This is a genomic window from Cryobacterium sp. Sr8, assembly GCF_004403225.1.
In the GTDB taxonomy this organism is placed as follows: domain Bacteria; phylum Actinomycetota; class Actinomycetes; order Actinomycetales; family Microbacteriaceae; genus Cryobacterium; species Cryobacterium psychrotolerans.
This window is the reverse complement of the sequence record NZ_SOHO01000006.1, coordinates 1-56814: the sequence shown is the minus strand read 5'-3', so window position 1 is coordinate 56814 and position 56814 is coordinate 1. Positions and strand designations below refer to the sequence as shown.

Here is a 56814-nt window from a genome sequence, read left to right as displayed (position 1 = left end):
GCCAGAAAGGGCAGGGCCAGCGAAGTGAACTGCACCCCCAGCACGCTGATGCCCTCGGCACCCCAGAGCCAGAGGAACCTGCGGTCGCGGTGCACATTGGGCGGGGTCATCCGGCCATACTCGCACCCCGTGCCCCTCGCCCGTGGGAACCTGGCGGGTACGTTGGAGGCATGCCAGAGCCCACAGCCGTCACGGCCCCGATCCGCACCGGAATCATCGGCTTCGGAACCTCGGGGCGGATCTTCCACGCCCCGTTCGTCTCCGCCAACCCCGAGTACTCGCTCGACCAGATCGTGACCGCGAACCCGGAGCGGCGGATGGAGGCGATCCACCTCTACCCGGATGCCGAGGTCCTGGCCACCGCCGACGACCTGCTCAACCGGGTCGACGACCTCGACCTCGTCGTGATCGGTTCGCCCTCGGGGACCCACGTCGACCTGGCCCACGCGGCCCTCGATGCCGGCGTGGCCGTGGTCGTGGACAAGCCCTTCTCAGTGACCCCTGAGCAGGGACGCGGCGTGATCGAGAAGGCCGAACGGCTGGGGCTGCTGCTGACCGTCTTCCAGAACCGGCGCTGGGACGGCGACTTCCTCACCCTGCGTTCGCTCCTTGCCGACGGGGCCCTGGGCACGGTTCGACGGTTCGAGTCACGGTTCGAATGGTGGAAGCCCGAACAGGCCAAATCGTGGAAGGCCACGGCAACGGCGGCCGAGGGTGGCGGCGTGCTCTACGACCTGGGCGCGCACCTCATCGACCAGGCCATGCTGCTGTTCGGCCCCGTCGACGATGTCTATGCCGAAGTTCTCACCCGGCGCACGGGAGGCGCCGCCGACGACGACACGTTCGTCGCCCTGCACCACGGCTCCGGCGTGCACTCACACCTGTGGATGAACGGCATGGCCGCGCAGGTCGGGCCGCGGTTCCACGTGCTCGGCTCCACGGCCGGCTATACCAAGTGGGGTCTGGACGGGCAGGAGGCCGCGCTGAAGGCGGGGGCACTGCCCACCGACGACGGCTTCGGCCTCGACGCCGAAGCGACCTGGGGCGTGCTCGGGCGCGACGGCGACCTGGCCCGGGTTCCGACCGAGCGCGGCAGCTACGCGTCGTTCTACGCGGGGCTGGCCGACGCGATGCTCCGGGGAGCGCCGGTGCCGGTCAAGCCCCGCGACGCCCTGCACGTCATCGATGTGATCGAACGGGTTCACCGCCTGGCCGGCTGATCAGGCCAGGGGTGTCGGCCGTTCCAGCCGGACAGGCGGTCGGCGTCAGCTGCCGGATTCGGTGTCGGCCGTGTCGTCCACGTCGTCGGTGTCGTCGTCGTGCCCGGGACCGTGCCCGGGACCGTGCCCGGTTTCGGTGCTCGTGATGGTGAACGACTTGTCCAGCTTCAGGGTCGCCCGGGTCCCGTCGGACTGGATGATGTGGGCCTCGTAGGCGGCGCCCTCGGCGTCGTTCTCCACCCGCTGGATCTCGGCATCCGGGTATTTCGCGGTGACTGCGGCGGTCACCCTGGCGGCCGTGTCGCCGGTGAGCAGAGCCTCGGCCGTGCCGTCCCGGCCGAGGTGGTCGCCGGCGCTTTCGTCGCGCTCGGGCCCGGTGCCGTCATGGTGGCCGGGGCCGTGGTCGGAGCGGTCGTCCGGCGCAGCCGTCGACGTGTCGTTCGGGGTGTCCGTGGCCGCGGACGCCGACGAGAGGGCTGTCGCGCCGATCGCACCGCCCAGCAGCATGGCGCCCGCGATCGAGGCGCCGATTGCGGTCTTCTGTCTCTTATTCATGTGGTGTCTCCTCCGTCAGCGGCCTCGAGGATTCGGGGCGCGCACTCTGTCGTGACTCCACCGTGCAGGGACCGGCTATCGACGACGTATGACGAGCCTGAAAGACAGCTGGGTATCGGTGAGTGAGCCCGGAAACCGCCGGCCGGGCATCCGCAACCGTCAGGCCACCGTCACGGCCAGGGGCGCATTCTCGTCTGCGGTCCATTCGTTGAGGGAGCCGTCGAAGATGGCGACGTCGCCGTGCCCGGCCAGGGTCAGCGCGAGGGCGCTCGCCGCGGCGGCGATCCCCGCGCCGCAGTAGGTGACGACCCGGCCGCCGGACGCGGCAGCGGGGGCGACGCGAGCCGTCAGCTCGTCGCCGCGGAGGAACGCGTTCGTGGCCCGGTCGACGAGGCGGCCGGCGGGGAGGCTCACGCTGCCCGGGATGTGGCCCCGGCGCGGGCGCGCGCCGGCCTCGCCCGAGAACTCGGCGGCCGGGAGCGAGCAGACGAGGGACGCATCCGTGACGCCGGCCAGGACCGACTCGACGAACGCCTTATCGACCCACAGCTCGGGGCGCACAACGGCCTCGAAGCGGCGCCCGGCCCGTGCGGCCACGTGGCCGGTTCGGGTGGGGCGCAGCTCCGCCTTCCACTTGGTGAGGCCGCCGTCGAGCACCGAGACGTTGTCGTAGCCGAAGGAGCGGAACAGCCACCAGATCCGCGACGCCCACTGGCCGACCGAGCCGTCGTAGACGATGACCCTCGTGTGGTTGTCGATGCCGACGGATGCCGCGGCACGCTCGAACTGCTCGGCGCTCGGGCGGGCGAAGTCGAAGCCGCCGTCGGGGTCGGAGAAGACGTCGAGCAGGTTCGCGAAGATCGCGCCGGGCAGGTGGCCGACGACGAGGTACTGGTCGTAGCCGCTCAGCCAGCGCTGCCCGCCGCCGGGCGCGGAGACCTGCAGGACCGTCGCGTCGAGCACCACGAGGTCTTCGGCCCCCTGGTGGTCGGTGAGCCACTGGGTGGAGACGAGGAGCGAGGACGTAGCGGGGGAGGGGAAGGCTGGGGAAGACATGCGGCAACGCTAGCCGGGCGGCCCGGCCGCCGCCCGGTCTGCCGCAACAGGAGGTAACGCGTGGCGCGTCCCGCCGTGGGTCGCGCTACCGCTGGGCCTTCCAGTCGAGATTGATGATCTGCTTGATGTAGATGCTCTCGCCCAGCCCCGGCACGGACGGGTTCATCTTCAGCATCATCTGCACCGGCACGTTGAACCGCTGCGCGATGTCGAAGAACGAATCGCCCTCGACGACCGTGTAGGTGAGGAGGGCCCCGCCCCCGGATGCCGTCGTCGTCCCGCGGGCTCCCGGCGTGGAGCCGAGGTCCTGGGCGGGGCCCTGGGGCAGGGGCTTCGGCTCGGCGTTGGGCGTCAGCGTGGGCACCTGCGGATTCGGCACGAGCGGGGCCTCGGCGACGGGCGTCGGCGTCGGGGTCGCGGTCGGAGTCGGTGTGGGCGTGGAAGCGGGGGTCGGGGTGACCGTCGCCGTGACCGTCACGACCGGCGCCGGTGCGGCGGCGCATCCGGCCAGGGCGAGCAGCAGGACCGCGGCGGCCGCCGCGATGGTCGCCCCGGTCGTGGCGCGGCGCAGGAATGTCTGGCTGGTGATTGTGGCCCCCCCGGGATACCTCTCGACTGAGAGCGCCCGCGCGCTTTGGCGCGCCGACGTCCCGCCAGTCTAGGCCGCGCCGTCCCGCCCGCGTCCGCCCCAGTCCGCCCCAGTTGGGGCGCCGGCACGGCGCGCGTCACGTTCGCGCCCGTTGTGTGCGCCGAGTTTCACAGTTCCGGTCGAGTTCACCTGGTGCGCGGGGCAAACTCGACCGCAAGCGCCAATCTCGGCGCGGAGGGGCGGTCAGCACTCGATGACGTTGACCGCGAGTCCGCCTTCGCTGGTCTCCTTGTACTTGGTCATCATGTCGAGTCCGGTCTGGCGCATGGTTTCGATCACCGTGTCGAGCGAGACGAGGTGCGTGCCGTCGCCGTGCAGCGCGAGGCGTGCGGCCGACACCGCCGTCGACGACGCGATCGCGTTGCGTTCGATGCAGGGAACCTGCACGAGGCCGCCGACCGGGTCGCAGGTGAGCCCCAGGTGGTGCTCCATGGCGATCTCTGCCGCGTTCTCGACCTGGCGGGTGGTGCCGCCGAGCACGGCGCACAGGGCGCCGGCGGCCATGGCGCAGGCGGAGCCGACCTCGGCCTGGCATCCGCCCTCCGCGCCGGAGATCGAGGCGTTGGCCTTGACCAGCGAACCGATGGCGACGGCCGTGAGCAGGTAGCGACGGATGCCCTCGGCGTCGGCCCCCGGAACGAACTTCAGGTAGTAGTGGCCGACGGCGGGGATGATGCCGGCCGCGCCGTTGGTGGGGGCCGTGACGACGCGGCCGCCGGCGGCGTTCTCCTCGTTGACGGCGAGCGCGAAGGCGTGCAGCCACTCGGTCGAGGTGTCGCGATCGCGCAGGGGGAGGCTGTCATATTCCTCCAGGCGCATACGAACCTTGGCGGCCCGCCGTTTCACGCCGAGACCGCCGGGGAGCGTGCCGTCGCCCGCCAGTCCGGCCTCCACGCAGGTGTGCATGGCGTCCCAGATCGCGTCGAGTCCGGCGTCGAGCCCCTCGGCGCCGTGGATGGCTTCCTCGTTGGCGCGGGCCACGTCGCAGATGCCGATGTCGTGCGTGTCGCAGAGGGTGAGCAGTTCGTTGCTCGACGCGTAGGGGAGCGGCTGGGCCACGGTCGCCGGGGGGCGGATGGGGTCGCCGTCGCGGCGGATGAAGCCGCCGCCGATCGAGTAGTACGTCTCCTCGAACAGGGGCTGGGCATCCGATTCGCCCCACGCCCGGATGGTCAGGGCATTGGGGTGGCCGGGCAGCCGGGTGCGCGGCTCGAAGGTCACGTCGCTCTTGCTGATCGGGATCTCTCGGGTGCCGCGCAGGCGCAGGGTGGCGCCGTCCTGCAGTTTCGACCAGGCGAATCGCACGTCGTCGGGATCGCAGCTTTCGGGCCGGAAGCCGGCGAGCCCGGCCAGGACGGCGTCGGGCGTGCCGTGGCCGAGACCGGTGGCGCCGAGCGAGCCGTAGAGCGAGCAGGTGATCCGTCGCACCTCCGGCAGGTGCCCGCTCGCGGCGAGGTTGTCGGCAAACGTGAGGGCGGCCCTCATCGGGCCAACCGTGTGGGAACTGGATGGACCGATGCCGATGGAGAAAAGGTCGAGAGCCGAGACGTACGCTGTCACGCCCCCCATGTTACGGGGACTGTCGTGCATAAAGCGTGCGCGGATCGCGTGTTCTCGCCCCGTTCCTCCCCGCGAAACCGCAGTTGTGCGCGTTATTCCGCCGATATAACGCGCGCAACTGCGGTTTCGCGGGGGGTGGGGACGGGCTAGCGGATGGTCTTGCGGGCGGTGATCTGGCCGGTGTCGAAGCCGAGCAGGTGCAGCCCTCCGTTGAAGCGGGCGTGCTCGATCTTGATGCACCGGTCCATCACGACCGTGAGCCCCTTCGATTCGCCGTACTCCGCGGCATCCTGGTTCCAGATGCCCAGCTGCACCCAGACCGTCGGCGCGCCGATGGCGAGCACGTCGTCGATGACCGACGGGATGTCGCTGCCGCGCCGGAAGACCACGACGATGTCGGGCACCTCGGGCAGGGAGGCGAGGTCGGGATAGGCCTTCTGGCCGAGGATCGTGTCGGCGTTGGGGTTCACGAAGTAGACACGGTAGTCGCTCGACTGTTGCAGGTAGGTGCCGACGAAGTAGCTGGAGCGGGCCGGGTTCGGCGACGCCCCGACGATGGCGACGGATTTCGCCGCGCGCAGGATCTTCAGCCGCGCCTTCGCGTCGGGTCCGATCCAGGTGCGCTGCGAGTGCAGCAGCTTCGCCAGCGGCGAGCCGGCCGGCACGTCACAGCTCAGGCCGTTGGCCAACTGCACGGTCTCGGTGACGGCGGGCGCGGCATCCGTCGCCGGGGCGGCTGCCGCCGTGTCCGTGTCGGTGACGGTGCCGGTGACGGTCGTGTCGGTGCTCATTTGCTTCCTCCCACGGCCTGCGCGAGGGCCTGGTCCAGATCGTAGATGATGTCGTCGACGTCTTCGATGCCCACGCTGATCCGCACCCCGCCGGGCTGCACGCCCGCGTCGGCGAGCTGCTGCTCGCTCAGCTGCGCGTGCGTGGTGGAGGCCGGATGAATCACGAGCGTTTTCGCGTCGCCGATGTTGGCGAGGTGGCTGGCCAGGTTCACCGAGTCGATGAACGTGCGGCCGGCGTCCCGGCCGCCCTTCACGCCAAAGCTGAACACGGAGCCGGGACCCTTGGGCAGGTACTTGAGTCCGCGCTCGTAGTGCGGGTGGCTCGGCAGGCCGGCCCAGTTGACGTGGTCGACCCGCGGGTCGGCATCCAGCCATTCGGCGACCGTGCGGGCGTTGTCGACGTGCGCCTGCATGCGGAACGGCAGCGTCTCGACGCCCTGGGCGAGCAGGAACGCGGAGTGCGGGGCGAGGGTCGGCCCGATGTCGCGCAGCTGCTCGGCGCGGAGGCGGGTGAGGAACGCGTATTCGCCGAAGTTGCCCGACCACTGCAGGCCGCCGTAGCTGGGCACCGGGTCGCCGAACAGGGGGAATTTATCGCTGTGCCAGTGGAACCGGCCGCTCTCGACGACGACGCCGCCGAGGGTGGTGCCGTGCCCGCCGAGGAACTTGGTCGCCGAGTGGATGACGATGTCGGCTCCCCACTCGAACGGTCGGGTCAGGTAGGGCGTCGCGATCGTCGAGTCGATGATCAGCGGGATGCCTGCGGCATGGGCTACCTCGGCGAGCCCCTCGATGTCGGCGACCTCGCCGGACGGGTTCGCGACGGTCTCGGCGAAGATCAGCTTCGTCTTGTCGGTGATCGCGGCCGCGTAGTCGGCCGGGTCAGCGCCCTGCACGAACGTCGTGTCGATGCCGAAGCGGCGCAGCGTCACGTCGAGCTGGGTGATCGAGCCGCCGTACAGGTTCGCGCTCGAGACGATGTGGTCGCCGGAGCCGGCGAGGCTGGCGAAGGTGATGTACTGCGCGGACAGGCCGCTCGCGGTGGCGACGGCGCCGAGGCCGCCCTCCAGGCTCGCGATGCGTTCCTCGAACGCGGCGACGGTGGGGTTGGCCAGGCGCGAGTAGATGTTGCCGTACTTCTGCAGGGCGAAGCGGGCCGCGGCATCCGCGGTGTCGTCGAACACGAACGCGCTCGTCTGGTAGATCGGCAGCGCGCGGGCGCCGGTCACCGCATCGGGGATGTTCCCGGCGTGGATTGCCCTGGTCTTGAAGCCGTACTCGCGATCTGTCATGGCCTCACGGTACCGAAAGGGGCTGGGACCGGCATGGTGGCGTGTAACAGGGCGCAACGGATGCCGCAGTCGCGCGGGCGGCGCGGGACGTGCGCCGCTGCGCGGGAGTTCGGCCACGCGCGAAGCGGCGCAGCTCCCGCGCGAAGCGGCGCGCGGCTCCGGGCAGGGTGCGCGCAGTGCCCCGCGGCCCGTCATGCGGCAGGATGTTCCCATGGCGCACGAAGTGGAAACGGTCGTGATCGGCGGCGGGGCGATGGGCTCGGCGACCGCCTGGCAGCTCGGCCGGCGGGGACGCTCGGTGTTGCTGCTGGAGCGCTTCGAGCCGGGGCACGCCAACGGGGCCTCGCACGGCGCGTCCCGCAATTTCAACACGGCCTACGCCGAACCGACCTATGTCGCGATGCTCGCCGAGGCCCTGCCGCTCTGGCGCGGCCTCGAGTCCGAGACCGGGTCCCGGCTGCTCGAGCAGGTCGGCATCGTGAACCACGGCCCCAACCCGAGCTTCGATGCCGTCGCCGACGCGCTGCACGCGGTCGGGCTCGGGGCCGAGTTCCTGGCGCCGGAGACCGCGGGGGAACGCTGGCCGGGCATCCGTTTCGACGGGCGGGTGCTGCACACCCCCGATGCCGGCCGGTTGAACGCGGATGCCGCAGTGGCCGCCCTGCAGGCCGCCGCCGTCGCCGCGGGCGCCGAGATCCGTCACGGCACCCGCGCCCTGCGCCTCGAGGTGCTCGGCGACGACCATGTGCGCGTCACCACCGAGACCGGCGTCGTCGATGCCCGCCGGGCCGTCGTCACGGTCGGCGCCTGGACCACCGGACTACTCGCCGGCGTGCTGCCCGTGCCGCGCCTCGTCGTCACGCAGGAGCAGCCCGCGCATTTCGCGCTGCGCGACACCGCGCCGGATGCCGCAGAGCGGGCAGCCGTGAACTGGCCGGGCTTCAACCACGCGTTCGACCCCGCCGACCCGCGCTACGACCACTGGTATTCGCCGGTCTACGGCATGTACACGCCGGGCCAGGGAGTCAAGGCCGGCTGGCACGGCGTCGGCCCGGTCACCGATCCGGATGCCCGCAGCTTCACCCCCGAACCGGTGCAGCTGGCCGCGCTGCAGCGGTATGTGCGCGACTGGCTGCCCGGCGCCGACCCCGACGCGCTCGAGCCGGTCAGCTGCACGTACACGACCACCGCCGACGAGCACTTCGTGCTCGACCGGGTCGGGCCGGTCGTCGTCGGCGCCGGCTTCAGCGGGCACGGCTTCAAGTTCACCCCGTCGGTCGGGCGGATCCTCGCCGACATCGCCACGGGCGCAGGCCCCCCCCGGCCCGATTCGCGCTGTCCCGGCTGCCGAACCCCGGCCTCGGTGGCTGGCTCGCCCACCGCTGACCCGGCCCGCCCACGCGCGGGATGACAACGGCTTCCACGTTGAGTTGCGGACAAAGTACCTTCAATTCGCGAATAAAGGTACTTTCTCCGCATCTCAGCCACACTGCTCGATGGATGAGGGCGTGGGCGTGGGCGTGCCAACGAGAAAGGCCGCCTCCCCGGAGGGAAACGGCCTGACTCGCTCGGACACCGAGTACGGCGCCGGATGCCGTTCTAGCGGTGGTGGAACCGGGCGACCATCGGGCAGTCGAACGGGTCGCGTGCCGCCAGGCCGACCTTGTTGAGGTAGCGAATGACGATGCCGTAGGACTCGAGGATCGACGTCTCCGTGTAGAGGATGTTGTGCGATTCGCAGTATTCCTTGGTGATTTCCTGCGCCTTGCGGAGGTGCGGCCTGGCCATGTTCGGGAACAGGTGGTGCTCGACCTGGTAGTTGAGCCCGCCCATGAACGTGTCCATGACGGTGCCGCCGCGGATGTTGCGCGAGGTGAGCACCTGGCGACGCAGGAAGTCGACCTTGCTGTCGTGCGGCAGCATCGGCATGCCCTTGTGGTTGGGCGCGAACGAGGCGCCCATGTACACGCCGAACACGGCCAGCTGCACGCCGATGAAGGCGAACGCCATGCCGAGCGGCAGGAAGTAGAAGATCACGGCGACGTAGGCCACGATGCGGGTGGTGAGCATCGAGATCTCGAGCCAGCGCTTGTCGACCTTCTTGCGGCCGAAGACCGTCTTGAAGCCGTGGATGTGCAGGTTGATGCCCTCGAGCATGAGCAGCGGGAAGAACGCGTAGCCCTGCTTGCGAGTGAGGAACGAGGTGATCCAGTTGACCTTCGCTGCATCTTCCTCACGGAAGACGATCACGTCCGGATCGATGTCCGGGTCCTTGCCGATCACGTTGGGCTGCGCGTGATGGCGGCTGTGCTTGTTCATCCACCAGGCGTAGCTGATGCCGACGAAGAGGTTCGCGAGGATGCGGCCGGCGCGGTCATTCGCGGGGCCGGATTCGAACACCTGGCGGTGCGAGGCCTCATGGGCCAGGAACGCGAACTGGGTGAGGATGATGCCGAGCACGCCGGCGATGATCAGCTGGAACCAGCTGTCGCCGAGCAGGACGAAACCGGTGATGGCTCCGCCGAGCGCGACCATGAGGATCGAGAAGACCAGCCAGTAGAAACCGGTGGCCCGCTTCAGCAGCCCGAGGTTGCGCACGGTGTGCAGCAGCGACGAATACTCGGTGGTGGGGTTCTTCGAATCGCCACCCCGGCGGGTCTTGAGGATGCGCACCGTAGGTGCGGCAATTGCTTCCGACATAGGGCCTTTGTTTGTTTCTTGACTTCCCAGCCGCGGATTGAGCAATTACTCGCAGAACAGATACCGATCACTCTACGCGAGCCACCCCCCGAAACCGGGGGAACTCACACTGGATTCCCAGTCGCTATATGCCCAAGACGGCATATATCCCCGTGGAACAGGGGCAGGATCAGCGCCAGCTCGGGAGCCAGATATGCAGCTGCCAGAACAGGAACGGGGTCTGCATTCCGGTCCAGAGCGGGTAGAAAAAGGCGCTCACCAGCGCCGCCATGGCGAGGAAGATCACCACGACCCGGATGCCCGCCAACCGTCGCCGGGCGGCCCGCTCCTCGTCCGCCACCGGCGCCCCGTCCGAACCGCGCGTCTCGCCCAGGAGCAGCCCGATCACAAAGGTCAGCCCGAGGATCAGGTACGGCTCGAACGCGATCGTGTAGAACTGGAAAACCGTGCGGTTCAGGTACATCAGCCAGGGCAGGTACCCGGCGGCCAGGCCGGTCAGGATGAGGCCGACCCGCCACTGTCGGTACCGGGCCAGCCGGTAGACCAGGTAGAAGGCGGCAATGGTCGCCGCCCACCAGATGATCGGATTGCCGATTCCCGTGATCGCCTCGGCGCAGCTGGTGAACCCGCAGCCGTTCTCGCCGGCGGACGACGAACGGAAGTACATGCTCGTCGGCCGGATCATGAACAGCCAGGTGAGCGGATTCGCCTGGTAGGGATGGGGCGTTTCGACATTCACGTGGTAGCCGTACGCGGCCACCTGGTAATGCCAGAAGCTCTGCAGGGGGAGCGGCACCCACGAGAACGCGCCCGTCCACGCCGCCCCCGCGGTTTCCGCCCAGTCCCGGTAGTAGCCGCCCCGGGTGACGAACCAGCCGGTCCAGGATGCGAGGAACGTGGCGGCCGCGACCGGGACCATCAGCAGGAAATTTGCCGGGGCCTGCTTGAGCAGGGCCGCGCTCAGCCAGAACGGCACCCCGGCCCTGCGGCGGGCGAGGGCGTCGACGACCACGACGTAGACGCCGAATGCGGCGAGGAAGTAGAAGCCTGACCACTTGACCGAGCTGGTCAGGCCGAACGCGAGGCCGGCGGCGAGCAGCCACGGCCGCCACCACAGCGTCGGTCCCCACGCCAGTTCGACGCCGCCGTCCCGGCGCCGGGCCAGCGAGGCTGCCAGCCGGGCCGCGTGCCAGTCCCGGTCGAGCAACACCGCGCCGAAGCCGAGCAGCGCGAAGAACATCACCGAGTTGTCCAGCAGTGCGACCCGCGACATCACGATCGCGTGCCCGTCGATGGCGAGGAGGAACCCGGCGATCACCGCCAGCACGGTGGAGCCAAAGAGCCGGCGGGCGATGAGCATCAGCACGGCGACCGCGAGCACGCCGATCAGGGCGGTCACGATGCGCCAGCCCCAGCTGCTGTCGGCGCCCCAGAAGGCCATGCCGAGGGCGATCAGCCATTTGCCCAGCGGCGGATGCACGACGAAGGACGGATCCGAGAGGAAGATGTTCGCCTGCCCGGCGGCGAAGAGGGCGTCGGCCTTGTCCGGCCAGGTCGACTCGTAGCCGTTGTTGAACAGCGTCCAGGCATCCTTCACGTAGAAGGTCTCGTCGAAGACGAGCTCGCGAGGGCGTCCCAGGTTCCAGAGTCGCAGGATAGCAGCCAGAACGAGGACGGCGAGGGGCCCGGCCCAGCGGAACCAGCGGCTAGTAGCGAGCACCTGACCATCGTAGTGATCGGCCGCACGGGTGACCGGAGGCTGAGAGAATGGGAGCATGATCATCCTCGCCGCCACGCCCATCGGAAACCTCGGGGACGTGACCACGCGCCTGGTCGAGGCCCTCAGTACCACGACGGTCATCGCGTCGGAGGACACCCGGGTCACCGTGCACCTGCTCAAGGCGCTCGGCATCGAGAACCGGCCGAAGCTGATCAGCCTGCACGACCACAACGAGCGCGGCAAGGCGGCCGAACTCGTCGAGCTCGCCCGGGACACCGACATCCTCGTGCTCAGCGACGCGGGGATGCCCACCGTGTCCGATCCCGGCTTCCACCTGGTGGATGCCGCGGTCCAGGCCGGCGTCACCGTCACGGCCCTGCCCGGTCCCTCCGCCGTGCTCACCGCCCTGGCCGTCTCCGGCCTGCCCACCGACCGGTTCACCTTCGAGGGGTTCCTGCCGCGCAAACACGGCGAACGCGTCGGAGCCCTGCGCGAACTCGCCGCCGAGCGGCGCACCATGGTGTTCTTCGAATCGGCGAAGCGGCTGGCCGCGTCGCTGACCGACCTCCAGGCCACGCTTGGCGCCGATCGCCGCGTCGTCGTCTGCCGCGAGCTCACCAAGTTCTTCGAAGAGGTCAAGCGGGGCACCGCCGCCGAGCTCGTCGAGTGGGCGGCGGCGGGCGTCAAGGGCGAAATCTGCATCGTCGTTGCCGGCGCCCCTGCTCGAGTCCTCGACCTCGAGACCGGCGTGGCCGAGGTCCACGCCCTGGTCGCGGCCGGCGCCCGGCTCAAGGATGCCGCCGCCGACGTGTCCGCGGCATCCGGCCTGGGCAAGCGCGACCTGTACGAGGCGGCGCTCACCCGGAAGGCCCCCGCGCCCTCCCGCAACGCGGAATACCCGACCCTCCCCAACCGTTAACACTAACAAACAGCTAATGGGGTGAGGGTCAGTGGCGCACGAACACGGTGATAGTGATGCCGGGGAAGGCGTTGCCGAGGCCCGATCCGTGAGATTTTCCCGCTACGGCGGACCGGAGGTATTGGACGTTGTCCGGACCGACGTCCCCGTGCCGGGTGCCGGCGAAGTGGTGGTCGGGGTTGTAGCAGCGGGGCTCAATCCCGTGGAGACCAGCATTCGGGAAGGCCGCTTGCAGTCGAAGTGGCCCGCTAGCTTTCCTGCGGGGCAGGGAAGCGACTTCGCCGGCCTGATCGCCGGCGTCGGCCCTCACCCCGAAGTCGCACAGGACCGGGCCGGAGCAGGCCCGCGCTGGCGGGTCGGCGATGCCGTGCTCGGGCACACCGTCCGCGGGGCACAGGCCAGTTTTGTCCGGGTGCCCGTGGCCGCCATCATCCCCAAGCCCGAACGGCTCTCCTGGGAGGTGGCCGGCAGCCTGTACACGGCGGCGGTCACCGCCTGGCACGCCGTGCAGGCGGCGAACCCGCAGCCGGGCTCCACCGTGCTCGTGCACGCCGCTGCCGGGGGCGTGGGCGGGATCGCCGCCCAACTCGCGAAGCTCCGCGGCGCGACCGTGATCGGCACGGCCAGCCCGGAAAGCTTCGACCATCTCCGGCAGCTGGGCGTCATCCCGGTGCAGTACGGCCCGGGCCTCGAGGAGCGACTGGCCCGGATCGCGCCGGACGGTGTCGACGCCGAGCTCGACCACCGCGGCGACGACGCGATCGCTACCGTCGACTCGGCCAACGAGGACGACATGGCCGTGCTGGCGAAAGTCGCCGACCTGGTCGCGGACCGGCAGGTCGTCGTCCCGGTGGCCGCGATCTACCCCTTCGACGAGGTGCAGGATGCCTACCGCGAACTGGAGGTCGGCCATGCCCACGGCAAGATCGTGCTCAGCCTGCACCCGGTGGGCTACCCGCACCAGAAGGTTCACGGCATCGATGTGAGGGAGAGCGAGGCGACCAGGGACCGCCCCGACCGGGAGCCGGCGCCGCCGGCCCACGAGGTGCTGCCGCCGGTCTTCGGGCACCCGCATCACCAGGGCCATCCCCCGGATCGCTCCGTCCCGACGGACCCCGATCGGGATCTCGCGGAGTAACACGCCCGGCGGCATCCGCTGCTCCCCGTAGAATGTCAGCATGTCCGACGGCTCTTCCTTTTACATCACCACGCCCATTTTCTACGTGAATGATGTCCCACACATCGGACACGCGTACACGGAAGTGGCCGCCGATGTGCTCGCGCGCTGGCACCGCCAGTCCGGTGACGACACCTGGCTGCTCACCGGCACCGACGAGCACGGGCAGAAAATCCTGCGCACCGCAACGGCTAACGGCGTCACGCCCAAGGCCTGGGCGGACCGCCTCGTGGAAACAGCCTGGAAGCCGCTGCTGAAGACCGTGGACATCGCCAACGACGATTTCATCCGCACCACGGACGTGCGCCACGAGGTGAACGCGCAGAAGTTCCTGCAGCACCTCTTCGACGCCGGACACATCTATACCGGCGAGTACGAGGGCTACTACTGCGTCGGCTGCGAGGAGTACAAGCAGCCCAGCGACCTGGTCGACGGCACCGGCGAGTTCGCCGGTCAGCCGGTGTGCGCCATCCACTCGAAGCCGGTCGAACTGCTGCACGAGAAGAACTACTTCTTCCGGATGAGCACCTTCACCCAGCCGCTGCTGGACCTGTACGAGAGCAACCCGAACTTCGTGCAGCCCGAATCCGCGCGCAACGAGGTCATCTCCTTCGTCAAGCAGGGCCTCTCCGACCTGTCGATCTCCCGTTCCAGCTTCGACTGGGGCATCAAGGTTCCGTGGGACGAGAGCCACGTCGTCTACGTCTGGTTCGACGCGCTGCTGAACTACATCACCGCCGTCGGCTACGGCCAGGACGACGAGGAGTTCGCCCGCCGCTGGCCAGCCACGCACGTCGTGGGCAAGGACATCCTCCGCTTCCACGCCGTCATCTGGCCGGCCATGCTGCTCGCCGCCGGACTCCCCGTGCCCACCCAGGTCTTCGGCCACGGCTGGCTGCTCGTGGGCGGCGAGAAGATGAGCAAGTCCAAGCTCACCGGCATCGCGCCGAGCCAGATCACCGAAACCTTCGGCTCGGACGCGTTCCGCTACTACTTCATGCGCGCCATCAGCTTCGGACAGGACGGCTCCTTCTCCTGGGAGGACCTCTCCGCCCGGTACCAGTCGGAACTGGCCAACGGATTCGGCAACCTCGCCTCCCGGGTGATCGCCATGGTCGTGCGCTACTGCGACGGAGAGATCCCCACGGCCGGCGAGTTCAGCCAGGCCGACGAGCTGATCCGCGGCACCGAGCGGCGGGCGACGGCCGCCGCGATGGGGGCCATCGACCGGCTCGCCATCCACGAGGCCATCGCCGCGGTCTGGGAACTCGTCGACGAGCTCAACGGATACATCACCAGCCAGGAACCGTGGGCCCTCGCCAAGGACCCCGCCCAGCGGGACCGGCTCGACGCCGTGCTCTTCACCGCCGTCCGCGGCCTCGGCACCCTGGCCGTGCTGCTCTCGCCGGTCGTGCCGCAGGCCACCGCGAAGCTCTGGACCGCCCTCGGCGGCGACGGCGAGGTCGCGGACCAGCGCATCGACCAGGCCTGGGAGTGGACCGGCGGCACCCACGTGTCTGCGCTCGAGGCACTCTTCCCGCGCATCGAGGCCACGGTTGGCTAACGCCGATCCGGCCGCCCATGTGCGCCGGCGCGAGCAGACGAAGGGGCGCGACCTGAGCTACCCGCCGCTGCCCGAGCCGCTCGTCGTGGGCGTCTACGACAACCACACCCACCTCGAAATCGCCGACGGCGAGAACTCGATCGACTTCAGGGAACACCTCGACCGGGCTTCCAGCGTCGGCGTGCGCGGCGTCATCCAGGTCGGCGGCGACCTGGAAACCTCGCGCTGGTCGGCCGAGACGGCGCTGCACGAACCGCGGATGCTCGCCGCCGTCGCCATCCACCCGAACGAGACCCCCGCCTACGATGCCGCCGGCACGCTCGACGACGCGATCGCCGAAATCGACGAACTGGCATCCCGCCCCCGCGTCGTGGCGGTCGGCGAGACCGGGCTGGACTTCTTCCGCACCGGCCCCGAGGGCCGTGCGGCGCAATACCGCTCGTTCGAGGCCCACATCGAAATCGCGAAGCGGCACAACCTGGCGCTGCAGATCCACGACCGCGACGCCCACGCCGAGGTCATCGCGACCCTGCTGCGGGTCGGCGCCCCCGAACGCACCGTCTTCCACTGCTTCTCCGGCGACGCCGAGATGGCACGCATCTGCACCGAGAACGGCTGGTACATGTCCTTCGCCGGCACGGTCACCTTCAAGAGCGCGGGCGACCTGCGCGAGGCGCTCGCGGTCGCGCCCCGCCAGCTCCTGCTCGCCGAGACGGATGCCCCGTTCCTCACCCCCGAACCCTTCCGAGGCCGCCCGAACGCCCCCTACCTGCTGCCGCACACGCTGCGCGCGATGGCCGCCCACCTCGAAACGGATGTCTCCCTGCTCGCCGCCCAAATCGCCTCCAACACCGAACTGGCCTACGGACGCTGGGATGCCGAACCGGTGACCGCGCCGCATGACCTCCCGCGCGGCGACGCCGGCCCCGTCGGTGGACTCGCATGAGCGAGTCCCGGCACGGCTTGCCGGCCGGAGACGAGCCGGAAACCCGTCCGGAACCCGGGCGGGAGGGCGGCCACGGTCGCCACGTCGCCCAGCCGGAGCCCGCGTCCGCTGAGCCCGCGTCTGCTGAGCCCGCGTCTGCTGAGCCCGCGTCTGCTGAGTCCGAGGCCACGCAGCCCGCGCCCGCCGGTCCGCCGGCCCGGACGCTGCTCGGCCCGTCCGAGATCCGCGACCTCGCCGAGATGCTCGGCGTGAACCCGACCAAGAAGCTCGGCCAGAACTTCGTCATCGACGGCAACACCGTGCGCCGGATCGTCAAGGTCGCGGGTATCACGGCCGACGACACCGTCGTCGAGGTCGGCCCGGGGCTGGGCTCGCTCACGCTCGGGCTGCTCGAAACCGGCGCCCGCGTGGTCGCCGTCGAGATCGACGCCCGACTGGCCGAGCAGCTTCCCCTCACGGTCGAACTGATGCAGCCGGGCTCGCCGCTCACGGTCATCCGGGACGACGCGATGCGCATCCTGGCCATCCCCGGCGAACCGACCCGGCTCGTCGCGAACCTGCCCTACAACGTCTCCGTGCCCGTGCTGCTGCACCTGCTCGAGCACTTCCCGTCCATCCGGGCCGGCGTGGTCATGGTGCAGGCCGAGGTCGGCGAACGCCTCGCCGCCCCGCCCGGCTCGAAGGTCTACGGCAGCCCCAGCGTCAAGGCCGCCTGGTACGGCGCGTTCCGCACCGCCGGCAAGGTGAGCCGCCAGGTGTTCTGGCCGGTCCCGAACGTGGACTCGATCCTCGTCGCGTTCGAACGCCGGGACGAACCGCTGGAGTCGGAGGAGCTGCGGCTGGCCACCTTCGCCCTCGTCGACGCCGCGTTCCAGCAGCGCCGCAAGATGCTGCGCCAGTCCCTCTCCGCCCGGTTCGGCGACTCGGCGACGGCCTCGCAGCGGATCACCGCGGCCGGCATCGACCCGACCGCGCGCGGCGAGCAGCTGACCGTGAACGACTTCCTCGCGATCGCCCGCGCGACGCCCTAGTCTGGGGCCATGTCCGACAGCCCCGACAGCCCCGACCGCCCCGGCAGCGTCGCGGCCGCCGGGATGAGCGACGAGGCGATGGCGGCCGCCACCGGCAAGGCAGGGGCCGACTGGTTCGAACTGCTCGACGCGGCCGGGGCCGCCGAGTGGACGCATCCGCAGATCGCCCGCTGGCTGCACGACGAGCAGGGCGTTCCCGGCTGGTGGAGCCAGGCGGTGACCGTCGGCTTCGAACAGGCGCGGGGCCGGCGGGCGCCCGGGCAGCGCGCCGACGGCACCTTCGAGGTGAGCGCGTCGAGGACGTTCCCGCTCGAGCAGGTGGCCGCCCTCGACGCCGTCATCGGTGCGGTGAGCGCGAGCCTCGGCCGGCCGGCGAGCGAGAGCCGCGCCGCGCGCTACCAGACCGCCCGGTGGGCGCTGCCGCAGAACGTGTCCCTGCTGGCCACGGCCAATCCCACGAACGCGGGCCGGACATCCGTTTCCCTGACTCACCAGCGACTCGCGGATGCCGCGGCGCTCGCCCCGGCGAAGGCGACGATGCAGCAGTGGCTGGCCACCGCCTCGTCGGGAGCCGCGCGCGGGCTGGGCTAGGTTAGGAGCATGAGCATCGCGGGGGCATCCCAGGTCGTGCACGCGAGAGCGCCGGGCAAGATCAATGTCTTCCTCAAGGTCGGCAAGGTCATGGAAGACGGATACCACGACGTCGCCACCGCCTACCAGTCGGTCTCGCTCTATGAAGACGTACGCGCCTATCCTGCCGACGACTTCTCGGTCGAATTCAACGGACCGATCGACACCTCGGGCCTTGCCACCGACGGCACCAACCTGGCGATCAAGGCGGCCCGCCTGCTCGCTCGCAAGACGGGTTTCCGCGGGGGAGTGCGCCTGGAGATCGAGAAGCACGTCCCGATCGCCGGCGGCATGGGCGGCGGATCGGCAGACGCCGCCGCAACCCTCCTCGCCTGCGACGCGCTCTGGGGCACCGAGCTGACGAAAGAGGAGCTGCTCGCCCTCGCCGCCAAGCTCGGGGCCGATGTTCCCTTCGCGTTCACCGGCGGCACCGCCATCGGCACCGGCCGCGGCGACCAGCTCAGCCCGGCCCTGGCCAAGGGGCACTTCCAGTGGGTGCTCGCCCTCGCCGAATTCGGCATGTCGACACCCGGCGTCTACAGCGAACTCGACCGCCACCGGGACCGCCACGCGCAGGACATCTTCCCCGCCGAACACCAGCCCACCGTCGATGCGAACGTGCTTCAGGCGCTGCGGGCCGGCGACCCGCGGATGCTCGCCGAGTCCCTCCACAGCGACCTGCAGGCGCCCGCCTTGCACCTCGCGCCGGGCCTCGGCAAGGTACTCGAGCTCGGCGAGGCGAACGGCGCCCTCGCCGGGATCATTTCCGGCTCCGGCCCGACCGTCGCCTTCCTCGTCGCGGATTCCGACAGCGCGCTCGAACTCCAGGTGGCGCTGAGCGCCTCCCGCCTGAACGTCGTGCGGGCAACCGGCCCCGTGCACGGCGCCCGCCTCGTCCACGACTGACTCCCCGCGAAACCGCAATTGTGCGCGTTATTCGCGGGTTTTAGCGCGCACAACTGCGGTTTCGCGGGAGGGAGAAGCTCTCAGGCAGGGCCGGTAAGCTTGAATCACTTATGGCACATTTGCTCGGGGCTGAAGCCCTGCACCTCGAATTCCCCACCCGCGTCATCTTTGACAGCGTCACCGCCGGCCTCAACGAAGGCGACCGGATCGGCGTCGTCGGCCGCAACGGCGACGGCAAGTCAACGCTGCTCAACCTGCTCGCCGGACGGATGGAACCCGACTCCGGACGCGTGACGCGTCGGCGCGGGGTGACCATCGGCATCCTCGACCAGGCCGACGAGCTGGCCTCCGGCCAGACCGTGGGCCACACCATCGTCGGCGGCATCGAAGAGCACGTCTGGGCCGGCGACTCCAAGGTGCGCGACGTCATCGGCGGCCTCGTGCGGGACATCCCCTGGGAAGCGCTCGTCGACGACCTCTCCGGTGGCCAGCGCCGCCGGGTGGCCCTCGCCGCCGTGCTCATCGGCGACCACGACGTGATCTTCCTCGACGAGCCCACCAACCACCTCGACGTGGAGGGCATCTCCTGGCTCGCCGGGCACCTGAAGAACCGCTGGGCGACGAACTCGGGCGGCCTCGTGGTCGTCACTCACGATCGGTGGTTCCTCGACGAGGTCTGCAACCAGACCTGGGAGGTGCACGACCGCATCATCGAGCCGTTCGAGGGGGGCTACGCCGCGTACATCCTGCAGCGCGTCGAACGCGACCGGATGAGCGCCGCGTCCGAATCCAAACGCCAGAACCTGATGAAGAAGGAACTCGCCTGGCTGCGCCGCGGAGCCCCGGCCCGCACCGCCAAGCCCAAGTTCCGCATCGACGCGGCCAACGTGCTGATCGAAAACGAGCCGCCGCCCCGCGACACGGTCTCGATGCAGTCGATGGCCATGCAGCGCCTCGGCAAGGATGTCGTCGACCTGCTCGACGTCACCGTCAAGTTCGAGAACAAGACCGTGCTCAACGACATCACCTGGCGCATCGCTCCGGGCGAGCGCACCGGCATCATGGGCGTCAACGGCGCCGGCAAGTCCACGCTGCTGAACCTCGTCGCCGGCACCCTGCTGCCCACCAGCGGCACGGTCAAGCGCGGCAAGACCATCAAGGTCGCCGTGCTCACCCAGCAGCTGTTCGAGCTCGACGACATCCAGAACGACCGGGTGAGCGAGGTCATCGGCCGCCAGAAGACGTCGTACATCGCCGGCGGCAAGGAGATCACCCCCGGGCAGATGCTCGAGCGGATGGGCTTCATGAGCGCCCAGCTGACCACGAAGGTCAAGGACCTCTCCGGCGGCCAGAAGCGCCGCCTGCAGCTGCTGCTGATCGTGCTCGACGAACCGAATGTGCTCATCCTCGACGAGCCCACAAACGACCTCGACACCGACATGCTCGCCGCGATGGAAGACCTGCTCGACTCCTTCCCCGGCACCCTGCTCGTCGTCTCGCACGACCGGTACCTGATCGAGCGCGTCACCGACAACCAGTACGCCGTGACGGATGGCGCCTTCCGCCACCTGCCCGGCGGCGTCGACCAGTACCTGGAGCTGCGCAAGAAGCAGATCTCCGGCGGTTCCGTCGGTTCGCCGACCGAGGCATCCGGCCCCGGGCAGAAGGGCAAGCTCGCCGTCGGCGGCGCCGAACTCCGCAACGCGCAGAAGGAACTCGCCTCGACCGGCCGGAAGGTCGTCAAGGTCCAGGACCGGATCGTCTCGCTGCACGAATCGCTGGCCGCACACGACCAGTCGGATTACACCGGCCTCGGCGCACTGTCGGCCGAGCTGTCGCAGTTGGAAGACACCGTGGTCGGCCTGGAAACGCGCTGGCTCGAGCTTTCCGAGCTCGTCGGGAGCTGATGGCGCAGATCCTGTGACGGAGTGTGTCGCAGGAGCCAGCGGGGCGCAGCATCCCTCGTTAGCGTTGAAGGGTGCCCTGCGGCGTCGCGGCACAGCCCCCATGTTTCTTCCCTGTGGTTTCGCTGTGCCCGCATGCCCGGGCTCCTACAGACACAGCGAGAGGGATACATAACATGAAGAAGACACTGCTGGCCGCCCTTGCGGTCGTACCGCTGGTTGCGCTGCTCGCCGGCTGCGCCGGTGGAGCCGGTGCTGAGGATGACGTCGTCACCATCGGCGTCGTCGGGGCCAGCGACCCGTACTGGGCCGACTACACCGAGGCCGCGGCGGCCGAGGGCATCGAGGTCGACATCGTCGACTTCGCCGACTACGCGCAGCCGAACCCGGCACTGGCCGCCGGCGAGATCGACCTGAACCAGTTCCAGCACATCGTCTACCTCGCCGAGTACAACGTGGCGAGCAAGCAGGACCTCGCCCCGATCGGCGCCACGGCCATCTTCCCGCTCGGCCTCTACTCGACCAGGGTGAAGAACGTCGACGGGATCAAGAAGGGCGACACCGTTGCCGTTCCGAATGACCCCAGCAATCTCTCCCGCGCCCTGCTCGTGCTGCAGTCGGCGAAGCTGATCGTGCTGACGGGCGGCGGCAGCATCTTCTCCACCCTCGATGACATCGACACGAAGAAGTCGAAGGTCTCCGTGAAGGCGCTGGATGCATCCCTCACCGCGACCTCGCTGCCGGATGTCGCCGCGGCGGTCATCAACAACGACTTCGTAGAGAAGGCCGGGCTGAAGTTCTCGGACGCCATCGCCAAGGATGACCCCACCGACCCCAACGCGCTGCCGTACGTGAACGTCTTCGCGGCCCGCGCCGAGGACAAGGACAACAAGACCTACAAGAAGCTCGTCGAGATCTTCCAGGAGAGCAAAAAGGTCCAGGCCGGCGTCCTGGCGGTCTCCGGGGGCAGCGCCGAAATGGTGACGACCCCGGTGAGCGAGCTGGAGAAGTCGCTCAGCACGGTCGAGAACGACACCGCCGCCCAGAAATAGCACCGCCAGCGCGAGGTCGTGAGTAAGGAATCCGTTATGCCCGTCGTCAGTTTGCGTGACGTGTCCAAGGTCTACCCGGCCACCACGAAAACGGGCGACCCCGTGATCGCGATCGACGGCGTCAGCCTCGATGTGGAGGCCGGCGACGTCTACGGCATCATCGGCTACTCCGGGGCCGGCAAGAGCACCCTGGTGCGCCTGGTCAACGCGCTCGAGCGCTCCACCGGCGGCGAGATCCTGATCGACGGACAGGACATCGCCGGCCTGCCGGAGCGCAGACTCCGCGAGGTGCGCCTCGGGATCGGGATGATCTTCCAGCAGTTCAACCTGTTCAACTCCCGCACCGTGGCCGGCAACATCGCCTACCCGCTCGAGGTTGCCGGCCGGCCCCGCGCGGAACGTGCGGCGCGTGTCGCGGAACTGCTCGACTTCGTCGGCCTGGCCGACAAGGCCCGTGCCTACCCCGACCAGCTCTCCGGCGGCCAGAAGCAGCGGGTCGGGATCGCCCGGGCGCTCGCCACCCAGCCGAGCATCCTGCTCGCGGACGAGGCCACCAGCGCCCTCGACCCGGAGACCACCCACGAGGTGCTCACGCTGCTCAGGCGGGTCAACCGGGAGTTCGGCGTCACCATCATCGTGATCACCCACGAAATGGACGTCATCCAGACCATCGCCACCAAGGTTGCCGTGATGGACCAGGGACGCGTCATCGAACGCGGTGACGTGTTCGACGTGTTCTCGAACCCGCAGCACCCGGCATCCGCCCGCTTCGTCGGCACCGTGGTCAAGGGAGTGCCGTCGCCCGGTGAACTGGCCGTGCTGCGCGAGCGGCACGTGGGCCGGATCGTCACGCTGTCGTTCCGCGACGCGGGCGTCGACCAGCAGGCGGTGTTCGGCGAGTTCGCCCGCGCCGGGGTGGCCTTCGAGGTCATCTACGGCGGCATCAATGAGATCCAGGGCCGTTCGTTCGGGCACCTGACGCTGAGCCTGGCCGCGGATCACCTCACGGATGCCGACGCTGTGATCGACGGCGTGCTCGACCGGGTGCGGCAACTGACGACCGTCACGGAGGTGCGCTGATGGATTCGCTGATCGACCTGACGCCGGAGCTGTGGACCGCAGCGGGGGAGACCCTCTACATCGTCGGCCTGACCCTGTTCTTCGGCGGGATCGGGGGACTCCTGGTCGGGTTCGGCCTCTACCTGGCCCGCGCCGGAAACATCCTCGAGAACCGCGCGGTGTTCACGGTGCTGAACCTGCTGGTGAACTTCATCCGCCCGATCCCGTTCATCATCTTCCTGGCCGCGGCCCAACCGCTCGCGCGAATGGTGGTCGGCACCGGCATCGGCAACCCGGCGATCATCTTCACGATTTCGCTGGCGGCGGCGTTCGCCATGGGGCGCATCGTGGAGCAGAACCTGCTCACCGTCACGCCCGGCGTGATCGACGCGGCGCGCTCGGTCGGGGCCGGACCGATCCGGATCATCTTCACCGTGCTGCTGCCCGAGGCGCTCGGGCCGCTGATCCTCGGCTTCACGTTCATCTTCGTGGCCCTGGTCGACATGTCGGCGGTGGCCGGGATGGTCGGCGGCGGCGGCCTCGGTAACTTCGCGCTGCTCTACGGCTACCGGCAGTTCAACCCGGTCGTCACCTGGGCGGCCGTGCTGCTGATCATCGTGCTCGTGCAGCTCGTGCAGTTTCTCGGCAACTCCCTGGCCCGCAAGGCTCTCCGCCGCTAATCCCGCCGCCCCCTCCGCCGAACTGTGAGTTTGGCACCTTCCCGGGCCCCACGAAGGTGCCAAACTCACGGTTCGGCGAGGGTCTCGACGGGGTCGGCCGCCGGGAGGGCGCCTCAGTCGAAGTCGAGGCTGAGCTTGCGCAGCAGCCCGGCGAGGCGTTCCTGGTCGCCGGGGGAGAGCGTGTCGAGCAGTTCCGCCTCGGCGTCGACGAGGCGGGTGATCGCGGCATCCACCCGGATGAGCCCGGCCGGCGTCATCCCGACGAGCACGCCGCGGCCGTCGTTCGGGTCGGTGCGCCGGGTGACCAGGCCGCGGTCGACGAGCCGGTCGATCCGGTTCGTCATCGTTCCGCTGGAGACGAGCGTCTGCTGCAACAGCGACTTCGGGCTGAGCACGTAGGGCTCCCCGGCACGGCGGAGGGCCGAGAGCACGTCGAATTCCCACGACTCGAGCTCGGAGCGGGAGAACGCCGTGCGGCGGGCGCGGTCCAGGTGCTTGGAGAGCCGGGCGACCCGGGAGAGCACCTGGAGGGGCGCGAAATCGAGGTCGGGCCGTTCGCGCAGCCAGGCGTCCACAATCCGGTCGACTTCGTCATTCGCAGGCATCCCTCCATTATCCGGCCGCGGCGCCGGGCGACGCGCACATCTGGCAGACTTGACTGCGATGCCCGGCGCCGGTCGGTGCATTCCGCCGTGGTGTAATGGCAGCACGACAGCCTTTGGAGCTGTTAGGTCCAGGTTCGAGTCCTGGCGGCGGAGCGGTTCGATCCACTGATCGAAGACCGTTCTCGAGACGACCAAGGGGCAACACATGACCGATAATCGACTCGCCGTAATCGTCCTGGCCGCGGGCCAGGGCACGCGAATGAAATCCAGCCTGCCGAAACTCCTGCACCCGCTTGCCGGGATGCCCGTGATCAGCCACGTGCTGGCCACGGCGAAGGCCCTGGGCGCCGCGCACCTCGTCACCGTCGTGCGCCACGAACGCGACCGCCTCGTCCAGGTCATCACCGAAGAGCTGCCCGAGAGCCTCGTCGTCGACCAGGACGACATCCCCGGCACCGGCCGAGCGGTCGAACAGGCCGTCGAGGTTCTCCCCGCCGATTTCGAGGGTGACGTGCTCGTCATCAACGGCGACGTGCCGCTGCTCGACGCCGACACGCTGGCCGCCTTCATCGGCGCGCACCGCGCGAGCGCCGCCGCCGCCACCGTGCTTTCGGCGGTCGCGGATGACGCCACCGGCTACGGCCGGATCATCCGCTCCGAACGTGGCGACTTCGACCGCATCGTCGAGCAGAAGGACGCCAGCGCCGAGGAACTCGCCGTCGACGAGATCAACGCGGGCGTCTACCTGTTCGGCCTGGCCGCTCTCCGCGAGCAGCTCGCGCTGCTCACCACCGAGAACGTGCAGGGCGAGAAGTACCTCACCGACGTGATCGGCCTGCTCCGGGGCGCCGGCTCCGACGTGAGCGCCGTCGCCGTCGCCGAGGCCTGGCTCGTCGCCGGCATCAACGACCGCGCACAGCTGAGCGAGGCCGCGCTGAAGCTCAACGCGCTGATCGTGCGGGGCTGGCAGCTCGCCGGCGTGACCGTGCAGGACCCCGCCACCACCTGGATCGACATGAAGGCCACGCTGGCACCGGATGTCACGATCCTGCCCGGCACGCAGATCGAGGGCGAGACCTCCGTCGCGACCGGCGCCGTGGTCGGGCCGGACACCACCCTCCGCGACTGCGAAGTGGGCGAGAACGCGGTGGTGAAGCGCACCGACGCGACCCAGGCGGTCATCGGCGCCGGGGCATCCGTCGGCCCCTTCTCCTACCTGCGACCGGGAACCGTGCTCGGCGCGGACGGCAAGATCGGCGCGTACGTCGAGACGAAGAACGCGACCATCGGCGCGGGCAGCAAGGTGCCCCACCTCAGCTACGTCGGCGACGCCACGGTCGGCGTCGGCTCGAACATCGGCGCCGGCACGATCTTCGCCAACTACGACGGCGTGAACAAGCACCGCTCCGAAATCGGGTCGCACGTGCGGACCGGGTCGCACAACGTGTTCGTCGCGCCGATTAGGATTGGTGACGGAGCGTACACGGGGGCCGGAACTGTCGTCCGCAAGGACGTTGCGGCCGGGTCCCTGGCCATCAGCGTGGCTCCGCAGCGCAACATGGACGGCTGGGTTCAGGCCAACCGTCCGGGAACCGACGCGGCGCAGGCCGCGGAAACGAGCGGAGACTAAGTGCCCGGAATCACAGCCAAAGGCGAGAAGAAACTGGTCCTGGTTTCGGGGCGCGCGCACCCTCAACTCGCGCTCGACATCGCCAAAGAGCTGGGTTCGGAGCTCGTGCACACGGATGCGCGCACCTTCGCCAACGGTGAGATCTACGCGCGGTTCGACGAGAGCGTTCGCGGAAGCGACGCGTTCGTCATCCAGTCGCACACCGCGCCGATCAACGAATGGCTGATGGAACAGCTGATCATGGTCGACGCGCTCAAGCGGGCCTCGGCGAAGCGGATCACCGTGGTCGCGCCGTTCTACCCGTACTCGCGCCAGGACAAGAAGGGTCGCGGCCGCGAGCCGATCTCGGCCCGCCTCGTCGCCGACCTGTTCAAGGTCGCCGGCGCCGACCGGATCATGTCGGTCGACCTGCACGCCGCGCAGATCCAGGGCTTCTTCGACGGCCCGGTCGACCACCTCTTCGCCATGCCGGTGCTGCTCGAACACTTCCGTGAGAAGCTCGACCCGTCCACGCTCACCGTCGTCTCGCCCGACATGGGCCGCGTGCGCGTGGCCGACATCTGGAGCGACAAGCTCGGTGCGCCGCTGGCCATCATTCACAAGCGCCGCGACCCGCTGGTGCCCAACCGCGTGTCCGTGCACGAAATCGTCGGCCAGGTCGAGGGGCGCGTCTGCCTGATCGTCGACGACATGATCGACACCGGACGCACCATCGCGCAGGCCGCCGAGGCGCTGCGGGAAGCCGGAGCGATCGGCGTTGTCGTCGCCGCCACGCACGCGGTGTTCAGCCACCCGGCCATCGAGATGCTGCAGAACTCGGCGATCTCCGCGGTCGTCGTCACCGACACCCTGCCGGTTCCGGAAGACAAGCGCTTCCCGACGCTGACGGTGCTGCCGATCGCACCGCTGCTGGCGCGCGCCATCCACGAGGTCTTCGACGAAGGCTCCGTCACCTCGCTCTTCGAGGGCGCGGCCTAAACGCTCCCCGTCCTCCCGCCGAACTGTGAGTTCGGCACCTTCCCGAGCCCGACGAAGGTGCCAAACTCACAGTTCGGCGAAGATTCGGGGCGGGCTCGGCGCGTGCCGGGGCGGGCCTAGGGGGCTGCCGGGATGAGGCCGAGCGGCTCCACGAAGGTCTCGCGTTCGTTCGCGTCGACGGCGTAGCACTGCCAGCCGAAACCGCCGGCGCCGGCGAACTCGAAGCGGGCCACGGATGATTCGGCGAACGGGTGGTACCGGTCGACCGACGCCAGGCAGGCGTTGGTGGCCGTCGAGCCGGCGACCTGCAGCGTGGTGAGGATGCCGGGCACGACGAGAGACACGAGGCCCAGCACCACCACGATCCGCATCATCGTCAGGGTACGGCGGCTGCGCAGCGGGCGCGAGGCGTCGTGCGGCTCGTAGCCGGCGAGTTCGGGGATCTCATTGCTCATGGTCATAGGCTCCGGTCCCAGTATCCCAGATGCCGGATGCCGCCTTGCTGTGTGCGTCGCCGGTAGTTCACCCGCGCTGGTTAGGGTGGTGTCATGACCACGCTGGAGCGCCACCTCGGGCTCGGGCGCGCGATCATCGTCGGCCTGGCCGCGATGATCGGCGCCGGCGTCTTCTACGTCTGGGCGCCGGCCGCGGCGGCCGCCGGAACGGGCCTCCTGATCGGCCTTGTCATCGCCGGGGTCATCGCCTCGCTCAACGCCCTCAGCTCAGCGCAGCTCGCGATGGCCTACCCGGTGTCGGGCGGCGCGTACGCCTTCGGCCGCGCCACCCTCAGCCCCTGGTGGGGGTTCGCGGCCGGCTGGCTCTTCCTCGCCGGCAAGACCGCCTCGGCCGGCGCGATCGCGCTGATCGCGGGCAGCTACCTCTGGCCCGAACAGTCCCGCGCCGTCGCGGTGGCAGCGGTGGTCGTGCTCGGCGCCGTGAACATGGCGGGCATCCGGACCACGGCCGGAGTGAGCGCCGCGATCGTGTTCACCGTGCTCGGCGGCCTGCTCGTCGTCTTCGCGGCGATCGGCTTCGGCGGCAGCCTGTCCGGGGCGAGCCTGGACCTGTCGACGATGACGGATGCCGGCTGGTACGGCATCCTGCAATCGGCCGGCCTGCTCTTCTTCTGCTTCGCCGGGTACGCCCGGATGGCGACGCTCGGCGAAGAGGTGCGGGCCCCCCGGCACACCCTGCCGCGGGCGATCATCACCGCGCTGGGCATCACGCTGGTGATCTACGCGGTCATCGGGGTGCTCTGCGTGACCATCCTCGGCCCGGCCGTCCTCGCGACGTCCGCCTCGCCGCTGGCGGACGTGCTCGGCGGTGACGAGCCCTGGACCGGCCTCGCCCGCGTGGTGGCCGCGATCGCCTGCCTCGGCTCTCTGGTCGGGATCCTCGCCGGTCTCAGCCGAACCGGGCTGGCGATGGCCAGGGAGCGCGACCTGCCCGGCCCGCTCAGCCGGATCTCCGAGCGCACGCACGCGCCCATTCTGGCCGAGGCAACCTTCGGGCTGGCCGCGATCGCCGGCATCCTGCTGCTGGACCCGGCGCGGCTGGTCGGTTTCTCGGCCTGCGCGGTGCTGGTCTACTACGCGATCGCGCACCTGAGCGCGCTCCGGCAGCGCCCCGCGGACCGCTGGCTGCCCCGGGTGATCCAGTACGCGGGGGTGGCCGGATGCCTGCTGCTCGCGGTCACGCTCCCGTGGCAGGGCGTGCTCGCCGCGGCCGCCTGGCTCGCCGTCGGCCTGTTCGCCCGAGCCGTCCGCCTCGCCCGCGCCCGCTGACCCGCGCCGCCGCCCGGTTCCGTCCGCCGAGCTTGCCACTTCCGGTCGAGTTTGCCTGGCGCGCCAGGCAAACTCGACCGCAACGGCCAAACTCGGCGGAAACGCGAGGGCGGGAGGCGCCTAGTGCGAGGAACCCGCCGACTCGACCTCGGAGCGGTCGCCCGACCACAGGGTGTGGAACGTGCCCGGCCGGTCGACGCGCTTGTAGGTGTGCGCGCCGAAGAAGTCCCGCTGGCCCTGCACGAGGGCGGCCGGCAGGCGCTCACTGGCGAGCGAGTCGAAGTAACTCAGCGCCGAGGCGAACCCGGGAACCGGGATGCCCGACAGTGCGGCGGTCGAGACGATCCGGCGCCAGGCGGCCTCACCGTCGGCGACGGCCTTGGCGAAGTACGGGTCGACGAGCAGCGTCGGGATCGACGGGTCGTTCGCGTAGGCATCCACGATGCGGTTGAGGAACTGGGCCCGGATGATGCAGCCGCCGCGCCAGATCGTGGCGATGGCGCCCTTATCGACGTTCCAGCCGTACTTCTCGGCGCCGGCAATGATGGCGTCGAAGCCCTGGGCGTAGGCGACGACCTTGGAGGCGTAGAGCGCCTGGCGCACGTCGTCCTGGAAGGTGTGGCCGACGACGGCGATCTCCGGACGGGCGTCGACGATCGCGCGGAACGGGACCCGCTGCTCCGGGTGGCTCGACACGGCGCGGGCGAAGACCGCCTCGGCGATCCCGCCGACGGGCACGCCCAGGTCGAGCGCGTTCTGCACGGTCCAGACCCCGGTGCCCTTTGAGCCGGCCTCGTCGAGCACGATGTCGACGAACGGCTTGCCAGTCGCAGCATCGACCTGGCGGAGCACCTCGGCGGTGATCTCGATCAGGTAGCTCTCGAGGTCGCCCGAGTTCCACTCCGTGAACACGTCGGCGATGGCGGCGGGGGAGTGCCCGCCCACCTTGCGGAGCAGGTCGTAGGCCTCGGCGATGAGCTGCATGTCGGCGTATTCGATGCCGTTGTGGATCATCTTGACGAAGTGGCCGGCGCCATCCGTGCCCACGTGGGTGACGCAGGGCACGCCGTCGACGACGGCGGCGATCGATTCGAGGATCGGGCCGAGGGTCTTGTACGCCTCCACCGATCCGCCGGGCATGATGCTCGGGCCCTTGAGGGCGCCCTCTTCGCCGCCGGAGATGCCGGCGCCGACGAAGTTCACGCCGGTCGCGCTGACGGCCTTCTCCCGGCGGATGGTGTCGTGGAAGTCGGCGTTGCCGCCGTCGACGATGATGTCGCCGGGCTCGAACAGGGCGGTCAGCGCTTCGATCACGGCATCCGTGCCCCGGCCGGCCTGGACCATGATGATCGCCGTGCGCGGCTTCTGCAGCGAGGCGACGAAGTCTTCAATCGTTTCGGATGCCACGAAGCCGGCCTCGGGGTGCTCCCCGGTCAGCAGGCGGGTGCGTTCGGGGGAGCGGTTGTACACCGCGACGGTGTTGCCCTCCCGGCTGGCGAGGTTGCGGGCGAGATTCGAGCCCATCACCGCCAGTCCGACGACGCCGATGTTTGCGGTTGAAATTTCAGACATGAGGTCTCCTGGGCTGGTGATGGGGGGACCCGTCAAGCCTACTGACTGCGCCGGCGGCGTGACCTGTGATTACGCGGCGGCGCCCGGCCCCCGCACCCTGCTAGACTGGGCAGCTGAACTTCGGCGAGGGATTTCGCATGTCCGGGCAACCGGGCGGGCGGCATCCGTAATCGACGCGGCGGACGAGACCTACGGCCTTTCCTCACGCGCTATGCGTTCGAGTTGAACCAGTACACACACAATCTGGGCTGTAGAGGTCCGCAAGGAGTAACACCATGGCGAAAGAATCCACCACCGACAACAAGGTCGTAGCCGAGCTGCGCGAAAGCTTCGGCAAGGGCGCTGCCCGCAAGCTGCGGGTTCTCGGCAAGATCCCCGCCGTCATCTACGGCCACGGCACCACCCCGGTGCACGTTTCCCTTCCCGCGCACCACATCGCGCTGATCCTGCGCCGCGCCAACGCCATCCTCGAGCTGGACATCAACGGCAAGAGCCAGCTGACCCTGGTCAAGGACGTGCAGAAGGACCCGGTACGCCAGATCATCGAGCACCTCGACCTGATCGTCGTCCGCAAGGGCGAGAAGGTCCAGGTTGACGTGCCCGTGCACCTCGAGGGTGAGTCGTTCCCCGGCACCATCGCCGACTTCGACGCCAAGACCCTGCTCCTCGAGGTCGAGGCCACGCACATCCCGCAGAACATCGTCGTCTCGATCGAGGGCCTCGAAGAGGGCGCGCAGATCCACGCCAAGGACATCGAGCTGCCCAAGGGCGCGACGCTCATCTCCGACGCCGACATGCTCGTCATCTACGTGCACACCCCGCGTGGCACCGATGAGGGCATCGAGGCAGCGGATGCCGCAGCCGCCGAAATCGCCGAGGAAGAGCACGAAGCCGCAGCCGGCGAGTCCACCGAGTCCGCCGAATAATTCTCGACTGGATTCGCCGAAGGCGGAGGACTTCCCTGGACGCGAATCTCTGGCTCGTAGTCGGGCTCGGTAACCCCGGGCCCGGCTACGCCGGCAACAGGCACAACGTCGGCCAGATGGTTTTGGCCGAGCTCGCCAACCGCATGGCGGCGAACTTCAAGACCCACCGCACGAATTCGGCCGTCGCCGAAGGTCGCAGCTTCCCGGGCGGGCCGGGGCTCGTCCTGGCCAAGCCGGACACGTTCATGAACGTGTCCGGCGGGCCGGTCGCGGCGCTGCTGCGCTTCTACTCGCTCGAGCCGTCGCGGCTGATCGTCGTGCACGACGACCTCGACATCCCGTACGACACCGTCAAGCTCAAGCTCGGCGGCGGCCACGGCGGCCACAATGGCCTGCGCGACATCATCGCCGCCACCGGCACCAACGACTTCATCCGGGTGCGGGTCGGCATCGGCCGTCCCCCCGGCCGGCAGCCCTCGGCCGACTTCGTGCTCAAGGACTTCTCGTCCACCGAGCGGGCCGCGCTGCCCAACCTGTTGTCGGATGCCGCCGACGCGGTCGAACTCATCGCCTCCGACGGCCTCGTCGCCGCACAGCTCAAGTTCCACACCGCCTAAAGGCGCCACCCCCTCCGCCGAACTGTGAGTTTGGCACCTTCGCCGGGCGCGGGAAGGTGCCAAACTCACAGTTCGGCGGGCTGCGTCGGCGTTCGGCGGGCTCCCACGTGGCTCAGATAGACTTGCCTGGTGATCCTTTCGGGCTTAATCGCAGCGCTTTCGCGCGCCTCCACCTTCGATAACGCCCTCGTTTACGCGAACCGGGACGCCGATTTTTCGCTCGCCGAGGGCCTCCGGGCGCCCCTGCTGGCCGGCCTGATGGACGGCCGCCCGGCCGAGGACCGTGCCCTGCTCGTGATCACGGCGACCGGCCGCGAATCGGAGGCGCTCCGCGAGAACCTCGCCTGCTTCGATTCCGAGGCCGAGATCATCGACTTCCCGGCCTGGGAAACGCTCCCGCACGAGCGGCTCAGCCCGAGCGCCGAAATCGTCGGCAGGCGCCTCTATGCCCTCCGCCGGATGCGCGACTGGGAAGAAGCCGACCCGTCCACACGCCGCCCGCTCATCGTCGTCGCCTCGGTGCGCGCGGCCCTGCAGCCCGTCTCCGACAACCTCACCGACTACGAACCGATCGAGCTCACCGTGGGTGCGCGCGGCCACGACCTGGCGGCGATCGCCCTCGGTCTCGTCGACGTCGCCTACTCCCGGGTGGACATGGTCACCCGGCGCGGCGAGTTCGCCGTGCGCGGCGGCATCCTCGACGTCTTCCCGCCGATCGCGCCGCACCCGTACCGGATCGAGTTCTTCGGCGACGAGGTCGAGCAGATCCGGGCGTTCTCGGTTGCCGACCAGCGTTCCCTGCCCGAACCGGTCGCCTCGGTCAGCCTTCCGCCGAGCCGCGAAATGCTGCTCAGCCCCGCCGTGCGCCAGCGCGCCCGCGAGATGCAGCACGAGTTCCCGAGCCTGGCCGGCATGCTGGCGAAGATCGCCGAGGGCATCCCGGTCGACGGGATGGAAAGCCTCGCCCCGGCCCTCGTCGACCGGCTCGTGCCGATGACGCACTACCTGCCCGGCGCCACCGCGATCGCCGTCATCTCGCCGGAGCGGGTCGCGTCGCGCGCCATCAGCCTGGGCGAAACGAACCGCGAGTTCCTCTCCGCGGCCTGGAGCGCCGCCACCGCCGGCGCCGAGGCGCCGATCGACCTCGAGTCGGGCGAGTTCCTCACCCTCGGCGCCCTCCGCGACTCCGTCAAGTTCAGCGCGCCCGGCGCCCCGGCATCCCGCCACGCGTGGTGGACGTTGAGTTCGTTCCAGGCCGCCCCCACCGATGAGGTCGTGCTCCCGGAGCACCGGGAGCTGGATGACCTGCTCACGGTGCGCCTCGATGCCCAGGCCGTGCCGAGCTTCCAGGGCAACGTCGATGGCGCCGTGGGCCACCTCGCCGAGCGGCTGAAGGACGGCTGGACCGTGGCCGTCGTCGCCCAGGGCGCCGGGCTGGTCGAACGCGCCGCCGACGTGCTGGCCGAACACGAGCTTCCCGCCCGGATCGTCACCGAGTTCCCGGCGAACCCCGAGCCCGGCATCGCCTACCTGCTCAAGGCATCCGTCGACCACGGTTTCGAGCTCCCCGAAACGAAGCTCACCCTGGTCAGCGAGTCGGAGTTCTACGGCCGCACGGTCGGCTACGACGCCCGGCAGGTCAAGAAGCTCGCCAGCCGCCGGAAGAACGTCGTCGATCCGCTGCAGCTGAAGACCGGCGACCACGTCGTGCACCAGACGCACGGCATCGGCCGGTTCCTCGAGCTCACCCAGCGCGAGGTGTCCAGCGGCGGCCGCAACCCGGTGAAAACCAAGCGCGAGTACCTCGTGCTCGAATACGCCCCGTCCAAGCGCGGGCACCCCGGAGACAAGCTGTTCGTGCCCACCGACCAGCTCGACCTGGTCACCCGCTACGTCGGCGGAGAGGCCCCGGCGCTGAGCAAGATGGGCGGCAGCGACTGGTCGGCGGCCAAGACCAAGGCGCGCCGGGCCGTGCGCGACATCGCCGTCGAACTCGTCAAGCTCTATTCGGCACGGATGGCCAGCAAGGGCCACGCCTTCGGGCCGGACACGCCCTGGCAGCGCGAACTCGAGGAGTCGTTCCCGTTCGCGGAGACGCCCGACCAGCTCACCACGATCGACGAGGTCAAGGCCGACATGGAGCGGCCGATCCCGATGGACCGGCTGCTCTCCGGCGACGTCGGCTTCGGCAAGACCGAGGTGGCCGTGCGGGCCGCGTTCAAGGCGATCCAGGACGGCAAACAGGTCGCGATGCTCGTGCCGACGACGTTGCTTGTGCGCCAGCACATGGAGACCTTCCAGGAACGATTCGCTGGTTTCCCGATCCACCTGCGCGCCCTCTCGAGGTTCCAGACCGAGAAGGAATCGAAGGAGACGATTGCCGGGATGCTGGACGGCACCGTCGACCTCGTGATCGGCACGCACCGGCTGCTGTCCGAGTCGATCGTCTTCAAGGACCTCGGTCTCGTGATCATCGACGAGGAGCAGCGCTTCGGGGTGGAGCACAAGGACGCCCTGAAAAAACTCAAGACGAACGTGGACATCCTTGCGATGAGCGCCACGCCGATCCCGCGCACGCTCGAGATGGCGGTCACCGGCATCCGGGAGATGTCGACCCTGGCCACCCCGCCCGAGGACCGGCACCCCATCCTCACCTTCGTCGGGCCGCACTCGGACCGCCAGATCGCCGCGGCCATCCGCCGGGAGCTGCTGCGCGAGGGCCAGATCTTCGTCGTGCACAACCGGGTGTCGAGCATCAACCGGGTCGCCGCCCACCTGTCCGAACTCGTGCCGGAGGCGCGGATCGCCGTCGCCCACGGCCAGCTGCCGGAGGCCCAGCTCGAGCAGGTCGTCGTGGACTTCTGGGAGCGCAAGTTCGACGTGCTCGTCTCGACCACGATCATCGAAACCGGCCTCGACATCGCCAACGCCAACACGATCATCATCGACCGCGCCGACAAGTTCGGCCTGAGCCAGCTGCACCAGCTGCGCGGACGGGTCGGCCGTGGGCGCGAGCGGGCCTACGCCTACTTCCTCTACGACGAGAACAAGCCGCTCACCGAGATCGCCCACGACCGGCTGTCCACGATCGCGGCGAACAACGAGCTCGGCGCCGGCATGCAGGTGGCGCTCAAGGACCTCGAGATCCGCGGCGCGGGCAACCTGCTCGGCGGCGAGCAGGCCGGCCACATCGCCGGGGTCGGCTTCGACCTGTACCTGCGGATGATCGGTGAGGCCGTGAGCACGTTCCGCGGCGACGTCGCCGAGGGGCAGACCGAATTGCGACTGGAGCTGCCCGTCGACGCGCACATCCCCGAGGACTACGTGGACAGCGAGCGGCTGCGCCTCGAGGCCTACCAGAAGCTCTCGACCGCCAGTTCGCCGACGGCGGCGAAGGAACAGATCGACCTCGTGCTGGAGGAGCTCACCGACCGCTACGGCGAACCGCCGCTGCCCGTGCAGAACCTCATCGCGGTGTCGCGACTGCGCTGGCTGGCCCAGCAGATCGGGCTCAGCGAGGTCGTGGCGATGGGCTCGAACCTGCGCGTCGCCCCGGCCGAGCTGCCCGATTCGATCCAGGTGCGCCTGCAACGGATGTACCCCGGCTCGCGTTACTTCACCCAGAACGGTTCGCTCACGGTGCCGATGCCCCGCGTCAGCGTCGGAATGGGAGCGGAGGAGCCGCTCGAGGACTCGGCGCTGATCGAGTGGGCCGGCAGCCTGCTGGCCACGATCTTCCCCGTTCAGGCCGCAGAGGCATCCGCGAAGGGTGCCGACAAGGCCGCCGACAAGGGTGCCGACAAGGCCGCCGACAAGGCTGCAGCGGACAAGGCGGCCGCCAACCCGACGCTCAAGACCAACCCCCGGAGGCCTTCATGACCAACCCAGACGTCCAGCCGGACGCGGCCCAGCCGAGCCAACTCGACCTCCTGATCGAGACGGTCGCGCGGCTCCGCGCGCCGGGCGGCTGCCCGTGGGACGCCGACCAGACCCACGAATCCCTGGTGCAGTACCTCGTCGAGGAGAGCCACGAACTCATCGACGCGATCGAGGCCGGCGGCCGCGAGGAGATGATCGAAGAGCTCGGCGACGTGCTCTACCAGGTGATCTTCCACGCCGACATCGCGGCGCAGACCCGCGGCGAGGACTTCGACATCCAGGACGTCGCCGCGCACATGAACGCCAAAATGGTCGGGCGGCATCCGCACGTCTTCGGCGACCTGGTGCTCGACACGGCCGACGACGTCGTGGCGGCCTGGGACGACTTCAAGGCCGCGGAGAAACCGCACCGCACGAGCGTGCTCGACGGGATACCGCAGGGCATGCCCGCGCTCGCGCTGGCGGACAAGGTGCTCGGCCGCGCGCAGAAGATCGGCCTGCTCGAGGCGGATGGCGGTTCACCGCTGGCGATCTCGAGCGAAGACGAACTGGGCCCGATCCTGCTCGCCATCGTCTCCGCGGCCAAGGCCCAGGGACTCGACTCCGAGCGGGCGCTCCGCAGCGCACTCCGCGACCTGCAGGACGAGATCCGCGCCGCCGAGGCCGAGCAAGCCGAGCTCGGCGCCGATTCCGCCGACGCCGGCATCATCGGCTTCCCGACCTAGCCCCGTTCCTCCCCGCGAAACCGCAGTTGTGCGCGAAATAACGCCCTCATAACGAGCACAAGTGCGTTTTCGCGGGGGGAGTCGCGGGGAGGAACGGGGGGTCAGGCGACCCGGCGGCCCGTCGGGAGGCGGCGCGCGGGGGTGATCGTGCGGCGCCAGGCCCAGAGCAGCGCCCCGACGGCCAGGGCCAGGTGGATGCCCAGCCCGACGAACCAGGACGGCACCGCGCCGTCGTAGGTCTCGCGCGGTGTCGGGGGCTGTTCTTCGGCGGTGACGTCGTATTCGCCCGTCCAATCGCACCACGGCGACTCGGTCTGCAGGTCGGGCGCGGCCTGCGCCTGGCGCACCGAGACCGCGATCCAGCCGAACAGGTCCTGGGGGTTGCCGGCGGCGTCGAAAACGCCGGGGGACGCATCCGCCAGGACGACGTAGGGGTTCGCGGCGAGCACCCACCAGTAGTAGTCGAAGCGGGGGACTTCCCTCGTGGTCGTCGGGTCGGGGCACTCGCTGCTCGCCGGGGACGTCGTGGCCTCTGACCGGGTGGCCGTGCCGAGCAGGGCGAACGAGATCAGCGTGCCGACGCTCAGCGCGGCGACGATCAGGTAGGTGACGACGATCGAGAACAGCGGGCGGGTGACGATGCCGGAGAGCCCGACGCCGACTGCGGCGATGACTCCGAGCTCGACGGCGAGTACGAGCACGGAGACGGCAATCGTGCCGAGCGAGACCTCGCCGAGGGCGACCGCGAAGAGCAGGAACGGAACCGCGGCCGCGAGGAAGGCGAGCGCCGTGATCCAGGCCGCGACGAACTTGCCGAGCACGAGTTGGCCCGTGCTGATCAGGGTGACCTGGGTCGTGGCGAGCGTGCCGATGTCGCGGTCGCCGTTGATGGCGTTGCCGCTCAGCGCGGGCGAGACGAGCGTGCCGAGCAGCAGCACGAAGAGGATGACGGTCGAGAAGACTCCGCCGCCGCCGGTCTCCCAGGCGGTCGTCGAGAGCCAGAGCAGGATCGTGACCGCCGCGACGAGGAGCATGAAGATGCCGAGCAGCACGTACCAGGCGACTCCGCGCACGCGCTGGCGCAGCTCGAGCGTGACGATGAGCCAGAGTCCGGCGACGACGTCGCGCACTCGTCCGCGGCCGGAAGCGCCACCGGCAGCGGGGCCCGGTGTCGGGCGGGGTGCGTCGGTGAGTGTGCGGCTCATGCGGATGCCCCGTCCTGGAGCGCCGGTCGATTGAGGCCCTCGAATGTGTGCTCGAGATCGCCCACCGCCGGGCCGAAGGCGGTCACCGGCACTCCCGCGGTGACGAGCCGGGCCAGCAGCTCGGCCGCGGCGGCCTCGCTCGAGACCTGCACGAGCGTGCCGAGGTGGTCCGTGTCGGCGGCGGCTCCGGCGGCCCGGAGGGCGCCGCCCAGCGCGTTCGGGTCGAGCGAACGGATCCGCCAGGACCGGGCGCCGGCGCCGGCCTGGGCGATGCGCTCGGCGCTGGCCGTGACGCCGTCGGCGAGGTACACCGCGGCATCCGCCATTTCGTCGAGTTCGGCGAGCACGTGGCTGGAGACGAGGATGGCCGTTCCCTCGCCGGCGAGACGCCGCACGAGTTCGCGGAGCGCCACCCGGGCGGCCGGGTCGAGGCCGGATGCCGGTTCGTCGAGCAGCAGCACGGAGGGGGAGTGCACGAGGGCGCGGGCCAGGCTCAGCCGCTGCTTCTGCCCACGGCTGAGCACGCGGGACGGCCGGTCGGCGAGGGCCTCCAGGCCGGTCAGGCCGATCAGCTCGGTCGCGCGCGCGGCAGCGGCGGGCCGCGTCATCCGGTACATCCGCCCGGTCACCTCGAGGGAGGCGCGCACGCTCAGGCTGGGCCAGGAGCCGAGCACGTCGGGCATCCAGCCCATCGCGGCGCGCACGGCCTGCGGGTCGGTCACCGGGTCGTGGCCGGCGATCGTGATGGTTCCGGTGTCGGGGGCGAGCAGGCTGGCGAGCACGAGCAGCAGCGTCGTCTTGCCGGCGCCGTTGGGCCCGATCAGGGCGGTCACCGATCCCGGTGGCACGGTCAGAGTGGCGTCCCGCACCGCGTGCACGCTGCCGAACGAGCGGCTCACCCCCGTGACCGATATTCCCTGCGGTGCACTGTGCTCCAGGTGTGCGTGCCCCATGTGTGCGTGCTCCATCGTTGCCCCCTCCGGCTGTGCCCGAAGTCTAGGGGGATGTCGCGCGGTAGCGGGGGATGCCGGGGGCCGGTACCGTCGAACCATGAGCGAGACTTCCTTCAACGAACTTCTGTCCACCCAGATCGGCAACGAGTTTGCCGCGTCGCAGCAGTACATCGCGATCGCGGTGTGGTTCGACAACGAGGACCTGCCTCAGCTGGCCGCGCACTTCTACCGCCAGTCGATCGAAGAGCGCAACCACGCCATGATGCTCGTGCAGTACCGCCTGGACCGCGACCTCGGCGTCGAGATCCCCGGCATCCCGGCCGTGCGCAATTCCTTCGCCAACGCGGTCGAGCCGATCGCGCTGGCCCTGGCCCAGGAGAGGCAGGTGACGAGCCAGATCGAGGCACTGTTCCGGGCGGCCCGGGCCGACGGTGACGCCCTCGGCGAGCAGGCGATGCTGTGGTTCCTCAAGGAGCAGGTCGAGGAGATCGCCTCGATGTCGACCCTGTTGACGATCGCGCAGCGCGCCGGCGACAACCTCTTCGACATCGAGAACTACATCGCCCGCGAGACAGTCGGCTCGGCCGCCGTCGAAGCGGACGCCCCCGGATCCGCCGGCGGCGCCCTCTAACCCCTCCGCACCCCCGCGAAACTGCAGTTGTGCGCGCTAAAACGCGTTCATAACGCGCACGAGTGCGTTTTCGCGGGGAGGGGGAGGGCGACCTGACAGAATCGGGGGTATGGCTTCCTCCGTTAATCCTCCGCGCGGCATGCGCGATTTCCTCCCTCGGGAGAAGGCCGCCCGCGAGCACGCGCTGGGCGTGATCCGGCAGAGCTTCGCCGCCCACGGGTTCGACGAGATCGAAACCCCGGTGATGGAGGACTCCGCCCTGCTGCACTCGGGGCTGGGCGGCGACAACGAGAAGCTCGCCTTCGCCGTGCTGAAGCGGGGCCTCGGGCCGGCGGATGCCGCGGCTGCCGCCGCCTCCGGCGACCTGCTCGCCCTGGCCGACCTCGGCCTCCGCTTCGACCTCACCGTGCCGCTGGCCCGGTTCTACGCGACCCACCGCGCCGAACTGCCCGCCGTGTTCCGGGCGATCCAGATCGCCCCGGTCTGGCGCGCCGAACGCCCGCAGAAGGGCCGCTACCGCCAGTTCGTGCAGTGCGACATCGACATCATCGGCGAGGCCGGCCCGCTGGCCGAGATCGAGCTGATCACGGCCACGGCAGCGGCCCTCGACGCCCTCGGCCTGGCCGGCTGCTCGGTGCGCATCAACGACCGCCGCATCCTCACCACGCTGCTCGGGCACTGGGGCGTGCCGCCCGAGCGGAACGAGCGCGCCCTGATCACCATCGACAAGCTCGACAAGATCGGCGTCGACGGCGTCGTGGCCGAACTCGCCGGCCTGGGCCTCGCAACCGAGGGCATCGCCGACACCCTGCGCGCCATCGGCTCGGCCGGCTGGGACCTCACCGAAGCCGATGGCGCCCCAGCGCCCGCCTGGCTCGACGCCGCAGCCTACGCCGACCTGCGTGCGCTCCGCGCCGCCCTCCCGGGAGTCGAACTCGTCTTCGACCCGACCCTCGTGCGCGGGATGGGCTACTACACCGGCACCATCTTCGAGATCGCCCACCCCGACCTGGCCTATTCGCTCGGCGGCGGCGGCCGCTACGACGGCATGATCGGCCGCTTCCTCGGCACGGATGTCCCCGCCTGCGGTTTCTCGATCGGCTTCGAACGCATCGTCGACCTGCTCGGCGCCGACGAGGCATCCGCCGCGAACGCCGTCGTGCTCGTGCACGAGAAGGACGCCGACCCGGCGCGGCTGGTCGCTCTGAAGTCCGCCCTCGTCGAGGGCGGGCTGCGCGTTCGCCTCGAGCGGCGCACGAAGAACCTCAAGGCGCTGCTCGACCGGGCGGGCGAGGCCGGCTACAGCCGGTTCGCGTTCGTCACAGCCGAGACCGTCGACGCGTCATCGCTCGACTTCAAATCCCTCGCTTAGGGCGCATTCACTAGACTGTTCAGGGATTCCCCCGAGGTTTTCCTCACGCCCCCACACCCCAAGCACAGGAGACAGTTGTGGCACTCATTGAGGCAGTAGACGCACGCGAGATCCTCGATTCCCGAGGCAACCCGACCATCGAGGTCGAGGTGTACCTGGAGGACGGCACGATCAGCCGCGCCGCCGTTCCGTCCGGCGCATCCACCGGAGCCTTCGAGGCCTACGAGCTGCGCGACGAAGACCCGAAGCGTTACCAGGGCAAGGGCGTGCTGCAGGCCGTCGACGCCGTCATCGACGAACTCGGCCCGGCGATCGAGGACCTCGACGCCAGCGACCAGCGCATCATCGACGCCGTGCTCACCCAGATGGACGGCACCGAGAACAAGGAGCGCCTCGGCGCGAACGCCATCCTCGGCGTGAGCCTGGCCGTCGCCAAGGCGGCCGCCAGCTCGAGCGGGCTGCCCCTCTTCCGCTACCTCGGCGGCCCGAACGCGCACACGTTGCCGGTTCCCCTGATGAACATCATCAACGGCGGCTCGCACGCCGACAACGATGTCGACATCCAGGAATTCATGATCGTCCCGATCGGCGCCGAGTCGTTCAGCGAGGCCCTCCGCTGGGGCGTCGAGACCTACCACGCGCTCAAGGCGCTGCTCAAGTCGAAGGGGCTCTCTACCGGCCTCGGCGACGAGGGCGGCTTCGCCCCGAACCTGCCGAGCAACCGCGCGGCCCTCGACCTCATCGTCGAAGCGATCACCAACGCCGGCTACACGCCCGGCACCGACATCGCCCTGGCCCTCGACTGCGCGGCGACCGAGTTCTTCAGGGACGGCGCGTACCACTTCGAGGGCAAGAAGCTCTCGGCCCAGGAGCTCGTCGGCTACTACGCCGAACTGGTCGAGGCCTACCCGCTCGTCTCGATCGAAGACCCGCTCGAGGAAGAGGACTGGGACGGCTGGGTGCACCTCACCGCCGAGCTCGGCGACAAGGTGCAGATCGTCGGCGACGACCTGTTCGTCACGAACCCGGTGCGTCTGGCGCGCGGCCTCAAGGAGAAGGCCGCGAACTCGATCCTGGTCAAGGTGAACCAGATCGGCACGCTGACCGAGACGCTGGATGCCGTGGCCCTGGCCCAGCGCGCCGGCTACACCGCGATCCTGTCCCACCGCTCCGGCGAGACCGAAGACACCACGATCGCCGACCTCGCCGTCGCGACCGACGCCGGCCAGATCAAGACCGGAGCGCCTGCCCGGAGCGAGCGCGTGGCTAAGTACAATCAGTTGCTGAGGATTGAAGAAGAGCTGGGTGAGGCCGCCGTGTACGCGGGGCGCTCGGCATTCCCGCGCTTCAGCGCCTAGTTCGACCGGGGCTCGGGGCGCGTGGGTCAGCCCGCCGCTTCGAGCCCCGTTGTTTCCGTTCCCATTTCCGTTTGATTGCACGCCCAGCGAAAGGAGTTGCCCGTGGAGAGGACCCGTACCCCGCGGCAGCCCGCCGCCGGCCGGGCGGACACGCCCGTGGGCGGCTGGATCCGCGGCATCCGCAACTCGGGGTTCTCCTTGGTGATGATGGGGATCCTCGTGCTCGCCGTCGTCGTGCTCGCCCCGAGCCTGCGCACCTACGGGGAACAGCGCCAGGAGATCGACCGGCTGAAGGCGGCCGTCACCGATCAGCAGGACACCGTCGACCACCTGAAGTCGGAACGCGAGCGCTGGAACGACCGCACGTTCATCACGACCCAGGCCCGCGAGCGGCTCTCCTACGTGCTGCCCGGCGACATCAGCTTCCTCGTGATCAATGACCTGAAGCTCCCGGTGACCGGCCTCGAGGGCGACACGCCTGTCAGCACCGACATCCAATCGACCGACGTCGACTGGCTCACATCCGTCTTCGCTTCGGTCATGACCGCCGGCCTGGCGCCGGAGGAGGCATCCCCATGACCAGACCCCCCTTCGGGCCCGTGACGGCGGAGGACATTGCCACCGTCTCCGCGCAGCTGGGCCGCCCGGCCCGGGACGTCGTCGGCATTGCCGCGCGCTGCGTTTGCGGCGCCCCGACCGTCGTGGCCACCGCGCCCCGGCTGGGCGACGGCACGCCGTTCCCCACCCTCTACTACCTGTGCCACCCGGCGGCGACGACGGCCGTCTCATTCCTCGAGGCCACCCAGGTGATGAACGAGTACAACGAGCTGCTCGCCGAAGACGACGAGGTGCGCGCCCGCTACCAGGCGGCGCACGAGAGCTTCCTCGCCGACCGTGAATCCCTCGGGTCCGTTCCGGAGATCGCCGGGATTTCCTCCGGCGGCATGCCCACCCGGGTCAAGTGCCTGCACGCCCTCGTCGCGCACTCGCTGGCCGCGGGGCCCGGCGTCAACCCCATCGGCGACCTCGCCCTGGCACGCTCGGCCTGGACGCCCAGCGTGTGCGAATGCCTCGACTACAGCGCACAGGGCCCGGCGGGGGCATGAGCATCGCCTGGCGCCGACTGGGCGCCGGCGTCGCCGTTGGCCTCGCCGTCGCCGGGCTGGGACTCGCCCCGGTGCTCGTCGATTCGACGCCCGCGCGCGCCGACCAGGTTCGCGACCTGGAGTACTGGCTGAACGACTACGGCTTCACCCAGGCCTGGGCCACCAGCAAGGGCGCCGGGGTCAAGGTCGCCATCATCGACACCGGCGTCGCCGGCGGCGTGGCGGACCTGGCCGGCGCGGTCGTGGGCGGCACGGATGTCTCGGGCCTCGGCACGCCGAACGGCCAGACTCCCGTGGGCGAGGGCAGCGAACACGGCACCCTCGTCGCCTCGCTGCTCGCGGGCCGGGGGACCGGCACCGACGCGGGCATCATCGGCGTGGCCCCGGAGGCATCGATCCTGAGCGTTTCGCTCGCGTTCGGCTCGAGCGGCGCCACGGTGAGCAACGACGACCAGATTGCCGAGGGCATCCGCTGGGCCGTCGACAACGGTGCCTCCGTGATCAACATGTCGCTGACCCGGAACACGCTCGACTGGCCGGAGAGCTGGGACTCGGCGTTCCTGTATGCCTTCGAGCACGACGTCGTTGTCGTGGCCGCCGCCGGCAACCGTGGCAGCGGTACAACCGAGGTCGGGGCTCCGGCGACGATCCCCGGCGTGCTCGCGGTCGCCGGGGTGAACCGCAACAAGACGGCGAGCTTCGACGCCTCCTCGCAGGGCATCACTATCTCGGTTGCCGCGCCCAGCGAGAAGCTGGTGGGCGCCGTGCCGGCGGGCGGCTATGTGCAGTGGAGCGGGACGAGCGCCGCGGCGCCCATCGTCTCCGGCCTGGTCGCACTCGTACGCTCCGCCTACCCGGAGCTCGACGCCGCCGGGGTCATGAACCGCATCATCGCGACGGCGGATCCGAACGGCCGCGAGGTCCCGAGCCCGATCTACGGCAACGGACTGATCAACGCGGCCGCGGCGGTCACGGCAACCGTCCCCGCCGCCGCGGGGCCGACGCCGACCGCCCTCCTCAAGGACTGGATCCACCTGCACCGGCGCGCCGACACCACGCCGACGCCGACGCCGACGCCCACTCCGACCGCGGCAGCGCCGATCCAGCCGAGGGAAGATCCCTCCCTGCCCCCGTGGAACAAGGCCGCGGTCTGGCTGCCGAACCAGCACACTCTGACCTATGTCAGCATCCCGCTCGCCGTCCTCCTGGGGTTTGGTATCCTAGTAACGCTGTTCGGCACAGGGGCCACTCGGCATTTCAGGCGGATTCGACGCGAGTCGTAGGTTTTCGCACATCCAGGATTATGTAGGAGGCCTTTTCATCGTGCCCAGAATTCTCATCGTCGGTGGCGGCTACGCCGGGTTTTACACCGCATGGAAGCTTGAGAAGTGGCTGCGTGCCGGCGAGGCAGAGGTCACCGTCGTTGACCCGCTCCCGTACATGACGTACCAGCCGTTCCTCCCCGAGGTCGCGGCCGGCTCGATCGAGCCCCGCCACTCCGTGGTCGCACACCGCCGTCACCTCAAGAAGACGACCGTGATCACGGCCAAGGTCACCAACGTGAACCACGCAACGAAGTCAGCGACGATCACCCCGGCGGTCGGTGAGCCGTGGGAGTTCGAGTACGACCACGTGGTCGTGACCGCTGGCGCCGTGTCGCGCACCTTCCCGATCCCGGGTGTCGCCGACCAGGCGATCGGCCTCAAGACGATCGAAGAGGCCGTCGCCATCCGCGACCGCGTGCTCACTAACTTCGACAAGGCGGCGCAGCTGCCCGCCGGGCCCGAGCGCGACCGCTTGCTCACCTTCGTCGTCATCGGCGGCGGTTTCGCCGGCATCGAGGTCTTCGCCGAGCTGCGTTCGTTTGCCAGCTCGCTGCTCAAGTCGTACCCGCAGATCAGCTTCGAGGAGACGCACTTCCACCTGATCGAGGCGATGGGCCGGATCATGCCCGAGGTCTCCCTGGAGACCAGCCACTGGGTGATCAAGAACCTGTCCCAGCGCGGCGCGGAGATCCACCTGGACACCCAGCTCACCTCCGCCGTCGGCGGCAAGATCGAACTGTCCACCGGGGAGAGCTTCGAAACCGACCTGATCGTCTGGACCGCCGGAGTGATGGCCAACCCGGCCATCGTGCGCCACACCGACCTTCCGATCGAGGAACGCGGCCGCCTGCAGGTGCGCACCGACCTGCGCGTCGGCACCGAGGACGTCATCATCGAGGGCGCCTGGGGCGCCGGCGACGTCAGCGCGGTCCCCGACCTCAGTGGTGGGGGAGTCGGCGGCTTCTGCGTGCCCAACGCCCAGCACGCCGTGCGCCAGGGCAAGCTGCTGGCGAAGAACCTCGTCGCCACCATCCGCGGCGAGGGCACCAAGGAATACCTGCACAAGAACTTGGGTGCCGTCGCCGGTCTCGGCATCGGCCACGGTGTCTTCCAGTCGGGCAACCTTGCGATCAAGGGCCTGCCGGCCTGGTTCGCCCACCGCGGCTACCACGGCCTCGCGATGCCGAGCTGGGAGCGCAAGATCCGCGTAGTCTGGGGCTGGGTGAACAACTTCTTCCTCGGCCGCGACATCGTCTCGCTGAGCGCCGTGCAGGACCCCCGCGCGGTCTTCGAAGAGTACGCCGCTCGTCCGAAGCCGCCGGCCGCCGCAGCACCCGCCGCGGCACCCGCCGTCGAAGCCAAGGCCCCGCGCGCGCCCCGCAAGGTCGCAGCGAAGGCAGCTCCGAAGAAGGATGCCGCCCAGACCGTCGCGGACAAGCGCGAGGCGGCGGCCCTCTCTGCCAAGTAAGGTTCCGGGCCTGCCGAGAGGCAGGGTCACCCGAAGGGTCGGTGCGTGAGCGCCGACCCTTCTGCGTACCCCCGGCGAGTGCGCCCCGTCCGCGCGCACCCCCTACGCTTGAGACGTCCGAGATCACTCGAACGCGCCCCCGTAGCCCAATCGGCAGAGGCAGACGACTTAAAATCGTCACAGTCTGGGTTCGAGTCCCAGCGGGGGCACACGGTGTCAGCCGAGGCGGTCCAGGTAGCGCAGGATGATCCCCTCGCGCAGCGCCCACGGCGACACCTCGAGCTCGTCCACGCCGAACGCGGCCATGGCCTCGCCGAGCACGATGCCGCCGGCGACGATCTGGAAGGTGCGGTCGGCCGTGATGCCGGGCAGCGCCGGCCGGGCCTCGGCGGGGATCCGGGCCAGCCGCGGCACCCAGTTGGCGAGCTGCGAGCGGGTGAGGAGCATCCGTTCGCCGGCGCCGGACCCCGACACCGTGCCGGCCAGCCGCGCGAGGGAGCGGATCGTCTTCGACGAACCGACAACGTGGTGGGGTGCGGGCCGTCCGGCAAAGCCCGCGACGGCATCCGCGAGCACGGCGGCAGCATGCTCACGCAGCGCCTTGACCTGGTCCGGCAGCGGCGGGTCGTTGTGCAGGAAGGCGATGGTGGAGCGCCCTGCACCGATGGGCAGCGAGATCGCCGACCGCGGGTACTCGTCCGCCCCTGAGGCGATTTCGAGCGAACCCCCGCCGATGTCGAAGAGCAGGATCTCCCGGGCCGACCAGCCGTACCACCGCCGCACCGCGAGGAAGGTGAGGCGGGCTTCGTCCTCGCCCGACAGAACCTGCAGCGCGACCCCGGTCTCCCGCTCGACCCGGGCGAGCAGCTCGGGCCCGTTGGTGGCCTCGCGGAGCGCCGAGGTCGCAAAGGGAAGCAGCTCGTCGATGCCGTGGGTGCGGGCGACCTCGGCGGCGTTCCGAACGGCGGAGAGCACGGCGGCCACGCCCTCGTCGGTGATCGCGCCCTCCGGCGTGAGGTAGCGCATCAACCGCAGAACGGCCTTCTCCGAGGCCATCGGCACGGGAGGGGCACCGGCCCGGGCGTCGACAACGAGCAGGTGGACGGTATTGGAACCGACGTCGAGGACTCCCAGGCGCACCTTTCGACCTTAGCGGCCCGGCGGTCAGCGGAGCGCGGGCACCACGAATCGCTGCCAGGCCCACGCTCCGACGCAGAGTGCGGCGAAGACCGCCACGGCGGCCCAGAGGAACGTCACCGTGCCGTCGCTGTACCAGCTGGCGACCACGGGGGAGAGCACCGCGAAGAAGAACGTGTTGGCGAGCACCGTCAGGCCCGCCCAGATCGGAGGGGACCAGGCCAGGATCCTGCGCCCGCTCGTGCTGCCGAGGGGGACCAGCACGAGCACGACCGACCCGATGGCGGCGAGAACCACGGCATTCAGGGTCTCGGCCGCCAGCGCACCGACGAAGCCGGTGGCGCCGGGCAGCGCTCCCAAGGCCAGCCAGGCGAGCACGGCGAGCAGGATCAGGCTGCCCGCACGCACCGCGGCCAGTTGCCCGCGCCGGTGCGCCGGGGCGCCGTCGGCGACCGCGACGCTGCCGAGCAGGCCGAAGACGAGGGCGGGCTCGATCTCGAACACCCGCGAGGCCAGCGCGGCCACGCCGACCAGGAGCAGGTAGCGCGGCAGGAAGGTGGCCGAGGCCGGGGTGTGCAGCACCCGGGAACTCCACCAGAGCGGAACGAGCGTTCCCGCCGCGTTCACGACGACGAGGCCGATGACGACGGCCACCAGCAGGCGCAGGTAGGCGGGCCGGTCGGTCACCGGGCCGGAGAGCATGATGAGGGTTGCCGCGGCGAGCAGGGCGGCGCCGCCGAGGAGCCATCGGTTGAGACGCACGGCCGGGGCCACCTCGAATTCCTCTCCGGCCCGGTTGCGGCCGGTCAGGGGCATCCGGTGCCAGAGCGGACGACCGTCCCGCGAGCGGGAGATGGTGCCGGCCAGCAGGCGCGCGGGCATCGCGACGAGCACCAGGGCCCCGAGCGCCCAGAGGACGGCCTGGAGCCACGGGAACGGGCCGGCCGACCCGGGAGGGGCCACTGCGCTCGTGAACGCGGTGGCGTCATCCCAGTCTCCGGTCGTGCCGGTCCCGTTGCCCGGGACGTGGGCCTCGAAAGGCGGCGCGGGGGGCGGCGTCGCTTCGGCGGTTGCCTTCGGGGGGACCGGGGCGGCGGGGATGGCCGGCGCCGCGGTGGACGGCTTCGGGTTGGAGGCCGGGCGCGGTCCGTAGGCGACCCGGATCGGTGAGCTGCCGGGGCCGACGTTGCCGGCGGCATCCTGCTGAACCGCGGTCACCGAGTACGAACCGGCGGCGACACCGCCCCCCGAGCAGCGCCACGCGCCCGTCTGCACGGTGGCGCTGCAGACCGAGTAGGCGCCGGCGAAGACGGTCACTCGGGCGCCGGTTTCCCCGGTGCCTGAGTAGTCGGCGCCGCCGAGCGGCACCCGGTCGCCACTGGTGGGGGCGCTGATCAGGGGAGCGGTGGGAGCGTCGACGTCGAAGAAGACGTTGACCGGTTCGCTCGCGTTCGAGGACGACGGTGAGCTGTAGCCCGTGGACTGGCTGGCGGCCACCTGCCTGTCGCCGCCCTGCAGCGGCCCGGTGAACAGGCAGACCCAGTCGCCGGCGTCATCGACGGTGGAGACGCACTGCCCGCCTCCGGACAGCCGGGCGGTGACGGATGCTCCGGGGTAGCCGGTTCCGCGCACCATGCCGTTGGAGGAGTCCTGCCCGCGGGCGCCGCCGGAGACCGTGGGCTCCCCGAGCACGGCCACCGTGATCTCGTCCCACAGGTCCGGTTCGCCGGCGACAACGACGCGGAGGGCGATGGACGGGCCGTTGGGCAGCGGAATGCCGGTGCACGCCCACTCGGTGCCGCCGTCGTCCGGGACGAAGCACAGGGGATCCCCGCCTGCCGGGTCGAGGACCTGCACGTCCTGCCCCGCGCTGCGGGTGCCGGCCAGGCTCGTGGCGGAGCTGCCCACGAAGACCCCGTCGGACGGGCTCGTGATCGCGGGTGCGCCCGCCCGCGCCGCGACCGGCGTCGGGGTCGGCGTCGGGGTCGACGTCGGGGTCGACGTCGCCGGGGGAACCAGTTCTTCCGCGAGCGCGGCGCCGGGGGTGCCGGCCAGGCTCGCGAGCACGACCAGGGTGGCGCCGAGAACGCCGATACAGGGGTGCGAAACGCGCCGCGGTGGGTGCGCGGTTGCCCGCCCTGCCCGGCCCGCGACTCGTGGCGCTTCGAACCGCCTCGTTCTGCTCACAGTCCCCCGACCCTCAACCCCCATTTCAGGGGGACGGCGAGGCAAAGTCAACCCCCCGCACCCGCAGGACGAGACACTGCGTCACATTCGTTATCAGCCCGGCGCGATCATCCGGATTCGGTGCCTGTCGCGGGAGCCCGGCTCGCCGAAGTAGAGTCGGTGCGGTGAGGGAAATCGATCTGTCCCGGCGGCCGGATGCCGCCCCCTGGCTGACCCCGGAGTCGTACTGGCCGCACCTCACCGCCGCGACCTCGGAGCGGGACGCCCCCGTCGCGGCCCTGCACCTGGACGCGCTCCGCCACAACGCGCACCAGCTGCTGGCTCGCGCGGCCGGGACCCCGATTCGCGTCGCCACGAAGTCGATCAGGGTGCGCAGCGTGATCGACGCCGTCCTGGCCCTGCCGGGGTTTCGCGGGGTGCTCGCCTACACGCTGGCCGAGTCGCTGTGGCTGGCCGAGACCGCCGACGACATCCTCGTCGGGTACCCCACCGCGGACCGGTCGGGCATCGAGCGGCTGGGGCGCTCGCCGGAGCTGGCCGCGCGGGTGACCCTCATGGTCGACTCGATCGCCCACCTCGACTTCATCGATTCGATGCTCCCAGCGGGAAGCCGCGCCCCGATCCGGGTCTGCCTCGAGCTCGACTCGGCGTGGGATGTCCCCGTCTTCGGCCATGTCGGCGTGCGGCGGTCGCCGGTGCACACCGCGGAGGATGCCCGCGCCCTGGCGATCGCCATCGTCGCCCGTCCGGGCTTCCGGCTCGTCGGGATGATGGGCTACGAGGCCCAGATCGCCGGCATCCGTGACCGCCCGGCCGGGCAGCCCGCCCGGGGCGCGGTCAACCGCTTCGTCCGACGCCGTTCGATCTCGGAACTCGCCGAGCGGCGGGGCGCGGCCGTCGCGGCCGTGCGCCGGATCGCCGAGCTTGAATTCGTCAACGGCGGGGGCACCGGGTCGATCGAGAGCACCCGCGCGGACGCATCCGTTACCGAGCTCGCGGCCGGAAGCGGCCTGTTCGGCGGGCACCTGTTCGACGGGTATTCGAGTTTCCAGCCGGCGCAGGCGGCGGCCTTCGCCCTGTCGGTCGTGCGGAAGGCCGCCCCGGACACGGCCGTGCTGCTCGGCGGCGGCTGGATCGGCTCCGGCCCGCCCGGCCGGGACCGTCTCCCGCTCCCGGTGTGGCCGGACGGGCTCCGCCTCCTGCCGCTCGAAATGGCCGGCGAGGTACAGACGCCCGTCGCCGGGCGCGGGGCCGAGGGGCTCTCGGTGGGGGACCGGGTCTGGCTGCGCCACGCCAAATCCGGGGAACTGAGCGAGCACGTCAACGAATTCGCGCTCGTGCACGACGGCCGGGTCGTCGACGTCCTGCCCACCTACCGCGGCGAGGGGAAAGCGTTCCTGTGAGCGCCAGCGGAGCGCTCTGGCGCAACTGGGCCCGCACCGAGGCCGTGCGCCCCCGGCGGGTCGAACGACCGGGTTCCGCCGGCGCCGTGCAGCGCGCGGTGATCGCCGCGGGCAACGCCGGCCTGCGGATCAAGGCGGTCGGGGCCGGGCACAGCTTCAGCGGGATCGCCCTCTCACCCGATGTGCAGCTGGACCTGCACGAGGTCAGCGGGGTCATCCGCGTCGACCGCGCGGCCCGCCAGGTCACCGTGGCCGCCGGTACCCCGCTGCACCGGCTGGAGCGCCTGTTCGCACCGTACGGGCTGGCCCTGGCGAACATGGGCGACATCGACCGGCAGAGCATCTCCGGCGCCATCTCCACCGGCACCCACGGCACCGGCTCCGCCCTGGGCGGCCTCGCCTCCCAGGTCGTCGCGCTCACCCTGGTCACCGGTGACGGCTCCCTGCTGACGGTGAGCGGCACCGAGAACGCCGACCTCCTGCCGGCCGCGGCCCTGGGCCTCGGGGCGCTGGGCATCATCGTCGACGTCACCCTCCAGTGCGTTCCGGGCTTCCTCCTGCACGCGGTCGAGAACACCGAGCCGCTGGAGGGCGTGCTGGAGAGCTACCTCGAGCGCAGCCGGACGGCCGACCACTTCGAGTTCTTCTGGTTTCCGCACACCGGGAGCGCGCTGACGAGAACGAACACGCGGATGCCGCTCGGGGCGGTCCGCGAGCCGCGCGGCCGGGTCTCGCGCTGGATCGACGACGAACTGCTCGCCAACGGCGCCTACCGCGGCATCTGCGCCCTTGGGGCGCTCCAGCCGGCGCTGGTTCCCGGTTTCAACCGGCTGGCCGAGAGACTCTCCGGCCGGCGCGAGTACACGGATGTCTCGACCCGTGTGTTCGTGACCAACCGCACCGTGCGCTTCCGCGAGATGGAGTACGCGCTGCCGCTGGACCTCGTCCCGGGCGCGCTGGCCGAGGTCCGCGCCCTGATCGAGCGCCGCGGCTGGCGGATCTCCTTCCCGATCGAGGTGCGCTCGGCCGCCGCCGACGACCTGTGGCTCTCGACCGCGGCCGGACGGGAAACCGGGTACATCGCCGTGCACCGGTACTACCGGGAGAACCACACCGAGTATTTCCGGGCGGTGGAGGAGATCATGCGAGCGCACGGCGGGCGCCCGCACTGGGGCAAGATCCACTACACCGACGCCGATGCTCTCCGCCGGGCCTACCCGCGCTTTGACGACTTCCTCCGGGTTCGTGACAAGCTCGACCCGGAGCGCCGCTTCAGCAACCCCTACCTGGAAAGAGTCCTCGGCCGTTGAGCACGAAGAAGTTGAACAGCAACACGCCCACCGCACGCGCCTGGCAGCACCGGGCCGGCGAACTCGGCTCCGGCCTGCCGGACGGCTTCATCGTCGGCACATCGACCTCCGGCTTCCAGGTCGAGGGCGGCGCCAGGGACGGAGGCCGCCACGAGTCGGCCTGGGACGCTTTCACGACCCAGCCCGGGCGCATCCTGGACGGCTCGAACGCCTCGGTGTCGGCCGACCACTTCCACCGGCAGGCCGAGGACGTGACGCTCCTGCGCGAACTCGGCGTGGACGCCTACCGTTTCTCCTTCGCCTGGCCCCGGCTGCAGCCGGACGGGCGCGGGGGACTGAGCCAGAGCGGATTCGCCTTCTACGACCGGCTGCTCGACGGGCTCCTCCGCGCGGGCATCAGCCCGATGGCGACGCTCTTCCACTGGGACACCCCGCTCGAGCTCCGCGGCGGCTGGCTGAACCGCGACACCGCCCAGCGCTTCGGCGACTATGCGCACGCGGTCGGCGAGGCCTTCGGGGACCGCATCGACGACTGGGTGACGCTCAACGAGCCCGCGACGGTGACCCTGGGCGGCTACGCGCTCGGCACCCAGGCGCCCGGCGAACGGATGCTCTTCGGCGCGCTGCCCGTGGCGCACCACCTGCTCCTCGCGCACGGCCTCGCCGTGCAGGGCCTCCGTGCCGCCGACGTGCGCGGCCGGATCGGGATCGCCAACGTGCATTCATTGGTGCAACCGGCCGGCGACCGGGAGGCCGACGCGGTCTTCTCGGAGCTGGTCGACGTGCTGCACAACCGGATCTTCGCCGACCCGGTGCTGCTCGGCCGGTACCCGCAGCCGCCGGAGCAGTTCACCACCGAACTCCGCGCCCTGATCGAGGTGGACGACGCGGACCTCCGCACCATCCACCAGCCGCTGGACTTCTACGGGCTGAACTACCGCGGGCCCTCCCGCGTCGCGGCCGGACGGGGAGCCTCCACGACCGCCGACGGGCAGCCCTCGGCGGCGGCCCACCTGCCCTTCCACCTCGAGCCGCTCCGGGAGTACCCGGCGACCGGCTCCGGGCATCCGATCGCCCCCGAATATCTCGGACTGAGTCTCGCCCAGCTTCGCGACCGGTACGGGGACGCCCTGCCCCCGGTCTGGATCACCGAGGGCGGCGCCGGCTTCCCCGACACCGTCGACGAGCGCGGCGCGGTGCACGACCCGGTCCGGATCGACTACCTCGCCGAGCACCTCACGGCCGCGGTGGACGCCGTCCGGCCCGGCGGCATCGCGGAGGGCGTCCGGCTGCGCGGCTACATGATCCGGTCGCTGCTGGACGGATTCGAGTGGGAGGCCGGCTACACCCAGCGCTACGGCCTCGTGCACGTCGACTTCCCCACCCAGAACCGCACCCCCAAGTCCTCCTACCGCTGGCTGCAGCGCGTCCTCTCCGCCCGCTAACCCCGCCCACTTCTCCCCGCGAAACCGCAGTTGTGCGCGCTAAAACGCCCTGATAACGCGCACAAGTGCGGTTTCGCGGGCTAGGGGGTGCGGCGGCGGAGGGTGATCGAGCCGATGACGACCGCGGCGACGATCCAGGCGCCGATGACGAGGAGCTCCGCGGCGACGTACGCGGCGTCCTCGGAGTCGGTGGCGACGGCCCGGAGCGCGTCGATGGCGTGCGAGAGCGGCAGCCAGTCGCTGATCTCCTCCAGGCCCGCGGGCAGCTGGTCGCGCGGCAGGAAGATGCCGCCGAGCAGGATCTGCGGGAACACGAACGCCGGCATGAACTGCACGACCTGGAATTCGGTGCGGGCGAACGCGCTGGCCAGCAGGCCGAGCGTCGTGCCGAGCACGGCATCGGCGACGGCCACGGCCAGAAGAAGCCAGACCGATCCCTCGATCTCGAGCCCGTAGACCCAGACCGAGAGCCCGACCGCGATGGACGACTGCAGCACGGCGAGCAGGCCGAACGCCAGCGTGTAGCCGAGGATCAGGTCGGCCTTGCCGAGCGGCATCGACAGCATCCGTTCGAGCGTGCCCGTGCGCCGCTCCCGCAGGGTGGTGATGCTCGTGACCACGAACATGACCACGAAGGGGAACAGCGCGAGCATCGCCGGCCCGATGGTGGAGAAGACCGTCGTGTCCGAGAAGATCCAGGCCACCAGCCCGATCAGCAGGCTGGGCACGACGAGCAGCAGCGCGATGGTCCGCGGGTCGTGGCGAATCTGAGCGAGCACGCGACCGGCGGTGGCGAGTGTGCGCAGCGGGGTCACGAGGCCGCCTCATCGGGCGCGGCCGGATGCTCCGCAATCAGAGCAAGGAACGCCGCCTCGATGTCGGCGGTGCCGGTGGCGGCGAGCAGCCCCTGCGGGGTGTCGTCGGCGAGGACCTCGCCGTGGCGCATCAGCAGCAGACGGTCGCAGCGCGCCGCCTCGTCCATGACGTGGCTCGAGACGAGCAGGCTCGTTCCGGCCGCCGCGAGGCGGTGGAACAGCCCCCACAGTTCGACCCGGAGCACGGGGTCGAGCCCGACCGTCGGCTCGTCGAGCACGAGGAGCTCGGGCGAGCCGAGGAGGGCGCCGGCCAGGGACACGCGGCTGCGCTGGCCGCCGGAGAGCGACCCGGCCAGCTGCCCGGCGTTGCTGCCGAGGTCGGTGGCCTCGATCACCCGGTCGACGTCGCCCCGGGGCACGCCCAGCACGGCCCGGAAGTAGGCCAGGTTCTGCCGCACGGTCAGGTCATCGTAGATGCTCGCATCCTGGGTGACATAGCCGACCCGGCGGCGGAGCGACGCGGTGCCGGCCGGTTCGCCGAGCACGGTAACCTCGCCCGACTGCACGATCTGCACCCCGACGATCGAGCGCATGAGCGTGGTTTTACCGCAGCCGCTCGGGCCGATCAGGCCCATCACGATGCCCCGCGGCACGGTCAGGCTCAGGCCGTGCAGCACCGGATGCCTGCCCCTCCTCGCGTGCAGGTCCCGCACCACCACGGCGGGAGCTTCGTTGTTCACCATGACTGCATTATTCGCCGGTCAGGGGCGAAAGTCTTCCATTTGCCGACGGTTGGCTTGGAGTGTCATGGGAACCGGGTGGGAGCACGGGGGGCGCGGATATGATGAATCCGAATACTGCAATCACGCCGCATAAGCTCAAGCCGCCTAAGTTCAAGGAGTCGTGCCATGGAATGGCTCATCCCGGTCCTCATCGTTGTTGGACTCGTCGTCATCGTGGGAATCTACCTCTGGGTCACCTACAACTCGCTCGTCACCCTTAAGGTGCGCGTCGACGAGGCGTGGAGCGACATCACCGTGCAGATGAAGCGTCGCGCCGACCTGATCCCGAACCTGATCGAAACGGTCAAGGGCTACGCCGCACACGAGAAGACGGTCTTCGAGAACGTCACCAAGGCCCGCGCCGAATCGCTCTCCGCCCAGGGGCCGGCCGAGCTGGCCGCGGCCGAGAACCACATGCAGCAAGCCCTCCGCAGCATCTTCGCCGTCGCCGAGGCCTACCCGCAGCTGCAGGCCAGCCAGAACTACCTCCAGCTCCAGGCCGAGCTCGTCGACACCGAGGACAAGATCCAGGCCTCGCGCCGGTTCTACAACGGCGGCGTGCGCGAGCTGAATACGAAGATCAAGGTCTTCCCGAACAACCTCATCGCACGCAACCTCGGCTTCACCGAGCGTGACTTCTTCGAGGTGTCCGACTCCGCAGCCATTGCGGAGCCGCCCCGCGTGCAGTTCTAACGGCGAGCGGCAATGTATAGCGCGATCGCCAGGAACAAACGCAACACCGTTTTCATCATCATCCTGTTCCTGGTCATGATTGCCGGGCTCGGCTGGCTGGCGAACTACGTGTACAGCCCGCCCGGAAGCTACGGCATCCTGGTCATGACGCTCGTCGTGGCGATCGGGTACGCCGTCGTGCAGTACTTCATGGCCGGCCGCCAGGCCGCGGCGATGAGCGGCGGGGTGAAGATCCACAGCAAGGCGGAGCATCCGCGCCTGTGGAACATCGTCGAGAACCTGTCGATCACCACGGGCACGCCGATGCCCGAGATCTACGTGATCAGCGACCCTGCCCCGAACGCGTTCGCGACCGGGCGCGACCCCGAGCACGCGATCGTGGCCGCCACCACCGGGCTGCTCGAGATCATGGATGACTCGGAGCTCGAGGGCGTGATGGCCCACGAACTCGGGCACGTGCAGAACTACGACATCCGGGTCTCGATGATCGTCTTCGGCCTCGTCGTTGCCGTCGGGTTCATCTCGGACATGATGCTCCGGATGGCGTTCTTCGGGCGCAGCGACCGCAACAACGGCAACCCGATCGTGCTCGTCTTCGGCCTCGCCGCCATGATCGTGGCGCCGCTCGTGGCGAGCATGGTGCAGATGGCCGTGTCGAGGCAGCGCGAGTACCTGGCCGATGCCACCAGCGCGATGACCACCCGCCACCCGGATGCCCTCGCCCGGGCGCTCGAGAAGCTCGAGGCGTACGGGCGGCCGCTGCAACGCCAGAACACGTCGATGGCGCACCTGTGGATCGCCGACCCCCTCAGGCCGGGCCTGATGGCGAAGCTGTTCAGCACGCACCCGCCGATCGCCGAACGCGTGGAGCGCCTGCACACGATGGGCCGCACCTTCTAGCCGATCCGCCCCGATGGTCGATCCTGTTGCGGCCTGGCGCAGTTCGGCGCGCCGAGCTCGCCTGTTCCGGTCGAGTTCGCCAGGCACACCAGGCGAACTCGACCGGAAGTGTCCAGGTCGGCGAACGGATGCCGTCACCACGCCGAGAATCGCCGATTACGCCGAGATGACCCGGTATAGCGGCGACACTCGGCGCAAACGGCGACACTCGCGGCCGCATCCGCCTGCCCGGCCGCACCAGCCCGCCACCGCAGCGCAGGCCGATTGGACGGGGATCTCCAGGCTCGATCCCCGGCCGCCCGGCCGCCCGCGGTGGCGCTGCGCCGCTGTGCCACCCGCGCAGCGGCGCACTGCCCGCGCGACGGGATCTCGACTAGCTCGATCACCGGACACGGACAATCTCCTGGAGGTCGAGACCCGCCTTCTGCCTTCCACCTTCAGCCGAACTGTGAGTTTGGCACCTTCCCGGGTCGGCAAAGTCAAGCGGTCTAGGTGTTGTTCCCACTGACGTTGTGAACGCGGTCGATGGGTGATTTGCCGCCGATGCCGGTATGGGGTCTGTGGTGATTGTAGCTATGGATCCAGCCCTGGTAGGTG

51 protein-coding genes, 2 tRNA genes and 1 pseudogene (1 of these 54 only partly in view) are annotated in these 56814 nt (G+C 70.0%); 35 read left to right on the top strand and 19 right to left on the bottom strand.

The window, feature by feature from the left end; all coding sequences use genetic code 11:
- Positions 1–110, bottom strand: the beginning of a protein-coding gene (locus E3T54_RS00540; RefSeq protein WP_134474116.1) for an MFS transporter. The gene continues 1180 nt to the left of window position 1, outside the view; only the first 110 of its 1290 coding nucleotides appear in the window; it begins with the start codon at positions 108–110; the stop codon falls past the left edge of the window.
- 60 nt (positions 111–170) lie between these two features.
- On the opposite strand from E3T54_RS00540, the gene E3T54_RS00535 reads away from it, so the two are divergent.
- Positions 171–1220 carry a Gfo/Idh/MocA family oxidoreductase gene (locus E3T54_RS00535; RefSeq protein WP_134474115.1) on the top strand — a complete coding sequence of 350 codons (1050 nt, stop codon included), beginning with the start codon at positions 171–173 and terminating at the stop codon, positions 1218–1220.
- A 45-nt stretch (positions 1221–1265) separates the two neighbouring features.
- On the opposite strand, the gene E3T54_RS00530 is transcribed toward E3T54_RS00535, so the two are convergent.
- From E3T54_RS00530 to E3T54_RS00520, 3 genes are all read right to left on the bottom strand, one after another.
- Entirely contained in the window at positions 1266–1775 is a 510-nt protein-coding gene (locus E3T54_RS00530; RefSeq protein WP_134474114.1) for a hypothetical protein, read from the bottom strand.
- Between the two features lie 159 nt (positions 1776–1934).
- Positions 1935–2831, bottom strand: coding sequence for a sulfurtransferase (locus E3T54_RS00525; protein ID WP_134474113.1), 897 nt, complete (start codon positions 2829–2831; stop codon positions 1935–1937).
- A gap of 85 nt (positions 2832–2916) precedes the next feature.
- Entirely contained in the window at positions 2917–3195 is a 279-nt protein-coding gene (locus E3T54_RS00520; protein ID WP_174775389.1) for a LysM domain-containing protein, read from the bottom strand.
- Here E3T54_RS00520 and E3T54_RS16945 point away from each other — a divergent pair.
- Positions 3188–3493 carry a hypothetical protein gene (locus tag E3T54_RS16945; RefSeq protein WP_174844373.1) on the top strand — a complete coding sequence of 102 codons (306 nt, stop codon included), beginning with the start codon at positions 3188–3190 and terminating at the stop codon, positions 3491–3493. The genes E3T54_RS00520 and E3T54_RS16945 overlap by 8 nt on opposite strands.
- 170 nt (positions 3494–3663) lie before the next feature.
- On the opposite strand, the gene E3T54_RS00515 is transcribed toward E3T54_RS16945, so the two are convergent.
- The 3 genes from E3T54_RS00515 to E3T54_RS00505 form a co-directional block, all read right to left on the bottom strand.
- Positions 3664–5040 (bottom strand): L-serine ammonia-lyase, encoded by a 1377-nt coding sequence (locus tag E3T54_RS00515; RefSeq protein ID WP_134474111.1) that lies wholly within the window; start codon positions 5038–5040, stop codon positions 3664–3666.
- 146 nt (positions 5041–5186) lie between these two features.
- Positions 5187–5831: a CoA-binding protein gene (locus tag E3T54_RS00510; RefSeq protein ID WP_134474110.1), complete on the bottom strand. Its 645-nt coding sequence runs from the start codon at positions 5829–5831 to the stop codon at positions 5187–5189.
- A complete protein-coding gene (locus tag E3T54_RS00505; protein WP_134474109.1) occupies positions 5828–7123 on the bottom strand; it encodes an O-acetylhomoserine aminocarboxypropyltransferase/cysteine synthase family protein in 1296 nt (431 codons plus the stop codon). The genes E3T54_RS00510 and E3T54_RS00505 overlap by 4 nt, the downstream gene beginning before the upstream one ends.
- Positions 7124–7334: 211 nt before the next feature.
- Here E3T54_RS00505 and E3T54_RS00500 point away from each other — a divergent pair, with 211 nt between their 5' ends.
- Positions 7335–8534: an FAD-dependent oxidoreductase gene (locus E3T54_RS00500; RefSeq protein ID WP_134474108.1), complete on the top strand. Its 1200-nt coding sequence runs from the start codon at positions 7335–7337 to the stop codon at positions 8532–8534.
- Between the two features lie 188 nt (positions 8535–8722).
- Here E3T54_RS00500 and E3T54_RS00495 read toward each other — a convergent pair whose 3' ends face one another.
- Positions 8723–9823, bottom strand: coding sequence for an acyl-CoA desaturase (locus E3T54_RS00495; protein WP_092321216.1), 1101 nt, complete (start codon positions 9821–9823; stop codon positions 8723–8725).
- 169 nt (positions 9824–9992) lie between these two features.
- Entirely contained in the window at positions 9993–11600 is a 1608-nt protein-coding gene (locus tag E3T54_RS00490; RefSeq protein WP_241976974.1) for a dolichyl-phosphate-mannose--protein mannosyltransferase, read from the bottom strand.
- On the opposite strand from E3T54_RS00490, the gene rsmI reads away from it, so the two are divergent.
- From rsmI to E3T54_RS00435, 11 genes are all read left to right on the top strand, one after another.
- Complete coding sequence (rsmI, locus tag E3T54_RS00485; protein WP_134474106.1) at positions 11599–12462, top strand: 16S rRNA (cytidine(1402)-2'-O)-methyltransferase; 864 nt, start codon at positions 11599–11601, stop codon at positions 12460–12462. The two genes, E3T54_RS00490 and rsmI, sit on opposite strands and share 2 nt — an antisense overlap.
- 202 nt (positions 12463–12664) lie before the next feature.
- A complete protein-coding gene (locus E3T54_RS00480; protein WP_241976973.1) occupies positions 12665–13600 on the top strand; it encodes a zinc-binding dehydrogenase in 936 nt (311 codons plus the stop codon).
- A 40-nt stretch (positions 13601–13640) separates the two neighbouring features.
- Positions 13641–15203 carry a methionine--tRNA ligase gene (metG, locus tag E3T54_RS00475; protein ID WP_092321219.1) on the top strand — a complete coding sequence of 521 codons (1563 nt, stop codon included), beginning with the start codon at positions 13641–13643 and terminating at the stop codon, positions 15201–15203.
- A complete protein-coding gene (locus E3T54_RS00470) occupies positions 15196–16149 on the top strand; it encodes a TatD family hydrolase (protein WP_134474104.1) in 954 nt (317 codons plus the stop codon). Before metG ends, E3T54_RS00470 begins: the two co-directional genes overlap by 8 nt.
- Before the next feature lie 239 nt (positions 16150–16388).
- Complete coding sequence (gene rsmA / locus E3T54_RS00465) at positions 16389–17180, top strand: 16S rRNA (adenine(1518)-N(6)/adenine(1519)-N(6))-dimethyltransferase RsmA (RefSeq protein WP_241976978.1); 792 nt, start codon at positions 16389–16391, stop codon at positions 17178–17180.
- 9 nt (positions 17181–17189) lie between these two features.
- On the top strand, positions 17190–17771 hold the full coding sequence (locus tag E3T54_RS00460; RefSeq protein ID WP_134474102.1) for a hypothetical protein: 582 nt from the start codon (positions 17190–17192) through the stop codon (positions 17769–17771).
- A gap of 9 nt (positions 17772–17780) precedes the next feature.
- Positions 17781–18716, top strand: coding sequence for a 4-(cytidine 5'-diphospho)-2-C-methyl-D-erythritol kinase (locus E3T54_RS00455; RefSeq protein ID WP_092321223.1), 936 nt, complete (start codon positions 17781–17783; stop codon positions 18714–18716).
- A 110-nt stretch (positions 18717–18826) separates the two neighbouring features.
- Positions 18827–20623: an ABC-F family ATP-binding cassette domain-containing protein gene (locus tag E3T54_RS00450; protein ID WP_134474101.1), complete on the top strand. Its 1797-nt coding sequence runs from the start codon at positions 18827–18829 to the stop codon at positions 20621–20623.
- Positions 20624–20796: 173 nt separating this feature from the next.
- Positions 20797–21672, top strand: coding sequence for a MetQ/NlpA family ABC transporter substrate-binding protein (locus E3T54_RS00445; protein WP_134474100.1), 876 nt, complete (start codon positions 20797–20799; stop codon positions 21670–21672).
- Positions 21673–21708: 36 nt separating this feature from the next.
- Positions 21709–22752, top strand: coding sequence for a methionine ABC transporter ATP-binding protein (locus E3T54_RS00440; RefSeq protein ID WP_134474099.1), 1044 nt, complete (start codon positions 21709–21711; stop codon positions 22750–22752).
- Positions 22752–23411 (top strand): methionine ABC transporter permease, encoded by a 660-nt coding sequence (locus E3T54_RS00435; protein WP_134474098.1) that lies wholly within the window; start codon positions 22752–22754, stop codon positions 23409–23411. The genes E3T54_RS00440 and E3T54_RS00435 overlap by 1 nt, the downstream gene beginning before the upstream one ends.
- Positions 23412–23524: 113 nt before the next feature.
- Here the strand turns inward: E3T54_RS00435 and E3T54_RS00430 are convergent, their stop codons facing one another.
- Positions 23525–24016, bottom strand: a complete 492-nt coding sequence (locus E3T54_RS00430; RefSeq protein ID WP_092321228.1) for a MarR family winged helix-turn-helix transcriptional regulator — start codon at positions 24014–24016, stop codon at positions 23525–23527.
- Positions 24017–24097: 81 nt separating this feature from the next.
- Between E3T54_RS00430 and E3T54_RS00425 the strand changes: the two genes are divergently transcribed.
- The 3 genes from E3T54_RS00425 to E3T54_RS00415 all read left to right on the top strand — a co-directional run bounded on the left by E3T54_RS00425 (position 24098) and on the right by E3T54_RS00415 (position 26624).
- A tRNA-Gln gene (locus tag E3T54_RS00425) sits at positions 24098–24169 on the top strand.
- A 52-nt stretch (positions 24170–24221) separates the two neighbouring features.
- On the top strand, positions 24222–25646 hold the full coding sequence (glmU, locus tag E3T54_RS00420) for a bifunctional UDP-N-acetylglucosamine diphosphorylase/glucosamine-1-phosphate N-acetyltransferase GlmU (protein WP_134474097.1): 1425 nt from the start codon (positions 24222–24224) through the stop codon (positions 25644–25646).
- Complete coding sequence (locus E3T54_RS00415; protein WP_092321230.1) at positions 25647–26624, top strand: ribose-phosphate diphosphokinase; 978 nt, start codon at positions 25647–25649, stop codon at positions 26622–26624.
- A gap of 116 nt (positions 26625–26740) precedes the next feature.
- Here the strand turns inward: E3T54_RS00415 and E3T54_RS00410 are convergent, their stop codons facing one another.
- A complete protein-coding gene (locus tag E3T54_RS00410) occupies positions 26741–27079 on the bottom strand; it encodes a hypothetical protein (RefSeq protein WP_134474096.1) in 339 nt (112 codons plus the stop codon).
- A gap of 93 nt (positions 27080–27172) precedes the next feature.
- Between E3T54_RS00410 and E3T54_RS00405 the strand changes: the two genes are divergently transcribed.
- Positions 27173–28408: an APC family permease gene (locus tag E3T54_RS00405; protein WP_134474095.1), complete on the top strand. Its 1236-nt coding sequence runs from the start codon at positions 27173–27175 to the stop codon at positions 28406–28408.
- Between the two features lie 120 nt (positions 28409–28528).
- On the opposite strand, the gene gndA is transcribed toward E3T54_RS00405, so the two are convergent.
- Positions 28529–29980 (bottom strand): NADP-dependent phosphogluconate dehydrogenase, encoded by a 1452-nt coding sequence (gene gndA / locus E3T54_RS00400; protein ID WP_134474094.1) that lies wholly within the window; start codon positions 29978–29980, stop codon positions 28529–28531.
- A gap of 275 nt (positions 29981–30255) precedes the next feature.
- On the opposite strand from gndA, the gene E3T54_RS00395 reads away from it, so the two are divergent.
- From E3T54_RS00395 to E3T54_RS00380, 4 genes are all read left to right on the top strand, one after another.
- Entirely contained in the window at positions 30256–30906 is a 651-nt protein-coding gene (locus E3T54_RS00395; RefSeq protein ID WP_134474093.1) for a 50S ribosomal protein L25/general stress protein Ctc, read from the top strand.
- A gap of 35 nt (positions 30907–30941) precedes the next feature.
- Positions 30942–31523, top strand: coding sequence for an aminoacyl-tRNA hydrolase (gene pth / locus E3T54_RS00390; protein WP_134474092.1), 582 nt, complete (start codon positions 30942–30944; stop codon positions 31521–31523).
- A 129-nt stretch (positions 31524–31652) separates the two neighbouring features.
- The gene (gene mfd, locus E3T54_RS00385; protein ID WP_134474091.1) at positions 31653–35402 is read left to right on the top strand and encodes a transcription-repair coupling factor; all 3750 of its coding nucleotides are present in this window, start codon (positions 31653–31655) and stop codon (positions 35400–35402) included.
- Positions 35399–36127, top strand: a complete 729-nt coding sequence (locus E3T54_RS00380; RefSeq protein ID WP_134474090.1) for a MazG family protein — start codon at positions 35399–35401, stop codon at positions 36125–36127. Before mfd ends, E3T54_RS00380 begins: the two co-directional genes overlap by 4 nt.
- 101 nt (positions 36128–36228) lie before the next feature.
- On the opposite strand, the gene E3T54_RS00375 is transcribed toward E3T54_RS00380, so the two are convergent.
- Together E3T54_RS00375 and E3T54_RS00370 are read right to left on the bottom strand one after the other, a co-directional pair.
- Positions 36229–37332 (bottom strand): ABC transporter permease, encoded by a 1104-nt coding sequence (locus E3T54_RS00375; protein ID WP_241976972.1) that lies wholly within the window; start codon positions 37330–37332, stop codon positions 36229–36231.
- Positions 37329–38300 carry an ABC transporter ATP-binding protein gene (locus tag E3T54_RS00370; RefSeq protein ID WP_241976971.1) on the bottom strand — a complete coding sequence of 324 codons (972 nt, stop codon included), beginning with the start codon at positions 38298–38300 and terminating at the stop codon, positions 37329–37331. Before E3T54_RS00370 ends, E3T54_RS00375 begins: the two co-directional genes overlap by 4 nt.
- An 82-nt stretch (positions 38301–38382) precedes the next feature.
- Here E3T54_RS00370 and E3T54_RS00365 point away from each other — a divergent pair, with 82 nt between their 5' ends.
- The 8 genes from E3T54_RS00365 (at position 38383) to E3T54_RS00330 (ending at position 45754) form a co-directional block, all read left to right on the top strand.
- The gene (locus tag E3T54_RS00365; protein ID WP_092321239.1) at positions 38383–38916 is read left to right on the top strand and encodes a ferritin; all 534 of its coding nucleotides are present in this window, start codon (positions 38383–38385) and stop codon (positions 38914–38916) included.
- A gap of 109 nt (positions 38917–39025) precedes the next feature.
- The gene (gene hisS, locus E3T54_RS00360; RefSeq protein ID WP_134474089.1) at positions 39026–40288 is read left to right on the top strand and encodes a histidine--tRNA ligase; all 1263 of its coding nucleotides are present in this window, start codon (positions 39026–39028) and stop codon (positions 40286–40288) included.
- A gap of 77 nt (positions 40289–40365) precedes the next feature.
- Entirely contained in the window at positions 40366–41646 is a 1281-nt protein-coding gene (eno, locus tag E3T54_RS00355; RefSeq protein ID WP_092321241.1) for a phosphopyruvate hydratase, read from the top strand.
- 102 nt (positions 41647–41748) lie between these two features.
- Entirely contained in the window at positions 41749–42225 is a 477-nt protein-coding gene (locus E3T54_RS00350; RefSeq protein WP_134474088.1) for a septum formation initiator family protein, read from the top strand.
- Positions 42222–42752, top strand: coding sequence for a DUF501 domain-containing protein (locus E3T54_RS00345; RefSeq protein WP_134474087.1), 531 nt, complete (start codon positions 42222–42224; stop codon positions 42750–42752). The genes E3T54_RS00350 and E3T54_RS00345 overlap by 4 nt, the downstream gene beginning before the upstream one ends.
- A complete protein-coding gene (locus tag E3T54_RS00340; protein WP_134474086.1) occupies positions 42749–44035 on the top strand; it encodes a S8 family serine peptidase in 1287 nt (428 codons plus the stop codon). Before E3T54_RS00345 ends, E3T54_RS00340 begins: the two co-directional genes overlap by 4 nt.
- Positions 44036–44075: 40 nt before the next feature.
- The gene (locus tag E3T54_RS00335; protein WP_134474085.1) at positions 44076–45545 is read left to right on the top strand and encodes an NAD(P)/FAD-dependent oxidoreductase; all 1470 of its coding nucleotides are present in this window, start codon (positions 44076–44078) and stop codon (positions 45543–45545) included.
- 135 nt (positions 45546–45680) lie between these two features.
- A tRNA-Leu gene (locus E3T54_RS00330) sits at positions 45681–45754 on the top strand.
- Positions 45755–45761: 7 nt separating this feature from the next.
- Here E3T54_RS00330 and E3T54_RS00325 read toward each other — a convergent pair.
- A complete protein-coding gene (locus tag E3T54_RS00325; protein ID WP_092321246.1) occupies positions 45762–46685 on the bottom strand; it encodes a Ppx/GppA phosphatase family protein in 924 nt (307 codons plus the stop codon).
- 24 nt (positions 46686–46709) lie between these two features.
- Complete coding sequence (locus E3T54_RS00320) at positions 46710–48749, bottom strand: hypothetical protein (RefSeq protein ID WP_134474084.1); 2040 nt, start codon at positions 48747–48749, stop codon at positions 46710–46712.
- Between the two features lie 284 nt (positions 48750–49033).
- On the opposite strand from E3T54_RS00320, the gene E3T54_RS00315 reads away from it, so the two are divergent.
- From E3T54_RS00315 to E3T54_RS00305, 3 genes are read left to right on the top strand one after another with little or no spacing between them, the layout of a single operon-like run.
- On the top strand, positions 49034–50272 hold the full coding sequence (locus E3T54_RS00315) for an alanine racemase (RefSeq protein WP_174844372.1): 1239 nt from the start codon (positions 49034–49036) through the stop codon (positions 50270–50272).
- The gene (locus tag E3T54_RS00310) at positions 50269–51582 is read left to right on the top strand and encodes a D-arabinono-1,4-lactone oxidase (RefSeq protein ID WP_134474083.1); all 1314 of its coding nucleotides are present in this window, start codon (positions 50269–50271) and stop codon (positions 51580–51582) included. The genes E3T54_RS00315 and E3T54_RS00310 overlap by 4 nt, the downstream gene beginning before the upstream one ends.
- Positions 51579–53027, top strand: coding sequence for a glycoside hydrolase family 1 protein (locus E3T54_RS00305; RefSeq protein WP_241976970.1), 1449 nt, complete (start codon positions 51579–51581; stop codon positions 53025–53027). Before E3T54_RS00310 ends, E3T54_RS00305 begins: the two co-directional genes overlap by 4 nt.
- An 80-nt stretch (positions 53028–53107) precedes the next feature.
- On the opposite strand, the gene E3T54_RS00300 is transcribed toward E3T54_RS00305, so the two are convergent.
- Both E3T54_RS00300 and E3T54_RS00295 read right to left on the bottom strand, forming a co-directional pair.
- On the bottom strand, positions 53108–53842 hold the full coding sequence (locus tag E3T54_RS00300) for an ABC transporter permease (protein WP_134474082.1): 735 nt from the start codon (positions 53840–53842) through the stop codon (positions 53108–53110).
- Complete coding sequence (locus E3T54_RS00295) at positions 53839–54477, bottom strand: ABC transporter ATP-binding protein (protein ID WP_370254497.1); 639 nt, start codon at positions 54475–54477, stop codon at positions 53839–53841. Before E3T54_RS00295 ends, E3T54_RS00300 begins: the two co-directional genes overlap by 4 nt.
- A 273-nt stretch (positions 54478–54750) precedes the next feature.
- Here E3T54_RS00295 and E3T54_RS00290 point away from each other — a divergent pair, with 273 nt between their 5' ends.
- On the top strand, positions 54751–55317 hold the full coding sequence (locus E3T54_RS00290) for a LemA family protein (protein ID WP_134474080.1): 567 nt from the start codon (positions 54751–54753) through the stop codon (positions 55315–55317).
- A gap of 12 nt (positions 55318–55329) precedes the next feature.
- On the top strand, positions 55330–56217 hold the full coding sequence (locus E3T54_RS00285; protein ID WP_134474079.1) for a M48 family metalloprotease: 888 nt from the start codon (positions 55330–55332) through the stop codon (positions 56215–56217).
- Between the two features lie 488 nt (positions 56218–56705).
- Here the strand turns inward: E3T54_RS00285 and E3T54_RS00280 are convergent.
- A pseudogene (locus E3T54_RS00280) lies at positions 56706–56814 on the bottom strand (integrase core domain-containing protein); the annotation flags it as partial.

What these genes read in the sequence shown, in the direction of transcription:
- E3T54_RS00505 (WP_134474109.1), bottom strand. Translation starts at nt 7,123, where the DNA reads ATGACAGATCGCGAGTACGGCTTCAAGACCAGGGCAATCCACGCCGGG.
- E3T54_RS00495 (WP_092321216.1), bottom strand. Translation starts at nt 9,823, where the DNA reads ATGTCGGAAGCAATTGCCGCACCTACGGTGCGCATCCTCAAGACCCGC.
- glmU (WP_134474097.1), top strand. Translation starts at nt 24,222, where the DNA reads ATGACCGATAATCGACTCGCCGTAATCGTCCTGGCCGCGGGCCAGGGC.
- rsmI (WP_134474106.1), top strand. Translation starts at nt 11,599, where the DNA reads ATGATCATCCTCGCCGCCACGCCCATCGGAAACCTCGGGGACGTGACC.
- E3T54_RS00510 (WP_134474110.1), bottom strand. Translation starts at nt 5,831, where the DNA reads ATGAGCACCGACACGACCGTCACCGGCACCGTCACCGACACGGACACG.
- E3T54_RS00365 (WP_092321239.1), top strand. Translation starts at nt 38,383, where the DNA reads ATGAGCGAGACTTCCTTCAACGAACTTCTGTCCACCCAGATCGGCAAC.
- E3T54_RS00295 (WP_370254497.1), bottom strand. Translation starts at nt 54,477, where the DNA reads ATGGGCCTGATCGGCCCGAGCGGCTGCGGTAAAACCACGCTCATGCGC.
- E3T54_RS00380 (WP_134474090.1), top strand. Translation starts at nt 35,399, where the DNA reads ATGACCAACCCAGACGTCCAGCCGGACGCGGCCCAGCCGAGCCAACTC.
- E3T54_RS00430 (WP_092321228.1), bottom strand. Translation starts at nt 24,016, where the DNA reads ATGCCTGCGAATGACGAAGTCGACCGGATTGTGGACGCCTGGCTGCGC.
- E3T54_RS00445 (WP_134474100.1), top strand. Translation starts at nt 20,797, where the DNA reads ATGAAGAAGACACTGCTGGCCGCCCTTGCGGTCGTACCGCTGGTTGCG.
- E3T54_RS00290 (WP_134474080.1), top strand. Translation starts at nt 54,751, where the DNA reads ATGGAATGGCTCATCCCGGTCCTCATCGTTGTTGGACTCGTCGTCATC.
- E3T54_RS00500 (WP_134474108.1), top strand. Translation starts at nt 7,335, where the DNA reads ATGGCGCACGAAGTGGAAACGGTCGTGATCGGCGGCGGGGCGATGGGC.
- E3T54_RS00530 (WP_134474114.1), bottom strand. Translation starts at nt 1,775, where the DNA reads ATGAATAAGAGACAGAAGACCGCAATCGGCGCCTCGATCGCGGGCGCC.
- rsmA (WP_241976978.1), top strand. Translation starts at nt 16,389, where the DNA reads ATGCTCGGCGTGAACCCGACCAAGAAGCTCGGCCAGAACTTCGTCATC.
- E3T54_RS00450 (WP_134474101.1), top strand. Translation starts at nt 18,827, where the DNA reads ATGGCACATTTGCTCGGGGCTGAAGCCCTGCACCTCGAATTCCCCACC.
- E3T54_RS00405 (WP_134474095.1), top strand. Translation starts at nt 27,173, where the DNA reads ATGACCACGCTGGAGCGCCACCTCGGGCTCGGGCGCGCGATCATCGTC.
- E3T54_RS00525 (WP_134474113.1), bottom strand. Translation starts at nt 2,831, where the DNA reads ATGTCTTCCCCAGCCTTCCCCTCCCCCGCTACGTCCTCGCTCCTCGTC.
- gndA (WP_134474094.1), bottom strand. Translation starts at nt 29,980, where the DNA reads ATGTCTGAAATTTCAACCGCAAACATCGGCGTCGTCGGACTGGCGGTG.
- E3T54_RS00345 (WP_134474087.1), top strand. Translation starts at nt 42,222, where the DNA reads ATGACCAGACCCCCCTTCGGGCCCGTGACGGCGGAGGACATTGCCACC.
- E3T54_RS00435 (WP_134474098.1), top strand. Translation starts at nt 22,752, where the DNA reads ATGGATTCGCTGATCGACCTGACGCCGGAGCTGTGGACCGCAGCGGGG.
- E3T54_RS00490 (WP_241976974.1), bottom strand. Translation starts at nt 11,600, where the DNA reads ATGCTCCCATTCTCTCAGCCTCCGGTCACCCGTGCGGCCGATCACTAC.
- hisS (WP_134474089.1), top strand. Translation starts at nt 39,026, where the DNA reads ATGGCTTCCTCCGTTAATCCTCCGCGCGGCATGCGCGATTTCCTCCCT.
- E3T54_RS00535 (WP_134474115.1), top strand. Translation starts at nt 171, where the DNA reads ATGCCAGAGCCCACAGCCGTCACGGCCCCGATCCGCACCGGAATCATC.
- E3T54_RS00410 (WP_134474096.1), bottom strand. Translation starts at nt 27,079, where the DNA reads ATGAGCAATGAGATCCCCGAACTCGCCGGCTACGAGCCGCACGACGCC.
- E3T54_RS00460 (WP_134474102.1), top strand. Translation starts at nt 17,190, where the DNA reads ATGTCCGACAGCCCCGACAGCCCCGACCGCCCCGGCAGCGTCGCGGCC.
- E3T54_RS00370 (WP_241976971.1), bottom strand. Translation starts at nt 38,300, where the DNA reads ATGGAGCACGCACACATGGGGCACGCACACCTGGAGCACAGTGCACCG.
- E3T54_RS00395 (WP_134474093.1), top strand. Translation starts at nt 30,256, where the DNA reads ATGGCGAAAGAATCCACCACCGACAACAAGGTCGTAGCCGAGCTGCGC.
- metG (WP_092321219.1), top strand. Translation starts at nt 13,641, where the DNA reads ATGTCCGACGGCTCTTCCTTTTACATCACCACGCCCATTTTCTACGTG.
- E3T54_RS00285 (WP_134474079.1), top strand. Translation starts at nt 55,330, where the DNA reads ATGTATAGCGCGATCGCCAGGAACAAACGCAACACCGTTTTCATCATC.
- E3T54_RS00340 (WP_134474086.1), top strand. Translation starts at nt 42,749, where the DNA reads ATGAGCATCGCCTGGCGCCGACTGGGCGCCGGCGTCGCCGTTGGCCTC.
- E3T54_RS00375 (WP_241976972.1), bottom strand. Translation starts at nt 37,332, where the DNA reads ATGAGCCGCACACTCACCGACGCACCCCGCCCGACACCGGGCCCCGCT.
- E3T54_RS00455 (WP_092321223.1), top strand. Translation starts at nt 17,781, where the DNA reads ATGAGCATCGCGGGGGCATCCCAGGTCGTGCACGCGAGAGCGCCGGGC.
- E3T54_RS00440 (WP_134474099.1), top strand. Translation starts at nt 21,709, where the DNA reads ATGCCCGTCGTCAGTTTGCGTGACGTGTCCAAGGTCTACCCGGCCACC.